The sequence below is a fragment of the uncultured Bradyrhizobium sp. genome, assembly GCF_936928535.1.
Classification (GTDB): domain Bacteria; phylum Pseudomonadota; class Alphaproteobacteria; order Rhizobiales; family Xanthobacteraceae; genus Bradyrhizobium.
In genome coordinates, this window is the sequence record NZ_CAKZHY010000078.1 from 1 (window position 1) to 50,599 (window position 50,599).

The window sequence follows — 50,599 nt, forward strand, 5'->3', positions numbered from 1 at the left end:
TGCGGTCCACATCGCCGCCATTGTCGCCTATTGGATCAATTGAGTCTGAACCCTAACGTCGCTGTGATTGTTGACGGGGACGACGGTTGACCCAGCGCAAGGCGCATGACGGCGATTTCCTGCTGCTGATCGACGATGATCTCCTGGGCGAGGCGGCGCAGGGATTCATTGCGGCCATAGCGCAATTCGGCCTGCGCCATCGCGATCGCGCCGCGGTGGTGCGGAATCATCATGGCGGAGAAATCACGATCGACATCGCCTGACGGCGCGATATCCATGTCGCTCATCATCCGATGCATCGCGGTCTGATTTTCAGCCATGAACGGCGCTTCGTCGCCGCACAGCTCCGACATCATCACATGAGATTCCACAGGCGCGGGTTGGCTCCCGAATCTGGCGCCGCCAGCGAACGCGACCGCGGCGAGGGGCAGGGCGACCGCCAAGGATTTCCACATAGGACGCTCCCAGGCGGCTACGGCAATCGTCACCCAGAGCAGTCGCTTCTTCGTTGCGGTCATTTGAGAGTGGGAATCCATCGCGAATTGTCTCAGGGGAGGAGAAGTCAGCCCGTGCCGCGCATACTGCCTCCGAGGTCGCTCGGAGACACCTGAAAATGTCTGCAAGCAATTGAGTATCCGTGCGAATGTGAAATTGAGACGGGTTGATGGAAGTCGATCTTCCGTGTTGCTATTGTGATTGCGCGGACGTTGGCGGTCGTGCAATCCAGACGGACGGGAAGCGCCACGAATCGTCGTAACAGGGAGTTGACCATGGACGCATCGTCCAAGACGGGACATCAACCCGGCCGCGGCCGGATCTATGACTCGATCGTTGAGGCCTTCGGCGACACGCCGATCGTTCGCCTGCGCCGGCTGCCGGGCATGCGCGGGGTCAACGCGACGATTTTGGCGAAGCTTGAATATTTCAATCCGGCCGCAAGCGTGAAGGACCGTATCGGTGCCGCCATGATCATCGCCATGGAGAAGGCGGGCATCGTCAAGCCCGACACGGTGCTGATCGAGCCGACATCGGGCAATACCGGCATTGCGCTCGCCTTCGTCGCGGCTTCACGTGGTTACCGTCTGAAGCTGGTGATGCCGGAATCGATGTCGATCGAGCGGCGCAAGATGCTGGCGTTCCTCGGCGCCGAGCTGGTGCTGACGCCGGCGGCGCAAGGCATGAAGGGCGCGATCGCGACCGCCGAAGAGCTGTTGAAGACGACGCCGAACTCGGTGATGCCGCAGCAGTTCAAAAACCTCGCCAATCCCGAGGTGCATCGCCGCACGACGGCGGAAGAGATCTGGAACGACACATCAGGCAACATCGATTACTTCGTCGCCGGCGTCGGCACCGGCGGCACCATCACGGGCGTCGGTCAGGTCCTGAAGCCGCGCAAGGCGTCCTTGCGCGTGGTCGCAGTCGAGCCCGAGGAGAGCCCGGTGCTCTCGGGCGGCACGCACACGCCACACAAGATCCAGGGCATTGGCGCGGGTTTCGTGCCTGACATTCTCGACCGCTCCGTGATCGACGAGATCGTGAAGATCAATTCGACCACCGCGATCGAAACGTCGCGGGCGCTGGCGCGGCACGAGGGCATTCCCGGCGGCATCTCCTCCGGTGCCGCGATCGCCGCAGCGCTCGAGATCGGCAAGCGGCCGGAAGCTGCGGGAAAGACCATCCTGGCTATCGTGCCGTCGTTCTCCGAGCGCTATCTTTCGACCGCATTGTTTGAAGGGATCTGAGCGATGGCGGATCAACCGAGGCGGCCGCGGACGTTGGGCGATGCGCGCACCGAAGCCGAGGCGGCATTCAAGAAGGTGACGGCCAAGGTCGCCGCTCCCGTGCCGAAGCAGAACGTGGCGCCTGGGATCAAGGAGCAGGTCACGCTGCGCATCGACCAGGACGTGCTGGAGTTCTTCCAGGAGGGCGGTCCAGGCTGGCAGGACCGCATCAACGATGCGTTGCGCAAGGCGGCGGGCAAGTAGCGAACCTTTCGGCGGCGACACGCAACAGACGTCTGGTCGCAGGCTGCGGCGTCTGTGTGTGGCGAATCTCTATCCCCGTCATTGCGAACGCAGCGAAGCAATCCAGGCTGCTTCCGCGGAAGGATTCTGGATTGCTTCGCGGAGCCGTCATCGGGCAGCGCGTTCGCGCGGACCCGGTGGCCCGCAATGACGGAATGTGTGGGGAGCATTGTTGCCCAAAGAAAAAGCCCGGCGTGAGCCGGGCTTTTTTGTTGCCATCTGATCTTGCCTCAGCGGCGGAACATGCCGCCCATCATGCCGCCGACCACGCCGCCCATGAAGGCCGCGCCGGCGTCGCCGCCACCGCTGTGTCGGGGAGCGGGTGCGCTTTGTGCCGGAGCGGCGCGCCGGGCCGGCTTCGGGCTGTCATCGCTTGCGGTCGTCGTCGCCGCGACGATCTCGGACAGCAGGGCCTTGTGCTGGAGCTTGTTGAGGAAGCCGGTCGACGGATAACCGCGAGCGGCCTGCCAGCGCTTGAGCACCGTGCGGGTGTCGTCGTTGAACACGCCGCTGACCTTGGTGTCGAAACCGAGGCCTGTCAGCCGGCGTTGCACGTCGCGGCGCTGCCCCTTGTCGAGGCCGATCTGGTCCTCGGTGAGCTGGGTGGCGTCGTCGGTGAAGGTTGCGGGATCGACGCCGGCATTGAGGTTGCGTGTCGTGGTCGAGGGTCCGTTCTGGATCGCCGCGAGCCGCGCCATTGCCAGCGGCTTGAACTGGCCGTTGGGATAAGCGGAGAGGTAGGCGTTGAGCTCTTCCGGCTTGTTGGATTCCTTCACCGAGCGCCAGAACTCGACCTCGGCCTCGGAGCCGCTGGTCGCTGTGGCTGGCGCGGCGGTTGCCGTCGGTGCCGCATTGGCGACCTGCGTCGTCGGTCCCTGATTGAGGTAGACGGCGCCGATCAGATTGGTGTGGCCCCAGGGAAGCTGGCCCTTGTGGGTCTCTTCATTGACCTGGGCACGCACCGAAGTCATCGCCTGCTGGATCTCGATGCCAGGCTTGGTGATGTTGTCGATCAGTGCGCGGGTGAACGGGCTGTTGTTGCCCTCCTGGCCGTCGAGTGCCGTCTGGCCCGGGCCGGTGGCGAAGGCGATCAGCGTGCCTTCGCCCGACTTCATCTCGGCGAGACCGCTGCCGACATTGACGCTGCGGGTGGCCGAGTTCGACTTGATCTTGGCGGCGAACGGGTTGTCGCGGCAGGCGTCGAGGAACACCAGCTTGACCTTGGCATCGCCCATGGTCTGGTCGAGCGTCAGGTCGATGTTGATGGCGGCGCCAAGCTTGACGTCCATCTCCGATTTGATGTCGGCATCAACGGGCAGGAGATAGTTGGTGCCACCGACGGCGATGCCGTGGCCGGCATAGTAGAACACCGCGATGTCGGAGCCCTGGGCCTTGCGGCCGAAATCGAGCAGCTTCTCGGTCATCTGGTCGCGCGTCAGATTGGATCCTTCGATCACCTCGAAGCCGACATTGCGTAGCGTCGACGCCATCGCCTTGGCGTCGATCGGCGGGTTCGGCAATTGCGCGACGTTCTTGTAGGCTCCGTTGCCGACGACAAAGGCGACGCGGCGGTCGGCCTTGGCGGCGCTGACCGACAGCGCCATGCACATCAGCGAAACGATGATGGTGAGAGTGCGCATCTGAAATCCCCAACAGAATCGAATGACAGGCAGCAACAGATTGGTGTCGAATCTACACGAAAGCGCCAAGGCTCGCGCTAGCAAAACGACTGATCACCCAACTGACCCAACCCACTGCTCTGTGATCGATTATGCACGATGGAATGCCCCTCCAACGTGATCCAAATCACGCTCGACCACTCGGATTTGTCGCAGCAGTCCGCGCGCAGGTTCACTGTGCGCGGGCAGGAACCGGCGCGAGCGGCTTCAAATTAAGGAGATTGCCGCACAGGATCAGGGCCGCGCCAAGCACGGTCCAGGCATCGAGCCGCTCGGAATAGAGCAGCCAGCCGGCGGTCGCGGTGAGGGGAACCCGCAGGAAGTCCATCGGCACGACGATTGTGGCGTCAGCATAGCGTAGCGCGCTCGCCAGGCAATAGTGCGAGAAAGTGCCGCAGACCCCGATGACGAAGAGCCAGCCCCAGAGCGTGGCTGAGGGCCAGGTCCAGACGTAGAGCGTCGGCACCAAGCCGATCACCATCTGGACCACGATCATCCAGAACAGGATCGACAAGGCGCTCTCGGTCCGGGTCAGCGACTTCGCCAAAGCCATGGATATGCTGAAGCCGATCGCGGCCCCGAGCGCGATCAACTGGCCCGGATTGATCTCGCCGGTGGCGGGCCGCACGATCATGACGACGCCGACTACGCCGAGCACGACAGCGGCGATCTTCCAAATGGTCATCCGCTCCGACAGGAATGTCGCGGCGAGCAGCGCAGTCCAGATCGGCATCGTGAATTCGATCGCGACGACCTGGCCGATTCCGATCAGCATCAGCGCGTAGAACCAGCCGAGCTGCGCAAAATAATGCACGCCGTTGCGCGCCAGATGCTGGGGCAGACGCCTGGTCGCAACCGCCTTGAAGCCACCAGAGCGGTAGATGATCGGCAGCAGCAGCGTGAAGCCGATCAGCGAGCGGACTTCCATGATTTCAAAGACGTTCAGGAAGCGCGTGGTCTCACGTCCGGCAACCGCCATGACCAGCATCAGGGACAGCCAGCCGGCCATCCACAGTGCAGCCATCGTTTTCGACGGTGTTGGGCTCATCGGTGCGGGCGGGAGATCGGAAAAGAGGGGAGGCCGGTATCGGCGACATCGCCGGTGTTTGCAACGGCCAATTCTGCCGATGCAGCGATGCGCGGCGACGTGCTAAGCCCACGCGCAGAGCAACAAGAAACCAGGGAGAGCGCTCATGCGAATCTTGCAGCCAGCCGAGTGGAAGAAACCGCGCGGCTTCTCACATGGCGTCGTGGCGGAAGGGCCGGGCCGCTGGGTCGTGCTGGCCGGGCAGACCGGCGGCGACGAGACCGGCAATTATACGCCAGACATGGCGGCCCAGGTTGCAACCGCGCTGAAGCGGATCATCAAGCTTCTCGCAGAGGGCGGTGCGGGTCCCGAGCACATCGTGCGCCTGACCTGGTATCTGACCAGCCGCAGCGAATATGAGGCCGCGGGGGCCGGCGTCGGTGCCGCCTGGAAGGAGACGCTCGGGCGCAATTTCCCGCCATCGACGCTGCTTTACATCGGTGGCCTCGTGGACGAGCGCGCCAAGGTCGAGATCGAGGTCACGGCGTTCGTGCCGAATTCATAAGGTTCTTGCGCACAAAAAAGACCCGGCGAGGTCGCCGGGTCGATGATCGTGTCGTCTTGCTGTCGTCCTATCTCGAGAGCGAGATATTGGCGCCGCGGAACTGGCTGTCCGCGCGCATCGTGACGCTCTGCTTGTTGCCGCTCGTTTTCAACGCGATGTTGGCGTTGAATCCGGCAGCTGAGGCGACCACCTCGAAGTTCCCGCCGCCGCCGCGGCCCTGAAGCGAGCCGGAAATGTTGCGGCTGGCCTCGGACCAGCTCCCGGTGATGGCGCTCCCCTCGGCCCTCACGCTGGCAGCCAGATTGAACTTGTAAGCGTCGCTGGCACAGGTCAGCGACATCTCCATGGTCGGGCCGATCGGGGCGTATTTGGCCCGGCAACGGATCCGCTCGGTCGAACCGTCATCCAGCGTCACGGTGCCGGCGCCGCTCCAGCTGCCCGCCAGCGGCGCGAAGGGACCGGCCTGGGCCTTGCTCTCCGAGCTGGTGGTAACAGCTGTCACCAACAAAACGGCGGCCGCCATGAGCAGCCGCCGACTAACGAGGTTCGTCCAGAATTGCTTATTGACGCGATGCTTCCCACCGCCCGCTGCACGGTATGCCTGCAGATGCTCCATTCCACTTCCCCGATCCGGCGTTGCCGCTGAGTTGACCGTTAGCATATGCACCATTGATCGAAACTTTCACAAGGCCCCCACTGCCGATGGTGCCGGAAACGTTAGCACCGGGCGCGGTGATCCTGCCGTCGGCAACCGTCAGCATGGAGCTGGCCGTCGGCTCGCAGGAACCGGTCTTGGTCACGATGGTGACCTGCCAATTGCCGTCATAGGGAGTCTGGGCGAATGCGGGAGCGGCGAGAGTGGCAGTAATTACTGAAGCGGCACAGAACGCCGCGATGCGACCAAAACGCATGAATTCCGTCCTTGAATGTGTCTGATATGCTGACGCTTATTCGGGCGAAATGTGACGGAAATTTGGTGCATTGCAAAGTTGAAAATTGTTCCTGTGGAAACAATGGTTTATTTGCGATCCTGGCTCCGATTTTCGAAGCAGAATCAAAGCGCCGTCCCGTTAATCCTTAACGTGACGAACGACTCAGGAAAGACTGGGTGCTGAGGTGGCGAACTGCTCGTCCTGAGCTTTCGACGGCAGCGCCTTGTGGACCTTGGCGTAATCGATCACGTCGGCGAGCAGCTTGAGGCCGAGCGGCGCCAGCGCACGTTCCCAGAGTTCGCGGGCAGTCTCGCCCTTTTTCACGAAACACCAGTCCTGAGCGGCGATGGCGCCGGCGTCCATGCGGTCGGCGAGATGATAGATCGTGCCGCCGGCGATCGGGTCGCCTTCCTTGATGGTCCATTCCACCGCGGCCTTGCCGCGATGGCGCGGCAGCAGCGAGGGGTGATAGCCGATCCCGCCGAGCTTGGCGGCGGCGAGCGCGTCCTTTCCGATCCGGGCATGGCTGTGGGCGGTGATGATCAGATCGGTGTCGGGGGCAATCTCGGACGCCACCACCAGCTTCGGATTGGCCTGCACCACGACCTCGATGCCAACAGCCTTGGCGGTCGCGGCCAGGCGGTCCTCGGCGTCGGCCACGACGACCCGCACGATCGAGACGCCGTGCTCGCGGAGCATGTTCAGGGTGGTCACGCCGAAATGGCGGGAGCCGACGAGGGTGATGCGCATGGGTGTCTGTTCCGTCTCGCAGCTGCGTCATCCCCCGATAACACGTCCGGACGCCCTGTCACCACCCGCGCGACGTTTGCGCCGGTTATCAACAATGCGCGTATGCGCGAGACCGCTGAAACTCGGCGATTGCACCACGCGGCATTCCGGTGCTTCCATAAGCGCACCGCGACCTGCCCGGAGCGAGCCTATGCGCTGTGCATTGTCTGTCATCTTCGCGACACTGATGCTGACGGCTCCGGCCCGTGCCGGTGGACCGTATCCAGCCGTCCCGCCCGAGATCGGGGTGGCGCCGTTCATCGGCCCGACCTGGGACGGCTATCGCTGCGCTGAAGGCACGATCTACAATTTCTACCACGACGCCTATTACAGCGAGGAGCCGCCGGCGCTCCATCGCGGCTATGCCTACAGGCCGTTTTACCGTTACAGCGCCTATCGCAAATGGCCGCGCAAATATTTCTGCGCTACGGACTAAACGTTGCCGCATCGCCACGGTCGGCGGCAAATGACCGATGCGCCGGTTCCTGTGTTTGGTTCTTAACAGAAGAATCGGCTGTGTGCCGTTAGTACGTCCCGAACCGGGGCTGGTCAGATTTCATTCCGGATCCGTTTTCGAACCCGGCTCAGGCCGCTGGCGGAATCGCCAGCGGCCTTTTCGTTGTCCGCCTCACCGGATCATGAAACGGTAACATGTTCTCAACCTCGTTGTCGTATCGACGAATCCGTCGCGGATTTGTATTGCGTACCGCGACACCAAAAATGTCCCACCGGTGCGGGTGCGCCGTGCGGGCATTTTTGCCGGGGCCGATGTCATGTCGAACGCAATTGCGCAGATCGTGGACGCCTATGTGCGGCTGAAGAACCGCCGTGGCCTCGACGAGCTGATGATGCACAGGCAGCGGCTCGCCGTTGATCTGAAGAGCAAGTCAGGTGCTTACGATTTCAGCTTGCCGATCAGCAAGATCGACGAGGAGATCGCGATCATCGAGGAAGGCCTCAGCCGGCTCAAGGCTGAATCCCACCGGTAGCGGCACAACACGGCCGATCTAACGCTCAGTCGCGTCGTCCGCCATCGATCACGATGAATAGCGGCCGCGCGGGGGTCGGCTCGACCAGCAATTCCTCCACCAGCGCGGTTGCCGCATCGACATATTTGCGCGTGGGCTTGTCAAGCTCGCGTTTGGCCTCGTCATCGAGCGCAACTTTTGCGGCCTCGACCAGCTTGCGCATCCGCGCCGCGTGGTCATCGCCCGCCGTCAGCGTCGCGCGTGCCAGCGAGCGCAGCACGAACAGCTCGCCTTCGAGGCGGAGCAGGCGGTCGTTGAGCCGGGTGAGGACAGCGTTGAGGTCGGCCATGCGTGCTGTCTAACGGCGATCGGTGAACGGAGTGCAAATGCCGAAGGCGCAATTGGCCCGATCGTGCCGCCGTTCAGGCCGCATTTCGCGCCAGATATTCGCGCGCGAAGGCGAGATACCAGTCAAGGCAGGCCGGATTGGCCATCGCTTCCTTGTTGATGACCTTCTCGACGGGCTGGCCGAGCAGCAGCTTCTTGATCGGCAGCTCCTGCTTCTTGCCCGACAATGTGCGCGGGATCTCGGCGACGGCGAAAATCTCGTTCGGCAGGAATCTGCGCGAGAGCCCGGCCTCGATCGCCTTGTTGATCTTCGCTCGCATCGCGCCGTCGAACGCGACACCTTCGCGCAGCACCACGAACAGCGGCATGTAGCTATCGCGGCCGAGATATTCGAGGTCGACGACGAGGCTGTCGAGCACCTCCGGCAGCGCCTCGATCGCGGAATAGAGCTCGCTCGTGCCCATGCGCAGCCCGTGCCGGTTGATCGTCGCATCGCTGCGGCCGTAGATCACGCAGGAGCCATCCGGATTGACCTTGAGCCAGTCGCCGTGCCGCCACACCGGCCCGCGGCCGCTGCCGTCGAAATTATCGGGATAGGTCTCGAAATAGCTGGCGAGATAGCGCACGTTGCCCTTGTCGTTCCAGAAATAGAGCGGCATCGACGGCATCGGCTCGGTGCAGACGAGCTCGCCGACCTCGTCCGTGACGGCGCGACCCTGTTCGCTGAAGGCTTCGACCGCTGCACCCAGCAGGCGGCACTGCATTGCGCCGGGCGTTTGCGGCATCTCCCTGTTGCCGCCGATGAAGGCGCCGGCGAAATCGGTGCCGCCGGAGATGTTCGCCCACCAGATGTCGGCTTGCGCCGCGCTGCCATTGGTCTTCGACAGTGCCGCGAAACGCGCGTTGAACCAGGCTTGCGTGTCGGCGCTGAGCGGCGAGCCGGTCGAGCCGAGGCAGCGCAGGCGCGACAGGTCGCCGGCAGCCGCAAGGTCAATCTCCGCCTTGGCGCAATTGGCGAAGAACGCCGCGCCCGCGCCGAAGAAGGTTGCTTTCGACTGCGCCACGAAGCGCCACAACGTCAACCAGTCAGGCTTGTCCTTGGTGCCGCCGGGGCTGCCGTCGAAAATGCAGCAGGTGGTGCCGCTGAGCAGGCCGCCAACTTGTGAATTCCACATGATCCAGCCGGTTGACGAGTACCAGTGATAGCGCTCGCCGAACGAGTTTCCGTGATAGGAGCAGCCGATATCGTTGTGTAGCCCGAGCAGCGCCAGCACCACGATGACGATGCCGCCATGGCCATGCACGATCGGTTTCGGCAGGCCGGTGGTGCCGCTGGAATAGACGATCCAGAGCGGATGATCGAACGGCAGCCACATCGGCTCGAATGCGTCGATCGCGGCGCCCGTCGTCGCGGTGATGTCGGAGAGCAGGGCGTCCGGTGCGGCGGGTGCCCCGGCCTCGCTGTGCAGGATCATGTGCTCGACCGTCGGCAGCGATCGCCTCAGCTCGGCGATGACGTCCTTGCGATCATGCCTGCGCCCGGCATAGGTGACGGCGTCGCAGGCGATCAGCACTTTTGGCTCGATCTGCTTGAAGCGGTCAATCACGGCAGGCGCGGCCATGTCGGGTGCGCAGACACTCCAAACCGCACCGATGCTGGCGCTTGCCAGAAATGCGATGATGGTCTCGGGGATGTTGGGAAGGTAAGCCGCGATGCGATCACCGGGCTTGATCCCCTTGTCCTTCATATGCAGGGCAAGCGCGGCCGCCTTGCGCCGCAGCTCCGGCCAGCTGGTTTCCGTGAGCTTGCCGTCCTCGCCGCCGGAGACAATCGCGGGCAGGCCCGCCGCTTCAGCCGCGTCCACATGCCGGAACACCTGCCGCGCATAATTCACCTGCGCGCCGGGAAACCACACCGCTCCGGGCATCTTGCGTTCGGTGATGACGGCCGAAAACGGCGTTGGCGATCGCAGATCGTAATAGTCCCAGATGCTGCGCCAGAACGCGTCGAGATCGCGCACCGACCATTGCCGCATCTCCTCATAGGTCGTGAATGTCAGGCCGCGCTGCGCGGCGAGCCAGTTGCGATAGAGGGCGATCTGCGGGACGAACGGAGCGGTCATCGTGTCTCGGTTTCAGTTGCGGGGAGGCGAACTTACCCCCTGTCGCGCGTCAGCAAAAGCCGTGCGTCGGCCCGCGAATGGCAGGCATGATTTTGCGAACGTGTGGCCGATCGTGCCCGGCCGTGCTTCGACGCGCCGGCTGCGATGTCGCCGCTCTCGTTGATCTGCATCAACGTGGCCCGCGCCCCGGCACTCACGCTGCCTTCGGCCGCGTCGAGGCGGCGCCCATCATCATTTCAAGCATGAGGAGGATCACGATGCGCCGGAGGATGTGTGTTTCGATGAAGTCAGTGGTTGTCGCAGCGATTGCGGCTGCCGGTCTGTTGGGGACCGTCGGTGTCGCGCTCAGTCCGACACCTGCCAAGGCCGTGGTCTATTGCCAGTACATCGATTATCCGCCGTCCTGTGTCGTACGCGCCGGCGTGGTGCTGCGGCCGCGGCCTGTTGCACGGGCTGCGGTTCGAGCCGGCACGGCGAGCGGGACCAATCTAAATGGCGGCGTCAATCGCGTCGGCGTGCGTCGCTAGGCGAGCGGCTTGCGGGTCACGAAGGCCGGCGACGAAGGGCGCTGGCGTCGTGAGCCGCGGTTGCTACCACTGCACTCCGGCCCAGCGGCGACCGAACACGGCCGGCTTGGTCTTCACGGCCTGCCAGCCGAAGAAATGGTGCTTGCCGGACCAGCTGTGCACCACGCTGCTGCAGATGGCGCATTTGAAGCTGCCGGCATGCGGCTCGGCGTGCTCCTCCCGGGTCGCGGTGTAGTTCATGCTGCAACCCGTGCAGGTGAATTCTTGGATCGTCCAGATGCTGTTGGCCATTGCACCGCAAGTGTTTTTGAGACGTTGGGCGAAGGGTAGGGGCGAGGCTTTGCATCGACGTAAACCGGCGACGGGAAATCCGGTTAATCGCCGTTAGGAAAGCTGCCCGGTCGACGGATTGATCTCGGCCTGCCGCCCAGGCCGCAGGTCGTGGTCGATGCGCATCTGCACGTGCCTGATGGCCAGGAGGGGCAACCGGCCCTGGACCCGCCCGGACCGAACCCTGTCGCCGATTGCATATCGATAGCGCCAATAGCCGGGTGCGGCGTTGGGTTTGAGCGTATAATGAATGCCGCGATGAATGCCTGCGTTTGCCTCGGGCTTTGTTGGGCGTGCCATGGTCCGGGAATGCGTGGCCGGACCAGGCGTTCCTAATCGTCCGACCCGGCGCCGGTCTCTGGCCGTCTTGACGCCCGGCCCGGGGCTCGCAATAACCCGGGGCCGCAAGCGCCGGGACCCGCGTTGATGCCGCAAGGAAAGCTGTGCCTGTGAAAAGTCTGCGTCAGCTCCTGACGGGCGAGGACGTCATCCAGCTCGTGATCCGGCTCGGCCTGTTGGCGCTGCTGATCATCTGGACATTCCTGATCATCCGGCCGTTCGTGCCGATCCTGGCCTGGAGCGGCGTGCTCGCGGTCGCGTTCTATCCGGCCTTCAGCTGGCTCGCCAAGATGCTTGGCGGCCGACCCAGGACCGCAGCCGCCATCCTCACCTTGATCACGCTCGGCATCGTCCTTGGTCCGGCGACCTGGCTCGGCGTGAGTGCGGTCGACGGGGGCAGGGAGCTGGCGCATGAGCTCGGTACCGGTGACCTCGCGTTGCAGTCCGCTCCGGAGTCGATCAAGGCGTGGCCGCTGATCGGTCCAACCGTGTTCGAGCTGTGGGACCAGGCCTACACCAACATCCGCGCAGTGCTGCGTGAGGTCGCGCCCTATCTCCAGCCGCTGGCTGGACCGCTGTTGTCACTCGCTGGCGATGCCAGCCTCGGCACGCTCCAGTTCCTGGTCTCGGTGTTCGTGGCCGGCTTCCTGTTTCCGCACGGGCCACGGCTGGTTGCCGCCGGGCGTGGCTTCCTGTCGCGCATCGTACCCGAGCAGAGCGAACATTTTCTCACGCTCGGCGGCGCCACCATCCGGGCCGTGGCGCAAGGTGTGATCGGCGTCGCCATCGTGCAGGCGCTGCTGGCTGGTGTCGGCTTCAAACTCGCGGCCGTGCCGAGCGCGGGCTTGCTCGCCTTTCTCGTGCTGCTTCTGTCGATCGTGCAGATTGGCGCCTTTCTGGTGCTGCTGCCTGTCATCATCTGGATCTGGACCGCCAAGGACGTCACCACCGCGCTGGTGCTGACGGTGTTCTTCGTCGTCGTCGGCTTCATCGACACCATGCTGAAGCCGCTCGTCATGGGACGTGGTCTCAACACGCCGACCATCGTGATCTTCGTCGGCGTGATCGGCGGCACGCTGGCCCACGGCATTGTCGGCCTTTTCATCGGACCGATCATCCTGTCGGTGGCGTGGGAGATGGCGGCGGCGTGGATCGGGAGCGAGGCGGCTAAGCCGATAGCGCCCCCCGCGACCGACGAGGTCACCTAGCTCGCTCCGCAGCCGAAACACCCGCGAGATTGGCGGCGTCCGCAGGGTGTGGACAATTGCAGGTCGCGGCGACAACCCGGGCGGCCATGGAACTTGTCTAACGAAATAGACAAGTTACGATGGTCGCAGATTCTTTTTTCGGTTTGCGACTGGAATGGCGAAGTCTTCCAAGCTGGTTGCCGCCAAACGCGGCAAGGTTCTGTTGGTCAGGAGACGGTCGGACGGCCTGTGGATGTTCCCGGGCGGCCGCAAGCGCGCGCGCGAAACCGAGAAGGCCTGCCTGCGGCGCGAGATCAAGGAAGAGCTGCCGAAGCTGAAGCTCGGCCGGATCAGCCTCTGGAAGGAAGTGAAGGCCAAGAACAAGCGTTCCGGCCGCAAGATGAGTGACGCGATCTTCATCGCCAAGAGTGCCAAGGGGCGCCTTGCGATCGGCGACAAGAAGGAGATCGACCGCGCCGCCTGGCAGAAGCCGCGTGGGATCCGCCTGACCGCGACCTCTCGCTACATCCGTGACCGCCTGTTTCCGCGGAAGTCGCGACGGAGCTAGCCGCCGGGCGTGATGGCCAAGGGTGTGACAAAGAGTCCGACCAGCTGCGCGTCTGATGTGAAGCAGTTCACAAGCCGCCAGGAAGAGGGCTGCTATAGAGCCGTCATTGCCTTACCAATTCATAGTTTTTGAAACACCCCAGTGTCCCCACGCACTGGGGTTTTTCGCATTATGGCGACGTGGGTGGCCAAGCAGCTGCTAGTCGGATCTTCCCTGCACGCGAGTCCGCCCTGACGATGACGACCTCGACCGCGGCGCCGCACGTGGTTCCGGCGGGGCCGCGATCCTGACCGCCTCGGCCTCGCGCTGCTCTTTCCGCGCTTGCCGTGCGCTTCGCATCGCGCGCTTGATGAACGGGTGCTGAGCGTCGTCAGCGAAGAACAGCACGACTTCGCAGCAAGGACATTGCCTTGAATAGCCGTCCTGCAGCCGTCCCGCGCGATCGCGAAACATCGTCTTGCAACGCGTGCACTGGATCTGGACGAAACTCATGCGACGACAACAATGGTGATTGGAAATCGGCAGCCACGGTGAGCCGAACCTCTGAAGAAATCCTCAACGCCGGCTGGCGCTTTCTCGCGGTTTGCATGCAATCCCGAGGCGCTACTGTTTCGCCACCATCTCATCCAGGCAGTGATTCAGAAAGTCGGTCCGATCTCGCGGCAACACCTTTGCCAGATCGGCCTTCTGCGCGCATTCGCGCTGGCGGATCTGCTCGGCGCGGCGTTTCTCGGCCGCTTCGCGGTATTCTGGCGCCACCTTGCTGGGATCGACCAAGGCTTGTGAGCGAGCAGACGATGTGGAGAGCAGCGCGACGGCTGCGACAGCAATAATGACCTGTTTCAAATGAGCCTCCTGAAAAGGCTCATCCTAGCGCCCGCTGTTGGGCGGCTCAACCGTGCATGCGTGGGGGGATGGTGAGGCGGCTTAAGCGGCCTGCTCCTCGAACGAGGTATAGACCCGGCCATTGGGATCGACGATCTGAACGTCGCGGCACCCGTCCTGGATCAGCTCCCTGGCCTTCTTCAGGGCGGCGGCGAGTGACTCCCGCTTGAGGCTGACAACGCCTGCCGTGTCGAAACCGGTGATTTCAAACATGCCGTTCCTCCAGTTTTGTCGAATCCTACACCTTTCCAGCGGGTTGTCTCCTGGCTTTTTTTGGACCGGGCGGATGGAAAAGGGTTGACCCTTTGCCACCGCAATTCCATCGCCGAGCCCCGTAGTCAGCCGGGGGCGCGGGCCATGCCTGGCGACCACGTTGCTAACGTGGAATTAATCCGAAAAGCTCACAATTTTAGGCAGTTGTGTAAGTGAGTGCTGCGTAAAGGAGGCGTCGAGAGGACGTTCCGGCGACGGCCTCCTTTTGCTCGCTCATGAGGTCAATGCGCATGACCACGACATCCGAAACGCTGGGCTTCGCCGAGCACCTCGACGCCGCAGCCCTTGCAGCCGCAGCCTCCGAATCCCAGCCTGAGCTCGAAGCCGAGGAAGCTCCAGCACCGCTCAGGCGCTCCCGCAAATCCGTCATTGCCCTGGCAGTGTGCGCCCTGGCGATCAATGGCGCGGCGGCCATCTACACATCGCCGTTCGATCTTCCATCGCCCGACCTCAGCAACCTGGCTGCGCTGTTTCCGCGCCAGGAAGAGCCCGCGCCGAAACCGGACCCTGTGGTCGCTGCCCTCAAGGAGATCCAGTCGGCCCAGCAGCAGCAGGCCGCCGCGCTACAGGAGATCAACTCCTCCTTGCAGCAGAATACGGCCCTGCGTCAGCAGGATTCGACCACGCTGATGTCTCTCCGGCAGAGCATCACGGACGAGCGGGGCGATGTGAGGAAGATCTCGCCGCAGCTCTCGACGCTGATCGCGAAGATCGACACGTTGCAGAATACGATGACGTCGGACCTCACGTCCTCGATCCCGAGATTGCGCCCGCGCGATCGGTTGTTGTTGCGCAAGCGGATGGCTCGTCAGCCGAAGTCGATCGTGCCTGTGTCCATTGGCCCTGTGTCGGTCGGCGGCGCTCCGCTGACTGCGCCGGCGACGGTGGCGGTGCCGGAGAGTTGAGGGCTCTATCAGGACAGCTGCTGCGCAGGGTCTGAACGCAATCCAGCAACGGTGTGCTGGGTGCGTTGCGGCTTGAATCCAGGACACCGTGAGTTTCGTATCCCAAGGTCGTCGATGATACCGCGGGCTCCTACATAGTAGGACTACTGAGGGATCCGCAGGGCTGATGGGTCAGTACGTGCTGGCGCCAGTCTTGTTGCACGTGCCCGTTCCAGCACTGATGGTGCTTTTGGGAGTAGGCAAGCAAGACCATGATGCCCACAGCGAACACAACGGATCCGGTTACAAAATTCTGCATCATGCACCCCAGAGCAAACTGTGAGTGGCTACTCCGGGAGCATCTTACAGCATTCTGCGATTAGGAATACAAAATCCACCGCGCGACGGTGTCACGGGTGGCATCAGGTCGGATGTCCTGGCAGAGCAGGGGCATCTGTTTCGGCTTGGTGAGCGCGCTGGGGCTCGAACCCAGGACCCCGTGATTAAAAGTCACGTGCTCTACCGGCTGAGCTACGCGCTCCCATGGCCGCCGATGGCTTCGAAAGATCGCCATCGTCTTCGGACATTCGAGAAGCATGTCTTGCCGCTGCGCTTCAACTTGCGTCGCGGGGAAAACCGGCTGTTTCCGGATCATGCTTTCGGCCCGCGCTGTGTAGGGGGAGGTGGCGCTGAGGTCAATAGCTTGGACGGTTGCCAAAACACGCGGCAGAAGCAGCGATTTTCTTGATGCTTCCGGCTCTTAGGCCGGAGTTTTGAACCTGTTTGGCGGGGCGTCATCCACGCCCAAAGACGCTATCACGCCCAATCGCCGGGCTGCGAGCGCCCATCCGTCCTGTCAGTTCGCTTCCCGCCGCACCTCGCTCGGCACGGCCTGCGTGTTGCCTGGCCCCGGCAGGGCGACGGGGCGGAGGCCAATCAGCTCGGCGGTGCGGATCGCGCTGTCGCGCCAGAATTGGAACGAGTTGATGCGGCTGAGCTCGAGGATCGCGATCGCGACCGCTGCCAAAAACGGCAGGCTCTGAAGCACCAGGACGCCGGCGAAGATGTAGATCTCGGTGATCTGGCGGAAAGAGTTGGAGGCGATCAGCACGCCGGCGCCGACCAGGAGCAGAACGCCGATCACGGCCTCCCAGAACGCCTGGAATTCGATCGACATCCTGCTGAGGCCGCCCTTGGACGTGCGCGCGAACGCGATGTGTTCGGTGATCAGGCCCTGCGCGACCGCGCGCGACACCGTCCACTGGACACTCATCGCGGCGATCATGGCGCCCAGCATCTGGCCGGGCTTGATCGCAACGCGCGCGCGGTACATCGACAGGAAATGCGCCAGCGAGACGATGAAGGCGCCGATGATCGGCAGCGTCAGGATCTTATCGGGGATGGCGATGTCGGCGAAGGCGACGATCGGCACCCAGACGAGGTTGAGCAGCGCCACGACCACGCCGAGGCTTTCGGCCCCGAGCCAGTTGAGCCAGCCAAGGCCGTATTCGCGCTTCTGGTCGGGCGTCAGCCGGCTCCGCCCCGGCAGGAACTGGCGCCAGTGCTTCTTGACGATCTGCAGGCCGCCATAGGCCCAGCGATGGCGCTGCTTCTTGAAGGCCTCATAGGTGTCGGGGAGCAGCCCCTTGCCATAGCGGTAATTCGTGTAGTGGGTGGTCCAGCCGAGCTCCTGGATCGCAAGCCCGAGATCGGAGTCCTCGCAGATCGTGTCGGATGACCAGCCGCCGGCCATGTCCATTGCGGCGCGGCGGATCAGGCACATCGTGCCGTGGACGATGACGGCGTTGAGTTCGTTGCGCTGGACCATGCCGATATCGAAGAAGCCGGCATATTCGCCGTTCATGATGTAGTGCATGATCGACAGATCGCCGTCGCGATGCTCCTGCGGCGCCTGCACGAGGCCAACGCGCGGATCGGCGAAAGCGGGCACGAGGTCCTTGAGCCAGTCGGGCTCGACGACATAATCGGCATCGAGGATGCCGATGATCTCGGCATCCACGGCGGTGCGGTCCATGGCGATGCGCAGCGCGCCGGCCTTGAAGCCCTGCACCTTCTCGGCGTTGATGAACTTGAAGCGCTCACCGAGCGCGCGGCAATGATCCTGGATCGGCTGCCAGAACGCCGGGTCCGGCGTGTTGTTGATGATCACGACGCATTCGTAATTCGGATAGTCGAGCCGCGACAGCGCATCGAGCGTCTGCTTCAGCATCTCGACCGGTTCGTAATACGCGGGGATATGGATCGACACCTTCGGGTAGTAATTGTCAGGCACGTTCTCGATCGGCTTGCCCTTGACGAGCAGCCGCTGCGGCGGCCGTCCGAAGGCAACGGCCGCGATCTCGTCGATGCGGGCCATCGCAATGAGGACGAGAGGAACCAGCAGAATCATGCCGAGGGTCAGCGCGAAGGCCGAGCCGAAAACGAAATAGTGACCGTTCCAGAATGCGAACACGGTCGCGGCCCAGGCGCCGACACCGTTGGCGGTGGCTGACAGCAGGAAAGCCTGTTTCGCGGTCGGCTGCTGCAGCCGCAGGATCGGCAGCGACAGGAGGATGCCGACCAAGAGCGCGACCGCCATCAGTTTCCAATAATCAGGATTTTCGACCGGGCCGGTCCATGCGAATTTCGGCTCGCGGCTGGCGTTGAGGATGCCCCAGTACGGACCGACGCCGCCTTCAAAATACTTCCAGGGCTGATCGATCGCCTCGACGATGTTGTAGTCCATGCCAAGCGCTTCGGCACGGCTGACGAAGTTGCGTAGTGTCACGGCCTGCTGGAACGGACCGGGGTCTGCGTTGCGCAAATTATAGCCCGCGCTCGGCCAGCCGAACTCGGCGATGACGATGCGCTTGCCCGGGAACTGATTGCGCAAAAGGTTGTAGCGGTCCACCGCCTGGTCGACGGCCTGGTCCGAGCGGAAGTTCTCCCAATAGGGCAGGACGTGGGCGGCGATGAAATCGACGTTGGAGCCGAGGTCGGGATTGTCGCGCCAGATGTTCCAGATCTCGCCGGTGGTGACGGGCACGCGCACCGCGCTCTTCACCTTCTTGATCATCTCGATGAGGTCTTCGACCTTCTGCTCACCGCGGTAGATCACCTCGTTGCCGACGACGACGCCATTGACGTTGCTGTTCTTGCGAGCGAGCTCGATGGCGGCCTTGATCTCGCGCTCGTTGCGTTCCTCGTCCTTGTTGATCCACGCACCGACCGTGACCTTGAGACCGAACTCGGCGGCAATCGGTGGCACCAACTCGTTGCCCTCAGTCGCTGCGTAGGACCTGATGGCTCGCGTGAGGGTCGAGAGCTTCTTCATGTCCGCGCGAATCTTGTCGGGATCGACGTTGATGTCGACGACATGTCCCGGTTCGAACGGTGTGTAGGAGAGACTTGGCAGCAGGCCCTTGAAGTCGGGCGCGGGTTCCCTGTCGCGCAGGACTCCCCAGAGGCCAGCGTGGAGCGCGGACACGAGCAACAGAACGGCGGCGACAACGCGCATCGCGGCTAAACCAAAAGGGGCTGAGGGGGCAGGGAAGCGGATCCGACCCCGAGATCCGACCAAGTCCGCGGCAAAGGGAGCATACCTCTGCCGCGCGGTTTCACAACTGTCATGGCCTCATGTCCTTATGAGGGCATGGCATTTTGGGATGGGCGGCAGTGCCGACCGCAGCTATCGCCGATCGTTCCTGAACGGAGGCTGAAGCCGGCCTGCGACTATTTGGACGGGGCCGGCGTCGGGCTGGCTGCGGGCGACGGGCTCGCTGCCGGCTGGGGCTGCGAGGCGCCGGCGGCCGGTGTGGGCGACGGGGCGGCGGCCGCGGTCGTCTGCTGCGGTTGCGCAGCCGGGTTGATCCAGCAAGCCTGGGTCAGATTGTTCAGGCTGTTCGGAACCTTGTCGTCGATCTGTGTGAGGAAGCGGGTCAGGCAGCGGAACGCGGCCTGGATGTGGCCGCCGGGGCAGCCGAAGCGATCGTAAAGATCGATGTGGCGGAAGGCGGTATCGAGGTCATCCCTGTACATCAACTGGACCGCGCGACGGCCGAGCCAGACGCATTCGGGATTACCGGCAGGACCGTTAATGGTGCGGGCAGCTTCGGCGAACTCGTCAGTCCGCTTCTGGTTTTGGTTCTGGGCGGCCTCCTTGGCGGCGTCGGCAGACTGGGCGGCGGCTTTGCCCTGGTCGGGGGCGGGCGTTCCGCTCTGGGCGGTGGCGCCACCGAGGCTGGCCAAAAGGAGAAGGGAGGAAACGGCCAACGAGGCGGCGAACTGCCGCAGGACCGCATTTCGTAACTCGAACACCCGTCGCCGCATGAATTCCCCAATGTCTCAGCCGTCCGCCCGCGCGGGAGGACCTCGCGGACGCCGGTCGTGATGGCGTCCAAATGGGTCTCCAATGCGGCGGAAAAGTCCCGCGGAATCCCATGGCCTGTATTTGGATTTTTGTCCAGCAAAGTCACGATCCTAAGGGATGGTCGATCGGCCGCAGTCCGATTCGTCGGGGAGAGGGTGTCTTCAACCTCGGTCACCCCCTTGGCAGACGGCGTGCGAGCAGGTAATCGACGGCTCCTTCGCGGAGGACGGAACAAATTTCTCTTCGTACGCCACTGGCGCTCCTGCTCGTCTCACTGGGTGCGATTGCTGCCGTGTGGTGGTGGCTTGCCACGCCGATCACGCTCGCGCGCGCCCCGATCGACCCCAATGACAAGGTCCAATGCGTCTCCTACGCGCCGTTCCGGGGCGAGCAGACGCCGCTGAATGCATGGACCCATATCGAGGCCGACCAGATCGAGCGGGATCTGCGCCAGCTCAAGGTGATCACCGACTGCGTCCGCACCTACTCCATTGAAAACGGGCTCGACCAGGTGCCGGCGGTGGCAGCCAAGGTCGGCGGGCTGAAAGTGATCCAGGGCATCTGGCTCGGCAGCAACCGCGCCAAGAACTTTGCGCAGGTGGCGACCGCGGTCCGCCTCACCAAGGAATTCCCCGACACCATCTCCGCGCTCGTCGTCGGCAACGAAGTGCTTCTGCGTGGCGAGATGACGACGCAGGACCTCATCGCGATCATCCGCTCGGTGAAGGCTCAGGTCACCGTGCCCGTGACCTATGCCGACGTCTGGGAATACTGGCTGAAGAATCGCGAGGTCTATGACGCCGTCGACTTCGTCACCATTCACATTTTGCCTTACTGGGAGGACATGCCGGTAAAGGCGAAATTCGCCTCCTCCCATGTCGAGGCGATCCGCGAGCGGATGGCGGTGGCGTTTCCCGACAAGGAGATCCTGATCGGTGAGACCGGCTGGCCGAGCGAGGGCCGCATGCGCGAGGGCGCGCTGCCCTCGCGCACTAACCAGGCGCGCGTCGTCTCGGAAATCCTGGCGCTCGCCAAGTCGCAGAAGTTTCGGGTCAATCTCATCGAGGCCTATGACCAGCCGTGGAAGCGGCGACTGGAAGGCACCGTCGGCGGCTATTGGGGTCTGCTCGATTCCGTGCGGCGTCAGCTGAAATATCCGCCGGGCGAGCCGATCAGCAATTTCCCGCTCTGGAAATGGTACATGGGGTCAGGCATGGGCCTCAGCGTGCTGGTGTTCGCGGTCGCCGGCATCACACTGCGGCGCCGGCCCTGGACGCCGCGCTTCTCGGCCTGGCTTGCCGTCGGCATCTCCGCGACATCGGCGGGCATCCTGCTCGGGATCGCCGCCGACAAGATGTATTACGAGAGCTACGGCTGGGGCGGCTGGCTGCAATGGGGCGCGCTGCTGCTTGCCGGCATTCTCTCGCCGATCTTCTGCGCGCAGGCGCTTGTCATTGGCCGCAACCTGCCGAGCTTCCTCGACCTGCTCGGTCCGCGCGAAGGCCGCAAATGGTCTAAGCTTTCGGCTGTGCTCGGCCTGACCCTGGCGGTGACTGCGGTGATCGCGGCCGAGACCGCGCTCGGCTTCGTTTTCGATCCGCGCTATCGCGACTTCCCTTATGCCTCGCTGACGATGGCGGTGGTGCCGTTCGCGCTGCTGATGCTGAACCGGCCGCAGATCGGCGTGCGGCCGATCGCGGAAGCGGTGTTCGCGGGGTTGCTGGCGGTGTCGGCGGTCTACGTGCTTCTGAACGAAGGCCGCGACAATTGGCAGGCGATGTGGACCTGCGCGATCTATCTCTTGTTCGCGCTCACGCTGTGGCGGGCGCGGGCCGAGCAAAGCCAAGGATAAGCAGGCCGATCGCAAGGCCCGCCAGCACGATGTTGTAGAGCACGATGCCGAGGCCGGCTGCAACCACGCCGAGCGCGAGCAGCACGATCGAGGGTCGCATCAGGTTCAGCGTCGCGATCACCAGCGCGACGATGCCAAACACCGAATTCTTGAACAGCGACGTCGACAGCGAGCGCGCCTTGCAGATCATGGTCTGCAAGCCGGCATCGCATGCGAGGGCGACTTGCGAGAACTCGATCGCGAGATAGCGCACATAGAGCGCCCAGCCGACGGTGACGAACCCGACGACGATGAGAAACTGGACCTGATAGGGCGTGAGGCGAAACGGCTTCTTTGTCATGGGCGCAATATGGTCGGGATGGCGAGAGGGAGCAACAGGCGGCGGGGCATTTTTACACCGGCGGCATGGCCTCGGCCCGCTGGCTTTTTGCTCCATCCCGCCCGCATCGGAACCGTAGCGATACGGATTTGCGAAAATTCTGACTTGGCCTAACGATCGACTTGAACGCGCGGGGCGTGATGGCTGATTCGATCAGGAGCTGATCACCTCGTTCAAGAGCGCGATGGTGAGGACGCGAGCGGGGTTGGCAATGGTCGATGCGTTGCAGATCAATTTTGCGCTTTGGGGCATGATCATCTGTGCGGCGATCAAGATCAGCCAGCTGATGGCCTTTTAGCGCAGCGCATCCGTCGCCAGATCGCAGCGCGCAAGCATGGACCTGAGCGAGCCCGGGCGTCGCTCGCGCAACTCTGGGCTTCGGCGCATCAGGCCGAGACGTCGCGGAATTCCCGCAGATCACCGCCGCCACTAATTGGCGAACGCATCGCCCTCTTGTGCCGAGCAGGAGGCGGGTCCCGCCGTCACGGACTCGAATTCGAGCATTTTCCCGGTTGCGTTGCTGCGTGTCGTTGCCACACCGCCGCCGGACTTGCCCGTCAGCACCTCGGCGCTGCAAGACGAGCCGCCATCGAAGGTGATCCGGATTCTGCGGCCGAGCCCGTGATTGTTGGCGGTCGAGATCAGTGTATTGCCCTGGAAGGTCACGGCGCCGGCATCCTCGGCGGTGCTTCCGGAGTAGCCGACCCGGTCCTTTGACCCCGAGACGCGTCCGTTGGAGGTCGTCGAGGTCAGCCGCTTGAACAATTGCCCCTTGGTGCTGATGTAGACGGTGTAGGAGAGCGGGACGGAGACGGATTTGAAGGCGCCTTCGCCTTGCACGCGCTGGCTCCGGGCTTCGTTCCAGCTCACGCGCAATGTCTTGCCGTAGAAGCTTTGCGGGGCTGCCTGCGCGCCGCAGGCTACGGTCATTCCGGCGATCACCATGAAGGATTTCAATCCACGCATTGAAAGTCATTCCTTCTGAAAAATGCAGGGTAAATTGACAGCCGCAGACGTGCAATGAAGTCTGCAGTCGACTGTCTCCCAGTTTACGAAGTCTCTATCGCCTGAAGAACGACGATATCGTCGAACTCGCGGACGCCGTCTCCGGCTTTGGCTGGGCCGCGGGCTGTGCCGCCGGCGCCGGCGCGGGCTCCTCGCGCTTCGACGAGCGTTTGGAATAGCTGCGACGATGCGGCTTCTCCGGCTTGGCGGCGGGAGCGGGCGGCGTCTCGGCCTGGGTCGCCGACTCCTGGTCCTTGCCCTTGTCTCCGTTCTTGTCCTGAGCCCTGTCTTGAGACTTCTCCTGTCCCTTGTCCTGACCCTTTTCCGAGCCACCACGCATCGACAGGCGCTGGCCGTCGAACACCGTGGTCTCGCAATGCCGGTCGCTTTCGGCAAGGCCCGCGCAGAGCTTTGCGGCGGCGGCGGCATTGATCAGCGGGCCGGCGCCGAGCCGGAGCTGCATGCCGAGGCCGTTCGAGCCTTCCTTGATCATGATGATCGGCCGGAGTGCGGCGACTTCGGGATTGGACTTGCTCAGCCCGCGCCAAAGCGCGCGCAAGCCGTCGACCGAGTTCGCACCGCCGAGCTCGATGGCAAAGCGCGTCTGCTGAACCGTGATGGCGGGGGCCTCGGCTTCTGCTGCCTCAGCCGGCTTGGCCGACGCCGCTGCGACTTCGGTTGGAGCTGGCGTCGGCTCGGGCTTCTTGTCGGCAGCCTTTTCGCTCGTGTCAGGCTGGATCAGTTTCGACGCGGCGGGATCGGGTGGGGCCATCATCGACCTCGATGGCACCAGAGGCAGGATCGCTCCTGCCGATGGCGTCACCGGCGCCTGCGGAACCAGCGAGGCGGCAGCCGCGGTTTGTGGCGGCGGGCCCGACTGATCTTTCGCAACCTCTTTCAAGCTGTCCTTGCTGGAATTGTCCTTGCTCGCGTTGTCCTTGGGCTCCTTGCCGGCAGTGGCGCGCGGCTTGTCGACCAGCGAGGCGGCCGTCGAGGCGACCGGCGCGACCTCCGGTGCCGGGGCGGCGGGCTGTACGGCGGCGAGAGGGGTGTCCTGCGGCTTCGAGGCCGGCGCTGGCTGCGATGTCGCGCTCTGCTTGGCAATGGCGCCGGTGACGGAATCGAGTCCCTGCTCGAGCACCGTGACACGTGAATAGAGCCGGTCCCGATCGCTGTTCAGCGTCTCGATGGCGGAGGCGAGGCGGCGGGCTTCGAGCTGGCTTTGCTTGGTCAGCACCTGAATTTGATCGGACTGGCGGACGAGATCGGCGGAGGCGACCTGGTCGCGCCGCCAGCCGAGCTGGGCCTGGTTGGCCATCACGGCGACCACGACGGCGCCGACGGCGGCGACACCCCATGAGCCCAGCCGCCACAGCATGCGACGATCGAACGCGCCTTCCTCGGCCAAAAGTCCGGAGAACAGCCCGCCGGTCTCCTTATCGCCGAAGGCATCCGCCAGTGGGTCGGAATCCTTTGCCATGAACGTTAAGTGCCCAGCCCTGTCTGGCTTCCCCGAATCAATCAAGGAACATTAACAGGAAAACCCACGCGCACTTGAATTCCGGGCGTTTGCGGGGGTAGCAAGGTGGAACGCCGAGGCGCCATCGACATGTCGCCCGTCGATGTGATGATCGATTCGGCCATATTTGACAGGATTGCGATGACCGTCCGCTCAAGCCTCACGATCGTGCTCGCCGCCGGCGAGGGCACACGCATGCGGTCGAACCTGCCGAAAGTGCTGCATCCCGTCGCTCACCAGACTTTGCTTGCCCATGTGCTCGGCGCTGCCCCGCAGGGAACCGGCACGGCGCTAGCGGTCGTGATCGGCCCCGATCATCAGGTGGTCGCGGACGAGGCCAGGCGTATCCGCCCCGACGCACTCATCTTCGTGCAGGCCGAACGGCTCGGCACGGCGCATGCGGTACTGGCGGCGCGTGAGGCCATCGCGCGCGGCGCGGACGATATCCTGATCGCCTTCGGCGATACGCCGCTGATCTCGGCGGAGACCTTCGCGAGGCTGCGCGCGCCGCTCGCTGGCGGGGCCGCGATCGCCGCGCTCGGCTTCTGCGCCAAGGATCCGACCGGCTATGGACGCTTCATCGTCGAGGGTAACAGGCTGGTCGCGATCCGCGAGCACGCCGATGCCAGTGCGGACGAGCGCAAGATCGATCTATGCAATGCCGGCGTGATGGCGATCGATGGCCGCCGCGCGCTCGCGATCCTCGACAGGATCGGCAATGCAAATTCCAAGGGCGAGTTTTATCTGACCGACGCGGTCGGCGTTGCCAGAGACAATGGATGGGAGTCCGTGGTGATCGAGACAAGCGAGGACGAAGTGCGCGGCATCAACACCAAGGCCCAGCTTGCCGAAGCCGAAGCCGTCATGCAGGCGCGGCTGCGCAAGGCAGCGATGGAGGCTGGCGTCACGCTGATCGCTCCCGAAACTGTCTTTCTCGCCGCCGACACCGTGTTCGGCAAGGATGTCACGATCGAGCCGTTCGTGGTGATCGGTCCTGGCGTGTCGATCGCCGATGGCACGCTGATCCATTCCTTCTCGCATATCGTCGGGACCACGCTCGGTAAGAAGGTATCGGTCGGGCCGTATGCGCGCTTAAGGCCCGGCACGTCGCTTGGCGACGGCGCGCGGATCGGCAATTTCGTGGAGACCAAGGCGGCGACGCTCGAGGCCGGCGTCAAGGTCAACCATCTCTCCTACATTGGAGATGCATCCGTCGGTGCCAATTCCAACATCGGCGCCGGCACCATCACCTGCAACTATGATGGCTTCAAGAAGCACAAGACGGTTATCGGGCAGGGCGCCTTCGTCGGCACCAATTCCTCGCTGGTCGCGCCGGTGAAGATCGGCAACGGCGCCTATATCGGCTCGGGCTCCGTGATCACACGCGATGTGCCCGACGATGCGATGGCGCTCGAGCGGAGCCAGCAGACCATCCGGGAAGGCGGCGCGGCGCGTTACCGCGAGATGAAGATGGGCGGAAAGAAAACGGAGAAGTAGCCGGAGACGTGGGCGCTGATCGCCGTGTCCTCCCGCTTTGTTCGTGACCTCGTCAGTTTCCTGATCGACACGCTCGTGACCGGGATGGGACGACTGCTCCTGTGGGAAATAGGCGAGCAGGATCCGCCGGAGATCGTGGCCCTCGTCATCGGGCCCGCGTTCTGGGCACTGCTCTTTTTCCTCCTCTGGGCCGCGACGATGGGATGGTGAGGCTTCGTTATTCGTCGTCGGCGAATTCGGAGAAGATGGCGCGGGTCAGGCGCCAGCCGCGCGGCTTGGCGCGCTTGATCGGTTCGCCCTCCGGATGCTTCACGAAAACAGGCTTGCTTTCCTTGCCGCGCTGGGGCGGCGGCCAATGCGCAAGGTGCGTGCCGGAGGTCTCACTGGCACGGATAAACATCGATGACCGACCTTTGCGGTCGGGCGTGGGGGCTTTCATGGCCTCGATCTCCAGGGCGGGAATCGTTGGCCAAACTTGTTGACATCAGGTTAATTCGCGCGGTTAAAGGCCGGCCACATCGACGCAGGCGAAAGCTCAGGTTGCGGTCCACGCTGTCTCAATCCGCAATAATTATTGAGTATCTGATTCCATGGGAATTTCGCTAAAAACCGAGCGCGTCGTTTAGGCGATTTTTCGACGATTTGGGGGATATTGATCCGCATGTGCGGGATTGTCGGCATTCTCGGGCGCGAGCCGGTTGCAGAGCAATTGGTGGATTCGCTCAAACGTCTCGAATATCGCGGTTATGACTCCGCGGGCGTCGCCACGCTCGAAGGCAAGCATCTGGCGCGCCGCCGCGCCGAGGGCAAGCTGAAGAACCTGGAGAAGCGGCTGGAAGCCGAGCCGCTGAAGGGCACGACCGGCATCGGTCACACCCGCTGGGCCACGCACGGCAAGCCGACCGTCAACAACGCCCATCCGCATGCGACCGATCGCGTCGCGGTCGTTCATAACGGCATCATCGAGAATTTCCGCGAGCTGCGCGAGGAGCTCGAGAGCAAGGGCACGGTGTTCCACACCGAGACCGACACCGAGATCGTGCTGCACCTGGTCGACGATCTCTTGAGCCGCGGCAACAAGCCGGTGGAAGCGGTCAAGCTGACGCTGGGGCGCCTGCGCGGCGCTTTCGCGCTCGGCTTCATCTTCGCCGGCGATGACGACCTCATGATCGGCGCCCGCAACGGCCCGCCGCTCGCGATCGGCTATGGCGACGGCGAGATGTATCTCGGCTCGGACGCGATCGCGCTCGGCCCGTTCACCGACACGATCAGCTATCTCGAGGACGGCGACTGGGTGGTGCTGACCCGCAAGGGCGCCACGATCTTCGACAAGGACGGCCAGGCCGTCGAACGCGACAAGATCAGGCACGCCGCCTCGACCTCCCTGGTCGACAAGGCGAACTACCGCCACTTCATGGCGAAGGAGATCCACGAGCAGCCGGAAGTGGTCGGCCACACGCTGGCGCGCTATGTCGACATGGCGACCGAGCGGGTCTCGCTGCCCGTGAAGCTGCCGTTCGACTTTAGGGATATCCAGCGCATCAACATCACGGCCTGCGGCACCGCGAGCTACGCCGGCATCGTTGCCAAATACTGGTTCGAGCGCTTTGCGCGTCTGCCGGTCGAGGTCGATGTCGCCTCCGAATTCCGCTATCGGGAAGCGCCGCTGCGTAAGGGCGATCTGGCGATCTTCATCTCGCAGTCCGGCGAGACCGCCGATACGCTGGCGGCGCTGCGCTACGCCAAGGCGGAGGGCGCACACACGATCGGCGTCGTCAACGTGCCGACCTCGACGATCGCGCGTGAGAGCGAGACCGTGCTGCAGACACTGGCAGGTCCCGAGATCGGCGTCGCCTCGACCAAGGCCTTCACTTGCCAGCTCATGGTGCTGGCAAACCTCGCCATCGCGGCCGGCAAGGCCAGAGGCGTCTTGTCCGATGAGGACGAGACCAGGCTCGTTCACGGCCTCGTCGAGATCCCGCGTCTGATGTCGGATGCGCTCACCACCGAGCTTCAGATCGAGAAGCTCGCGCACCGCATCGCCAAGTCTCGCGACGTGCTCTATCTCGGCCGCGGCACGAGCTATCCGCTGGCGCTCGAAGGCGCGCTGAAGCTGAAGGAGATCTCCTACATCCACGCCGAAGGCTATGCCGCCGGCGAGCTCAAGCATGGTCCGATCGCGCTGATCGACGAGACCATGCCTGTTGTCGTCATCGCGCCCTACGACCGTGTGTTCGAGAAGACCGTCTCCAACATGCAGGAGGTCGCCGCCCGCGGCGGCAACATCATCCTGATGACCGATGCCAAGGGCGCAGCGGAGGCGACGGTGAATTCGCTCGTCACCATCGTGATGCCCGATATGGCTGCGGCCTTCACGCCGATGGTCTACGCCGTTCCGGTCCAGCTGCTCGCCTATCATACGGCTGTCGTGATGGGCACGGACGTCGATCAGCCGCGCAACCTCGCGAAATCGGTGACCGTGGAATAGGCAGAAGGGATCAGGTCGCGCTCTTCCAAAACCTGCTAGAAGCCCCTAGCTTGGACGAAGCGACCGACTTGGAACCCGAATGACCACCCGCGACGACGCGCTTGCGCCTCTTGATCCCGCCCCGGAACCGCATACCGGCTTGATGGGCCGGTTTCGCAATTATTTCCTGACCGGGCTGATCGTCACCGGCCCGATTGCGATCACGCTGTATCTGGTCTGGTGGTTCGTGACCTGGGTCGACGGCGTGGTGCGGCCCTTCGTGCCGCTGGCCTACCGGCCGGAAACCTATCTGCCCTATGGCGTTCCCGGCTGGGGACTGATTGTCGCATTCTTCACGCTGACGCTGGTCGGCTTCCTCGCGGCGAACCTGATCGGCCGCACGCTGGTCGATGTCGGTGAGACCTTCCTCGGCCGCATCCCGGCGGTGCGCGCCATCTATCGCGGCCTGAAGCAGGTGTTCGAGACGTTGTTCTCGGGCAAGGGATCGAGCTTCCGCAAAGTGGGCCTCGTCGAGTTTCCGTCGCCCGGCATGTGGTCGATCGTGCTGATCTCTCAATCGCCGAACGAAGAGGTCTCGCGTAGCCTGCCGGGGCAGGAGGAACATGTCTCGGTGTTTCTGCCGTGTTCGCCGAACCCGACCACCGGATTCTTCTTCTACGTGCCCAAGAGCAAGATCATCGAGGTCGACCTCAGCGCCGAGGATGCCGCAACGCTGATCATGTCGGCCGGCGTGGTGCAGCCCGGCTCGGCGCCCGACCCGAAGAAGGCCGCCGCGCTTGCGGGCATGGCCAATGCCGCGCGCATTGCCAATGCCTCCACGCTCCAGCCCGAGGCTGCGAAGGCGGAGTAGGGCTATTCCCCCGCGGGATAGCCTGCGGTCAGGCGGGCGCTGGCGTCCTCTGCTATTGTTCCGGTCGGCCCGAGCGTTGCGCTTGGAAGTCGAACTGGAGTGCCCCTGATGTCGAAGACCATTGCGATCCTCGCGCCCGGTGCCATGGGCAGTGCGGTGGCCCGTCGCCTGAGCGAGAACGGCGCGCGCGTGCTGACGTCGCTGAAGGGACGTAGTAAGGCGACGCAAAAACGCGCGGCGGATGCGGGCATGATCGGCGCCGAGGACGATGCGATCGCGGATGCCGATATCATTCTCTCGATCGTGCCGCCGGGCGAGGCAGAGGCACTCGCGGAGCGGCTCGCCGCATTGCTGGTCAAGCGCAACAAGAAGCCGGTCGTGGTCGACTGCAACGCTGTCAATGTCACCACGGTGAAGCGGATCGAGGAAATCATCGGTTCGGCCCAGGCGCCTTTCGTCGATGGCGGCATCATCGGCTTCCCGCCGCAACCGGGGGCTAAGAGCCCGGCCTTCTACATGTCCGGCGAGCATGCCGGGGACGTTGCCGTGCTCAGGGATTTCGGGCTCGACATACGCATCGTCGAAGGTCCGGTCGGTGCGGCTTCCGCGCTGAAAATGTCCTATGCCGGCATCGTCAAGGGTCTGGCCGGTATCGGCTCGGCCATGGTGATCGCGGCGACCAAGGCGGGGGCCGCGGAAGGGCTGCGCGACGAGCTCGCGCTCAGCCAGCCCGCGATCCTGGCGCGGCTCGAGGTTGCACTGCCCGACATGATCCCGAAGGCCTATCGCTGGGTCGCGGAGATGCACGAGATTGCCGGCTTCCTCGGGCCCGATCATCCGGCGAGCCAGATCTACCAGGGTTTTGCCAAATGGTTCGAGCATCTGACCGCCGATGCGAAGGGCGAGGCGGTCGATGCATCACTGCTGAAGGCGTTCGCGGCGGTTGCCGCGAAGAAAAAAGCCTGATCTTCACTTGTTTCGCGGCCAAAGCGTTGGCTGATCTGGTCGCCAATATGACGCAGGAGTTCGAATGAGAGTGCTGGTGATCGGCGCGGGCGCGCTCGGAGGCTATTACGGGGCCTGCCTGGTCCGAGCGGGCGCCGACGTGACGTTTCTGGTGCGATCCGCCCGCGCCGAGCAATTGCGGCTGGTTGGACTGCAGGTCAAAAGGCCGCACGGCGATTTCACCGTGCAGCCGAAGATATTGATGACGAGTGAGCTCAAGGAGCCCTTCGACGTCGTGCTCGTCGGCGTGAAGGCCTATTCGCTCGACGATGCGATGGCCCAGTTCGCTCCGGCCGTCGGCGCGAACACGATGGTTTTGCCCATCCTGAACGGGTTGAAACATATCGACGCCCTGACGGCGCGGTTCGGTGCTGAGCCGGTTCTCGGTGGGCTCGCCAATGTCAGTGCCGGCCTCGACGCGGACGGCCGTGTCGTTCAGTTCATGGCCAACCAGACCATCGTGTTCGGCGAGACCAAGGGGTCGCTGAGTGAGCGCACACTTGCGCTGGAGAAGCTGTTCCAAGTGCCCGGCATCGACGTGCGCGCCAGCGAAGCGATCATGCAGGACATGTGGGAGAAGTTCGTCCAGCTCTCGACGCTCGCCGGCATCACCTGCCTGATGCGCGCCAGCATCGGGGACATCCTGTCTGTGCCGAACGGCGAGCAATCGATCTTCCGCCTGTTCGCGGAATGTTGCGCTGTGGCGACGTCGTCAGGTTTCGAGCCGCGTGCGCCGTTCATCGAGTTCGACCGAAAACTGTTCACGACCTTGGACTCGCCGCTCAAGGCCTCGATGCTGCGTGACATCGAGCGCGGCTCGATGACTGAGTCTGAACATATCCTGGGCGATATGGCCAATCGGGCGCGCAAGCTGAATATCGACACGCCGCTGCTGGATCTCGCACGGGCGCATGTCGCGGCCTACGAGGTTGGACGCCGCAGAGCTTCAGCCTAGCTCGCTTCCATCAACGTCACATCTTGGTCGACCCGGTCGATCGACCAGAACTGCATCACGCAACGAAGCCCGCCAGGATTGAAATCCAGGCTGACAGACCACCCGGCTTCGCCGGCAAACATGCCGGTGATCATCTTCGTTCCGAAGCCGCGGCGGGTCGGCTTGCGGACCAGCGGGCCCTCCCGTTCAGCCCAGGACATGCGCACCAGGCCGGTCTCGTCGACGGTCCAGGATATTTGCAGCTTGCCCGATGGCACCGAGAACGCGCCGTATTTTGCGGCGTTCGTGCTGAGCTCCTGGAGTGCGGCCGAGATCGCCAGGGTAAGCTTGGGCGGCAACAGAATATCGGGACCGTCGATTTCGAGACGTTCAGGGCCGGCGTAGGGGGCCAAGGTCTGTCTCACAATCGATACCAGGCTGACGCCGACCCAGTTGTTTTCAGTGAGAAGATTGTAGGCCTGCGAGAGAGCCAGAAGGCGCCCTTCGAAGGCGGCTGCGTATTCGTCGAGATCGCTTGAGCTGGCCCGTGACAGGCGCGCGATCGATTGGACGGTGCCAAGCGTGTTCTTCACCCGATGATTGATCTCGTCCAGCAGCGCCTTCTGCTGCTTCAAGGCGTCGGCAAGTTCGCCGCCGACCTGATGCAGCACCTTCTTCATCCTGTTGACTTCGCTGATCGTGCCCAGCTTCGGAGCAAGTACGCCCGAGCGCAAACCGCCAACATATCGTTCCAGATCGGCGAATTCGGCGAGGAAGCGGCGGGACAGCAATCGCGCCAGCGCCAATCCGAGTGCCATCGTGAAGAGAGTGAGCGCAATGATCCATTCGGCCGTCCGATGCAGCGGGCCATCGATGATCTCACGGGGAACGGCAAGATTGATCGACCAACCGCTCTGATTGGATCGCAACAGCGATGTGTAGGTCGGAATGCCTGTCCGCGATACGGCTTTGATCCACCAGGCGAAAGGCTGCCCGACATGGGCCCTCACGTCGGGAATGGTTGGCTGGCCCACCAGATCGTCGCCGTCCATCAAAGGCCGCCGCGCCAGCAGAATTCCGTTCGCGTCAATAATGCTGCCGACCATTCCGGCGGAGACGTATTCGTCCATCAACGAGGAAAGATATTTGGTCGATAGTCCGATGTTGAGTGCGTAACGGATGTCGCCGCCGATGCGAACCGGAACGGCGATCGTGACAATGGGCTGACCGTCGACCACGGCACGCTGAAGTCCGGACACCTGTGGTTGGCCGGTTTCGATCGCCCGGCGTTCGACGTCGAACGCGACGCGCTTCGGCAGGGAGGCATCGAGTTCTAGCCGCGTGTTGACGACCTGCTGGCCATCGGGCTCGTAGAGCGCAATGGCCACCCCGCCGATCAGATTCACCGCCTCGATGGCATGTTCTCTGAACTCCGCGAAATTCTGCCGCGAGAGCGAGGGCGACAGAGCGAGGACCTGCAGGTCCTCGATGATGTTCGCCAACCGTAGCTCTGCCGCATTGCGCATGAGGCGGAGCCTGTCTTCATATTCAGCCCTGGTGAGTTGGGAGGATTCCGCCACGAAATGATAGGCAAGAAAAGCCGCGCAGGCCGCGACGGGAATTGCAGTGCTGAGCGCGAGCAGCAGCAGATAGGTAGAAACTGACCAGGTCCGAAGCGATCGCCTGATCCATCGTCCGGTTCGACGCCGCAAGGCACGCACACTCATCCCCCAAAGCCACGCCTGCATGGACAAGCTGATTCCTTTCAAGGTACCGGCTCGGTAGCGGCTCGCAATACCGGTCTGTGGGAACCGATTGAGGGAACTTTTGTTCCAAGATCGCGGTCAGCCCGCTCCGATCAGCGGGATCGCCTCGTCCCGCTCGTAGAGATACAGCAGGCACCGCAGCGCCTCGCCGCGCTCGCCTTTCAGCTTCGGGTCGTCTTTCATGATGCGCAGCGCCTCGTCTCGAGCCTGCGTGATCAGCTGGCTGTGCACCTCCGAGCGCGCGATGCGGTAGCCGGGCAGGCCGCTCTGGCGCACCCCCAACACATCGCCTTCGCCGCGCAGCTTCAGGTCCTCCTCGGCAATACGAAAGCCGTCGGTGGTCTCGCGGATCACTTTCAGTCGTGCCTTCGACATTTCGCCGAGCGGCTCGCTGTAGAGCAGGATGCAGGTCGAGGCCTCCGAGCCGCGGCCGATGCGGCCGCGGAGCTGGTGGAGCTGGGCGAGGCCAAAGCGCTCGGCATTCTCGATCACCATGATCGTCGCCGCCGGTACGTCGACGCCGACTTCGACGACGGTCGTCGCGACCAGAAGTCCGATCTCGTGGGCCGCGAACTGCCCCATGACGCGGTCTTTCTCGGTGCCTTTCATCTGGCCATGGACCAAACCGACACGATCGCCGAAGCGTTTCTGCAGGCTTTCGAAGCGTTTGGTCGCATTGGTGAGGTGCTCGGTGCCCTCGGCCTCGGATTCCTCGACCAGCGGGCAGATCCAGTAGACCAGCTTGCCCGACTCCAGCGCGCGGCCGACGCCGTCCATGACCTCGCCGAGGCGGCTCATGGCGACGGCGCGGGTGTCGATCGGCTGGCGGCCGGCGGGCTTTTCACGCAGCTCGCTGATGTCCATGTCGCCGAAATAGGTCAGCACCAGCGTGCGCGGGATTGGCGTTGCGCTCAGCACGAGAACATCGACCGCTTCGCCCTTCGAGGTCAGCGCCAGCCGCTCGCGCACGCCAAAACGATGCTGCTCGTCGACGATGGCAAGGGCGAGGTCGTGAAAGATCACGTCGTCCTGGATCAGCGCATGAGTACCGACGAGGAGGTCGATCTCTCCGGCTTCGAGCTGCGCCAGCAGCTCGCGCCGCTCCTTGCCCTTTTCGCGGCCGGTGAGGATCGCAACCCGCATGCCGGCGCGCTCGGCGAGCGGCGCGATGGTCTTGATGTGCTGGCGCGCCAGGATTTCGGTCGGGGCCATCAGCGCGGCCTGCTTGCCGACTTCGGCGACGGCCGCAGCGGCCAGCAGCGCCACCACGGTCTTGCCGGACCCGACATCGCCCTGGAGCAGGCGGAGCATGCGCACGGGCTGCTTCAGATCGTCGGCAATGGCCGCCGCGGCGTTGCGCTGGGAGGGTGTCAGCGCATAGGGCAGGGCGTCGATGATCTTGTTGCGCAATTGCCCATCGCCGGCGTTGCGCACGCCGGCAGGCCGCCGCAGCTGCGCGCGGATCAGCGCGAGCGCGAGCTGGCCCGCCAGCAACTCGTCGAAAGCAAGGCGCGACCAGTAGCGCTGATCGGGCAGGATGTCCGTGAGCTCGATCGGCTGATGCACGCGGTTGAGTGCTTCCGCGATGGGTGGGAAATCGCAGCGGCGCAGCACCTCCGGGCTGATCCATTCGGGGAGCGGCGGAAGCTTCTGCAAGGCCTGCGCGATGGCGCGGCGGAGCGAGCCGAGGGCGAGCCCCTCGGTGAGCGGATAGACCGGATCGATCCCGGAGAGTTTTGCGATCGCCTCCTCGTCCAGCACGCGGTCGGGATGCACGATCTGCGGGATGCCGTCGTACATTTGGAGCGTGCCGGAGACGAAGCGCTTCTCACCCATCGGCAACAGCTTCTCGACATAGCCGGGCTTGGCGCGGAAGAAGGTCAGAACCACATCGCCGGTATCGTCGCTGGCATAGACCAGATACGGCGCGCGCGCATTGCGCGGCGGAGGCGGGCGGTGACGGTCGACGGTGACCTCCAGCGTCACCATGGTTCCAACGCTGGCGTCGCGGATCCTCGGCCGGGCCCGGCGGTCGATCACCTGGCTCGGCAGATGCAAAAGCAGGTCGACCAGCCGCGGCGTCTCGCTCCGGCTGAGCAGATATTGCAGCAGCTTGTCCTGCTTCGGACCGACGCCGGGCAGGCTGGTCACGGGAGCAAACAGCGGATTGAGCAGGCTGGGGCGCATGGGGGCGAATCTAGGATCGTTTCGGCCCGTCATGCCCGGCTTTATGCCGGGCATCCACGTCTTTTTTCGCCGGCCGCCAGCGGGTGCGGCCATGCCAAATCGAGGGCTGACACCGGCAGTTCCAGTGGCTATATCACCCCGGCCCGGCACGTCCGGGCTTTCGGCGTTTGACTGGATTTGAGACATGACGGGAACGACACGATCGAGCGACGGGCTGGACGATCGCCGCAAGCGGCTTCTGTTCCGCTGCTGGCACCGCGGCACGCGCGAGATGGATTTGATCCTCGGCCGCTTCGCGGACGCCGAGATCGGCAAGCTGTCCGACGCGGAGCTGACCGAGCTCGAGACCCTGCTCGAGGTCAACGATCCCGATCTCTATGCCGCCATCACGGGTGACAAGGTGCTGCCAGCAGATGTCACCGGCGCGCTGTTCGCCCGCATCAAGGCCTATCCGATCGCGGACGGCAATTTATGAAGCAGGGGATGAAATCTCCGGCCGAGCTGCTCACGCCCGGCCGCGCGCAGACGCTTGCCAATGTCGCGGAAGGAGCGGAGGGCCTGATCGTCTCCGATCTCGCGCGCGCCATCGCGGCGCGGCCGAAGAAGCCGGCGGTCAGCCTTGCGGTGGTCTGCCGCGACGGCGGGCGCATGCAGCAACTCGAACGCGCGCTGCAGTTCTTCGCGCCCGATCTGCCGGTGCTGACCTTTCCCGCCTGGGACTGCCAGCCCTATGACCGCGTCTCGCCGCACGGCGGCATTCTGGCGCAACGCCTGACCACGCTGGCCCGGCTCGCCGCGCTCACCGGCAGCGACAAGCCGCTGATCGTGCTGACGACCGTGAATGCCGTCGTGCAGCGCGTGCCGGCGCGCGAGCTGGTCGCAGCGCAGGCGCTGTCGGTCGCGCCCGGCAACGTGGTGCCGATGGACACCATCGTCGCCTGGCTGGAGCACAACGGCTACAACCGCTCCTCGACCGTGCGCGAACCCGGCGAATATGCCGTGCGCGGTGGCATCCTCGATCTGTTTCCGGCCGGCCTCGAGCAGCCTGTTCGCTTCGACTTCTTCGGCGACAGCCTGGAATCGATCCGGTCCTTCGATGCCGAAACCCAGCGCACGCTGCTCGACATGCGCTCGCTCGATCTCGTCCCGATCTCCGAATTCCAGCTCGTCACCGACACGATCCGCCGGTTCCGCATGGGCTATGTCGCCGAATTCGGCGCGCCCGAGCGCGACGACGCGCTGTACGAAGCGGTCAGCGAAGGCCGCCGCCATCCCGGCATGGAGCACTGGCTGCCGCTGTTCCAGGACCGCATGGACACGCTGTTCGACTATCTGCAAGGCGCAGCTGTCGCCATCGAGCCGCAGGCCGAGGATGCCGTCCGCGAGCGCTTCAAGCAGATCCAGGACTATTACGAGGCCCGCCGTGACGCGATGGAGCATCCGGGCGGCGGCGCCATCTACAAGCCGCTGCCACCCGACCGGCTCTATCTCACCGAGGAGGAATGGGGCAAGCGCGAACGCGACATACCGTTGGTTCGGCTGACCGCCTTCTCCGTACCGGCCGACGGCACGAGCGTCGTCGACGCCGGCGCGCGCAAGGGCCGCGATTTCGCGCCCGAGCGTAACGACTCGACAGTCAACGTGTTTGAATCCGTCGTCGCGCATGTGATGGGCTTGCAGGCGAGCCGCAAGAAGGTCGTGATCGCGCTGTGGAGCGAAGGCTCGCGCGACCGCATGACCTCGATGCTGCGCGACCACAAGCTGACGCACACCACCAGTGTCAACAGCTGGCGGACGGTGCAGGCGACCCCGCGCAACGAAACCATGCTCGCCGTGCTTGGCCTCGAGAGCGGTTTCGAGACCGACGAGATCGCACTCATCAGCGAGCAGGATATTCTCGGCGATCGCCTGGTGCGGCCGCGCAAGGCGAGCCGGAAGCTCGACAATTTCATCTCTGAGGTCACGAGCCTCACGGCCGGCGACATCGTCGTCCACGTCGATCACGGCATCGGCCGCTTCATCGGCCTGCAGACCCTCGACGTCGCGGGCGCGCCGCATGACTGTCTCGAGCTGCATTATGCCGCCGAGACGAAGCTGTTCCTCCCCGTCGAGAATATCGAGCTGCTGTCGCGCTACGGCTCCGACCAGACCACGGTCGAGCTCGATCGTCTCGGCGGAAGCGGCTGGCAGAGCCGAAAGGCCAAGCTCAAGAACCGCATCCGTGAGATCGCGGGCGAGCTGATCAAGATCGCGGCTGCGCGTCATCTGCACGAGGCGCCGAAACTGCCGGTACAGCAGGGTCTCTATGACGAGTTCTGCGCACGCTTCCCCTATGATGAGACCGAGGACCAGCTGGGCGCCATCGAGTCCACGCTGAAGGATCTCGAGCTCGGCCGCCCCATGGACCGGCTGATCTGCGGCGACGTCGGCTTCGGCAAGACCGAGGTGGCGCTCCGCGCGGCCTTCGCCGTCGCGCTCGAAGGCAAGCAGGTCGCGGTCGTGGTGCCGACCACGCTGCTGGCGCGCCAGCACGCCAAGACCTTCACCGAACGCTTCAAGGGCTTTCCGGTGAACGTGGCGCAAGCCTCGCGCCTGGTCGCGACCAAGGAGCTGAACCAGGTCAAGAAAGGCATTGCCGACGGTTCGGTCGACATCGTCGTCGGTACCCACGCGCTGCTCGGCAAGGCCATCAAGTTCCGCGATCTCGGCCTCGTCATCGTCGACGAGGAGCAGCATTTCGGCGTGACCCACAAGGAGCGGCTCAAGGCGTTGCGTTCCGAGGTGCACGTGCTGACGCTGTCGGCGACGCCGATCCCGCGCACGCTGCAACTGGCCCTGACCGGCGTCCGCGAGCTCTCGATCATTGCCTCGCCCCCGGTCGACCGCCTCGCGGTCCGCACCTTTGTCGCCCCGCACGATCCCCTGATGATCCGCGAGGCGCTGCTGCGCGAGCGCTATCGCGGCGGCCAGGCCTTCTACGTGGTGCCGCGCATCGACGACCTCGCCGAGGTCAAGGATTTCCTCGACAAGAACGTGCCGGAGATGAAGGTCGCGGTCGCGCATGGCCAGATGCCGCCGGCCGTGATCGAGGACATCATGACTGCGTTCTACGACGGCAAGTTCGACATCCTGCTGTCGACCACGATCGTCGAATCCGGCCTCGACATCCCCAATGCCAATACGCTGATCGTACATCGCGCCGACATGTTCGGTCTCGCCCAGCTCTACCAGCTCCGCGGCCGTGTCGGCCGGTCCAAGCTGCGCGCCTATGCGCTGTTCACGCTGCCGGCGCAGCAAAAGATCACGGCGCAGGCGGAACGGCGGCTCACCGTGCTGCAGTCGCTGGAGACGCTAGGCGCCGGCTTCCAGCTCGCCTCCCACGACCTCGATATCCGCGGCGCCGGCAATCTGCTCGGCGAGGAGCAGTCGGGCCACATCAAGGAGGTCGGCTTCGAGCTCTACCAGTCGATGCTGGAGGAGGCGATCGTCAACCTCAAGGCCGGCGTGTCCGAGCCCGCTGCCGACCGCTGGTCGCCGAGCATTACCATCGGCATGCCCGTGCTCATTCCCGAGGATTACGTCGGCGATCTCTCGGTGCGGCTGTCGCTGTACCGCCGCCTTGCCGATCTCGACAGCGAGGAGGAGATCGAAAATTTTGGCGCCGAGATGCGCGACCGCTTTGGCGTGCTGCCGGACGAGGTGCGCTACCTCTTCAAGGTTGCCGCGATCAAGGCGTTCTGCCGTCAGGCCAATGTCGAGAAGATCGACGCGGGCCCGAAGGGCGCCGTCATCACCTTCCGCGACAATTCCTTCGCCTATCCCGATCGCCTGGTGTCCTTCATCAAGAGCCACGGCCAGGCCGCGAAGGTGCGGCCCGACATGAAGGTGGTGTTCCTGCAGGATTGGGAGACGCCGGAAGAGCGTCTCGCCGGCACCACCGAGATCATGCGGCAGCTGGCGCAGCTCGCGCAGAAAAAGAAAGCGGCGTAGACGGTGCCGTAGGGTGGATTAGCGAAGCGTAATCCACCAACGGTGCTGCAGCGGAGACAGAAGCGGTGGATTACGCCTTCGGCTAATCCACCCTACGAGAGCCGTTACGACGCCGCCCTCGACGCGTCCGCGGACAGCCGCCCCAGCAGTGACCTTGCCGTATCCGACGGAGACAGCGAATCCACTGATACCACGGGATCGCTGCGCATCTCGTGCTTGCCATTGGACGTGTGCTTCATCACGGCCGACAGGCGTCGCGCGATCATGTGCGCCGTGCGGAAATCGGTCTCGGCGAACACCACGATGACAGAGCCGTCCTTCTGCGCCGCGCCAAAGTCCATCTGCCGCATCAGGCGGCTGAGGATGCGGGCGGCATCGAGCTGCGCGCGGGGATTGCCGGGATCGAAGGCGAAGCGCGCCACCGATAGGCCGCCACCGCGGGAGAGCGTCTGCTCAACCGCCTTGGCGAAGTCGCGGGCGAAGGCTTCGACCGTGAGCAGGCCGCTGCGCGGATCGAGCCAGCCGCCGGCGTCGATCGAGCGCAGCGTGCGGCTCAGTTGCGCTTCCATCGCGTGCTGGCGGATCAATGGCAGCCCGTTGGCCGCGACCTTGGCGGGCTCGCCCGCGATCAGCTCGAGATTGGGCAGGTCGTAGGTCTGGGTGAGCTGGTGCGCGGTGACGACAACGGGCAGGTTGCGGAAGCGCGTGTCCTCGGCGAGCACCGTGAGGAAAGCGTCGGTGACGCGCGGGGTGAAACCGTCGGACAGAACGACACCGTCGATGTCGCGCGTATTAAGGTGCTTGGCGGCAGCCTCGATCGAGAGCGCGCCGACGACGCCGGTGCGTTCGCCGAGCGCGACTGACAGCGCAGGATAGGCCGCGCCGCGGCCGATCAAGAGCACGACGGCATCGCGCACCGGATCGGCGTCCGGCAGCGCGACCTTCACCTCCGGCAGGCGGCGCAGCACGGTCGCGTGCAACGTGCGGATGCGGATCGCGGCGCGCAAGCGTGCGATCAGGCGTTCGGCAGCGTTGCCGCGTGTGGCAAACGGCAGCGCGTTGTGGGGCAGCGTCGTTTGCGCATCCAGCGCGACCAGCGGGAGATACAGCGGCTGATCGGCGATCTTCTTCGCGAGCAGGGGCATGTATGGCTCATGCCCGCCAGACATCGCCACAAGGACGGCGGCCGGCTGCACCTCTTCCACGGCGCGTACGGCGCTTGCCCAATCGCTATCGACAACCGGAAACAGACGGGCCTCGTCCAGCGCCGCAATGAAAGCCGGGCGCTCGGAATTGGACACAAAGAGGATCGGGCCCGCTTGGGACATCAGGAAACTCTGATCACGCAATCGATGCTGCGCAATCTAGTCCGGTCGCCTTAATGCAGCGTCAATGTTCCCCGCGAAACTATTCTTAGACTGGGCCTGAGCGATCGCGAAAAGCCTCAACCATCAGGGGGTTAAGCCCAAGTTCGCTCAATGCTTCGCGGGCGCGGGCATTGTCCTGGGCCCGGCCTGCCAGCCGGTGGCCCGAGAGCCGGTCGGGCAGGGCCGTCAGCAGCGCGCCCTGGCCGAGCCGGCGCGCCCATTCCTGCAGATCGTTGGAGAGGAAGCGGTAGCCGCCGACAGCCATGATGCCTGACGGAGGCGCCGTGATGTTGATCGCGCCGCTAGCCCGGTCGATTCGTGCGGCATAGCCGGTGTCGACATAGTCGCGCGGCGGCTGCGCGATCAACGTCTCGCCGACCGGCTGCGGCGGCGCGTAGGCCGCGATCGGCACCATCGGGCCGCGCAGGCCGAGCGTACCCTTCGGGGTGAGTAGAATCTCGCCCGCGATCGAGGAGCCCGACTGCTCGCGTGGCGCGCCGTGCGGCCCGGGCATGACAGCGACAGGCACGCCGTCCTCGCCGCGCCTTGCGCCGAACAGGCCGGCCTCGCCGAACAGATAGACGTCCGTGAGCGGCGCATGCGGCGCAATCCAGGCTTCGCTCGCCGCCACCTGCTCCGGTGCGCGCCAGAGCCCGACGACATTGCGCAGGGTCGGCATCCGCGCCGCCAGGCCGGAATCGCCGAGGCGCAGCGCGAGTTGGGCCGGCGCGATCAGCACGTCGCATTCGTGCTCGTTGATCTGCTGCTCCAGCACCTCGCTCTCGAACGGATGATGCAGCGCCAGCGTGCCGCCGCACAGCAGCCACACCGCGAGCGAGGAGGCGAGGCCCGCGAACGACATCGGCGTGAACGCCGACATCACGGTCGCGCCCTGCTGGATGTCGGCCTCCAGCGACATCGCGAGGCCCCCCGCGATCAGGCTGAAATGCGGTCGCGGCACCGGTCGGAAACCTTCCGCCGTGACATCGAAGGAGATCATCGCCGCCTTGCGGCCGTCCTGGATCACCGCGCGCGTGGTGCCGGGCGGGCGTGCCAGCACGTCGTCGAGCGACGCCATGCCTTCGGGCAAATCGGTGCCGAAGCCGAGGACGTGGCGGATCGAGAAGGCCTCCGCGGCAGCGTGCATCGCGAGGTCGGCATAACTGACGCCGTCGACCTTGCTCATGGTGACGATGGCGCGCGCCGCCGTTCGGTTGAGCGCGGCCGCCAGTTCCGCCTGCCGCCATAGCAGCGGCAACACCGCCACGACGAGGCCGGCGCGATGGGCCGCCAGCACGGTCAGCACGAACTCGACGGTCGTGGGCAACTGGATCGCAATCACCGAATTGGCCGGCAGGCCCGATTCGACGAAATGCGCCGACAGCGCCTCGATGGCGGTATCGGCCTCGGCGTAGGTCATCCGTCGCGGCTGGTGGCCAGTGATGCGGGACTTGTTGAGAGGGTCGAGCAGGGCAGGCGCATGTGGCTGCCGCATCAGCGTGCGCTGGAACAGCGTGTCGAGCGTCGGCGATACGGCTGGCTGGTTCACGGCGTCACTTCGCTGGACTGGCTTGAGGCTCACCCTTCGACCACCAGGTCTCCGGCAGATAGCCGGAGAGTGCGGTGGCCTGTGGTCGTTCTATCCGATTCCAGCGCGCGATCCATTGCTCGGATACGTTAAACAGGGGGATTGTGTAGAAGCCCGCCATCAAGGCGCGGTCGAGCGCCCGCACCGCATCGACGAAACCCGTATGATCACGGGCCTCAAGCAGGGCCTTGATCATGGCATCGACCGCGGGATCCCTGGCGCCCATGTAGTTGCGGGTCCCCGGATTGTCGGCGGCGGCGCTGCCCCAATAGAAATACTGCTCGTTACCGGGCGACAGCGACTGGTCCCAGCGGTTCTGGATCATGTCGAACTCGTAGGACAACCGGCGCTGGTCGAACTGCACCGGATCGACCGCGCGCACGCTCACGTCGATGCCGGCGCGCTTGAGGTCGCGCTGGAACGCGAGCGCGATGCGCTCCTGGTCGCGGGTCGTCACCAGCATCTCGAAGGTGAAGGGCACCTTGGTGCTGCGGTTGCGCAGCACGGTGCCCTCGAGATCATAGCCGGCGTCCGACAGCAGCTTCAGCGCCGCACGCAGCGTTGTCCGATCGCGCCCCGAGCCGTCGGTGACAGGCAGGCGATAGCTGCCATCCATGATCTCTTCGGGGATCTGCACGGCGAAGGGCTTGAGCAACTCGCGCTCGCGTGCATCTGCGGGGCGGGCATAGGCCGACAGCTCCGAGCCCGCAAAATAGCCGGCGACGCGCGAATACAGGGAGAAGAAATAATTGCGATTGACCAGCTCGAAATCGAACAACAGCGTCAGCGCCTGGCGCACGCGGATGTCGGCGAATACAGGACGCCGTGTGTTGAACACCAGGAATTCGGAAGGCTGCGGCACGCCTGGCTTGATGGTGTCGCGGATCACCTCGCCGCTTTTGGCAGCGGGAAAATCATAGCCGTCGTGCCAGCGCAGCGGCTCGTTCTCGACGCGGAAATCATAGAGGCCGCGCTTGAACGCTTCGAACTGGCCGTTGGCCTCGCGATAATAGTCGAGCCGGATCTCGTCGAAATTGAACAGCCCACGATTGACCGGGAGATCGCGGCCCCAATAATCGGGATTGCGGGTGAGGGTCACGCTGGCGCCGGGCTTGACCGCCGTGACGCGGTAGGGGCCGGAGGCGATCGGCCCTGACAGCGTCGTCTCCTCGAAGGCCGCGACGTCGACGGCGTGCTTCGGCAGGATCGGCATCAGGCCGAGGATCAGCGGTATCTCACGGTCGTTGGCTCCGGTGAGATCGAAGCGGACGGTAAGAGGATCAGGCGCCTGCGCCTTGGCGACCTTGGAATAGTACTGCCGGAGGTTGGGACGGCCGTGGTCGCGCAGGAGCTGCCAGGAGAACAGCACGTCCTCGGCGGTAACAGGCTTGCCATCGGAGAAGCGGGCACGGGAATCGATGTGAAACGTGACGTAGCTTCGCTCGTCATCCGTCTCGACTGACTTGGCGAGCAGGCCGTAGAGCGTGAACGGCTCGTCCTGGCCGCGCGCCAGCAGGCTTTCGACCACGTAAGCGCGGATCGGCTGCACGGCCAATCCCTTCACGATGAACGGATTGAGGCTGTCGAACGTGCCGAGGATGCCCCAGGTCAGCCGCCCCCCCTTGGGGGCGTCGGGATTGGCATAGGGCATGTGGGTGAAGTCGGCCGGCAGCGCCGGCTTGCCGTGCATGGCGATCGCATGCATCTCCTCGGCCTGCCCAGCGCTTGCCATCAGGCCGACACCGAGGATCAAGGCCAGGCTGCAAACACGGAGACCGGGCCCCTCGAGCAGGCGATGGAACATGAACATTCGGACACGTTGATTCGAGGGGCGGCTCGGCAGAATCCTATCACAGGGATTTCACTGGGCGCCCGCCCGGATGTGGCCAAAGACGCTTGTCGGCATTGATCTTTCCGTCGACCACGCTAAGAAGGCACCCAATCGCGCAAGAGCGCCGAGCCCGTCACTTATCTGCCTCAATTGACGGGGAGAGAGCCGCGCCCAAGGCGGCTTGGTTCGGTGCTTCGGAGCGGTTCGGGCACTTCCCGTTCAGAAAGGGTTTTCTGCAATGAATTTCCGTTATTTGGCCGCGTCCGTCCGGCCGCGCGGGCGAGTTCTCGCTCTGTTGACGGCGACGGCACTGGCCATCCCGTTTGCCGCTGAAGCCCAGACCCCGCCGGCCCCGGGCGCCAAGGCTTCCCCGAAAGCTGCTCCGAAGGCCGCCCCCAAGGCTGCCCCGGCGCCAGCGCCGGCTCCCCAGGCCCAGCAGGCTCCGGCGCAGCAGGGCGCACCGGCGGCGCAGGCTGCCCAGCCCGCCGATCAGCAGATCCAGCTGATCTACGCCCCCTGGACCAAGTTCTGCCTCAAGGGCCAGGACGCCAACGCCAAGCAGGTCTGCTTCACCGGCAAGGACGGTCGCATCGAATCAGGCCAGCCGGTCATCGCCGCTGTGATCATCGAGCCGGAAGGCGAGCCGAAGAAGATCCTGCGCGTGACGCTGCCGCTCGGCATGCAGCTCGTGCACGGCACCCGCATCATCGTCGACAACAACCCGCCGCTGCAGAGCCCGTATGTGATCTGCTTCCAGAACGGCTGTATGTCCGACTACGAAGCAACACCCGAGCTGATTGCCAATCTGAAGAAGGGCCAGAACCTCGTGGTGCAGGCGATCAACGCCAACGGTGCGCCGCTGACCCTGCCGCTGCCGCTCACCGGTGAATTCCAGAAGGCCTATGACGGTCCGCCGACCGATCCGAAGGTGTTCGAGGAAACCCAGAAGAAGCTGCAGGAAGAGCTGCAGAAGAAGGCTGAAGAGCAGCGCAAGAAGCTCGAGCAGCAGGGTGGCGCCCCCGGCGCACCTCCGGCCGCTCAGAAGTAATCGCCTTCAGATTCCCGGACATGAAAAAGGCGCCCGATCGGGCGCCTTTTTTGCTGTCCGTTCGTTGACGGCGAAATCTGGAGCTGAGCCGGATCGCTCAGTTCAGCGAAGGATTGCGCGGGCGGTAGCCGCCGTCCTTGTTCTTGATGAAGATCTCGGCCACCTGTGAATGCCGGATCGGCTCGCCGGACTCGTCGGGCAGCAGGTTCTGCTCGGAGACATAGGCGACGTACTCGGACTCCGCATTCTCCGCGAGCAGATGGTAGAACGGCTGATCCTTGTGGGGCCGCACTTCTTCGGGGATCGACAGCCACCACTCCTCGGTGTTGTTGAATTCCGGATCGATGTCGAAGATCACCCCCCGGAACGAGAAGATCCGGTGGCGCACGACCTGTCCGATCTGGAATTTGGCTGTCCGCGCTTTAATCATCCTCCGTCGATAGACCAGGATTGTGGCCGATGCTAGTGGCCTGATCTGGAATTAACCTGCCGTTAAGGGGCAGATAGCCCCCAAGCCTTCAGAAAACACTTCATCAATGGTCGATATCCTCAATCTGGCGCTACCTTATTTTGGCTTGATCTTCGTTGGTTTCGCCTGCGGTAAGGTGAAGTCCCTGCCGGAGTCGGGGCTCGCATGGATGAACTTCTTCCTGCTCTACGTGTCGTTGCCGGCGCTGCTGTTTGCGATCATGTCGAAGACGCCGTTCTCGGAGCTCAACAACCCGCCATTCCTGGTGGCGACCACGTTGTCGACGGTCGCGGCGTTCACCATCGCGCTGGTGGTCGGCAAGGTGCTCGGGAAGCTGACGCTGCGTGAGGCGACGCTCGCCGGTCTCTCCGGCGGTTACGGCAATATCGGCTACATGGGACCAGGGCTGGCGCTCGCCGTGCTCGGGTCAAAGGCGGCGGCGCCGACAGCACTGATCTTCTGCTGCGACAGCATCTTTCTGTTCACGATCGTGCCGCTTCTGATCGAGCTGTCGGACCGCGACCATCCTTCGATCGTGCACGCCTTCGGCGTCGTGCTGAAGCAGATCGTGCTCAACCCGCTGATCATGTCGGCCTGCTTTGGCGCGGCCGTTGCCGCGCTCCATATCGAGCTGCCGGTCGCGCTCGACCGCACCATTACCTTCCTTCAGAACGCGGCCGCGCCGACCGCGCTGTTCGTGCTCGGTGTCACCGTGGCGTTGCGGCCGTTCGACCGCGTGCCTTGGGAGGTGCCCGGTGTGATCGCGGTCAAGCTGCTGATCCATCCGCTCGCAGCGTTCGGCCTGATGCTGGCGTTCGGGCCGTTCGCGCAGCCCTGGGCCGCCACGGCGGTCCTGATGGCCTCGCTACCGCCGGCGCTGAATGTGTTCGTGATCGCCCGGCAGAACGATGCCTGGATCGAATCCGCTTCTGTTGCTGTGCTGCTCGGAACGTTCGCGTCGGTGGTCACGCTGACGACAGTGATGTGGATGCTGCAGACCGGCCGGCTCGTGTTTCCGTAAGCAGCTATCGCCGCCAGGTCGGCGTCAGCCCCTCGCGCATGGCAAAGCGCCTGAGCGGGCCGATGGCCCCTAACAGGTGCATGCCGACGGCGCGGACCGGCTGCAGCGGCAGGAAGTCGTTGAGCAGCGAACGATTGGCGATGTCGATCGCAAAGGTCCGGCTCAGAATGTCCGGCCGCCGCGCCCGGTCGTAACGCCTGAGCACCTCGTCTGCGCCGGGGTCCTGCCCTGATGCAATGGCTTCGCCGGCGAGCCGGGCGATGTCGGCCGCATCTCGCAGGCCGAGATTGAGACCCTGGGCGCCGATCGGGGGAACCACATGGGCGGCTTCGCCGACCAGCGCGATACGGTCGCGCGCGAAGGAATTTGGCCGTTCGATCGCCAACGGAAACACATTGCGGCCGGGCTCGACCGTCATGCGGCCGAGGATGGAATGCGACCGCTTCTCGATCGCGGCGGAAAGGTCTTCGTCGCTCAGGGACCGAAGCCGTTCGGCCTCGGCGGGCGCGGAGACCCAGACGACGCTTGAGCGATTGCCGGGCAGGGGCACGAACACGCAAGGGCCCTGCGGCGTGTGGAACTCGGTCGAGATGTTCCTGTGCGGCCTGGTATGGCTGACGTTGAAGGTCAGCGCCGTCTGCGTCAGCTCGCGCCGCCTCACCGCAATGCCGGCGGCCTCCCGGCACAGCGAATGCCGGCCGTCGGCGCCGACCACGAGCCGGGCTGTCAGGAATTGTCCGCCAGCCGTGCGCATGGCGACATCGCCGGCTTCGGTGACGACGCTCTCGGCCTCGTCGTCGAAGCGAACGAGGTTCTCCAGCTCGGCCGCGCGCGCTTCGAGCGCCAGCATCAGCGAGCGGTTGTCGATATTGTAGCCGAACGCATCGAGCGCGATCTCGTGGCAGGAAAACCGGACCTCGGGCGCGCGGAACAGCCTGCCCGTGTCGTCGACGAGGCGCATCACTTCGAGCGGCGCCGCCTTGTCCTTGCAGCGGGACCAAACGTCGAGGCTCTCCAGGAGCTCGACGGAGGCACCCAAGAGCGCGGTGGTCCTGTTATCGGCATAGGGCAGGCGGCGCGCCACCAGCGCGGTGCGCGCCCCCCGCTGCGCCAGGGCAATGGCCGCCGCAAGGCCTGCCGGACCACCACCGATGATGGCTGCGTCAAAAAGCGTCGATGCGTCTGTCATGGAACGACATTTGACACGGCCCGCGGCAAATTCAAGCCCACCTATTTTGCCTGATTTTATGACTGATAGCGCGGCACAACGCCGCGACGGCGGATGTGCAAACCGGTCCTGTTCTGGTAGCAGAGGCCATGGATAGCCATGAGGATTCCCTCAAGCCGACGACCGTGGTCCGTGCCGCGGCGTTTTCGGTCCACATCTTCACCGCCTTCGGTGCGGCGATCGCGCTGCTGGCGATGCTGGAGGCCGTGCGCGAGCACTGGGCGGCGATGTTCGGCTGGCTGGGTGTTGCCCTGATCATCGACGCCGTCGACGGGCCGATCGCGCGGCTGCTCGACGTCAAGACCGTTCAGCCGAACTGGTCCGGCGACGTGCTCGACCTCGTGGTCGACTTCGTCACCTATGTCTTCGTGCCCGCCTATGCGATCGTGGCGAGCGGCATGCTGCTGCCGGTCGCGGCGCCCTTGCTCGGCATCGCCATCATCGTCACCAGTGCGCTTTATTTCGCCGATCTGCGCATGAAGGCGGACGACAATCATTTTCGCGGCTTTCCGGCGCTTTGGAATGCAGCGGCGTTCTACTTGTTCCTCCTGCGCTTGCCACCGCTGTCGTCGACGCTGCTGGTGGCGGCGCTGGTGGTGCTGACCTTCGTGCCGTTTCACGTGCTGCACCCGGTCCGCGTCGTGCGGCTGCGCTGGCTGACGATGTCGCTGATCGTGCTGTGGGGCGTGCTCGGCTTCTACGCGCTGGAGATGGATTTCCGTGCCGGCACCGGCGTGACGATCGTGCTCTGCGCGATCGCGCTCTGGATCGCATTCAGCGATACGTTGATCCGCCTGGCGAGATCGTTCGGATGATGCATTTGTTGACCAGCCCCGAGGCCTGGGCGGCGCTGCTCACCCTCACGTCGCTCGAGATCGTGCTCGGCATCGACAACGTCATCTTCCTGTCCGTGATCGTCTCGCGCATCCCCGAACCGCAGGCCCATCGGGCCCGCCAGATCGGCCTGGCGCTGGCGCTGGTGTTCCGCATCGTCCTGCTCAGTGTGCTGGTCTGGCTGATCGGCCTGACCGCACCGGTGTTTTCGTTTTCCGGCTACGACTTCTCCTGGCGCGACCTCATCCTGATCGGCGGCGGCCTGTTCCTGATCGCCAAGGCGACGCACGAGATCCATGCCGAAGTTGACGTCGACGACGAGGAGGACGAGGGCAAGTCCGCGCGCAGCGCCTTCTTCTGGGTGATCGTCCAGATCGTCATCATCGACATCGTGTTTTCACTGGACTCGATCATCACCGCGATCGGCATGGCGCAGGACCTCGAGATCATGATTGCGGCGGTCGTGATCGCCTGCCTGATCATGTACATTTCGTCGGGACCGGTAGCGCGATTCGTTGCGGAACATCCGACCACCAAAATGCTGGCACTGGCATTTCTGGTGCTGATCGGCGTCGCCCTGGTTGCGGACGGATTCAAATTCCACATTCCGCGCGGCTACATCTATTTCGCAATTGCGTTCTCGGCGGCGGTGGAATTCTTCAACGTCCTGGCCAAGCGTAATCGCAGGAAGGCCGGCAAGCCGTAACCGTTCCAATCCGGGGCGAGTTGACAAGGCGGTCGTGATGTCTTTCGCTGGCAGATGCGAAGAGGAGGTCAGGTGATGACCAAAGCGGTCCGTGTGCACAAGGTCGGAGGCCCTGAAGCGCTGGTCTATGAGAGCGTCGACCTTCCGGCGCCCGGACCCGGCGAGGTGCGCATCCGCCAGCACGCGGTCGGCCTGAACTTCATCGACGTCTATTATCGCACCGGGCTCTACAAGGCGCCGGGGCTGCCCTTCATCGCGGGCAATGAGGCCTCGGGCGAGGTGGTCTCCGTTGGGCCGGGCGTGACGCATTTTCATCCCGGCGACCGCGTCGCCTACTACCACAATCTCGGCGCGTATGCGAGCGAGCGCAATATTCCCTGGGAGAAGCTGGTCAAGCTGCCCGATCACATCACGCACGAGCAGGGCGCCGTGCTGATGCTCAAGGGCCTGACCGTCTGGTATCTCCTGCACAAGACCTTCAAGGTCGAGCCGCATCATCGGGTGCTGATCCATGCCGCCGCCGGCGGCATCGGCTTGCTCGCCTGCCAATGGGCGAGCGCGTTGGGGGCCCACGTCATCGGCACGGTCGGCTCGCGCGAGAAGGCCGAGCTCGCGGAGGCCAATGGCTGCGACCACGTCATCCTCTACAACGAGGAAGATTTCGTCGCGCGCGTCAAACAGATTAGCCGCAACGAGGGCTGCGACGTCGTCTATGACGGCGTCGGCAAATCGACCTTCCCGGGCTCGTTGTCGTGCCTCAAGCCGCGCGGCATGTTCGTGTCGTTCGGCAACGCCTCAGGCCCGGTGCCGCCGTTCTCCATCGCCGAGCTGAACAATCACGGCTCGCTGTTTGCGACCCGGCCGAAGCTCAACGACTATATCGGCACCCGCAAGGAACTGCTGGAAGGCGCCGACACGCTGTTCTCCGCGGTCCTCAACGGCAAGCTACACGTGCCGATCAACCACGCCTACGCGCTCAAGGACGCCGCGAAGGCGCATATCGATCTTGAAAGCCGCAAGACGACGGGTGCGTCTATTCTGAAGCCGTAGGGCGTCGACGCCGTCGTCATGCCCGGGGAGAAGCGCGAAGCGCGTCTTCGCGCTAGATGTCCCGGCCATCCACGTTCTTCGCGCTGCGCTTAGGCGTGGATGGCCGGGACAAGCCCACGGCTGTCCGGTTTAGATTTTCTGGACAAGGCGCATGGCGTTGATTCTAGT

General features: G+C 64.2%; 47 protein-coding genes and 1 tRNA gene. 23 read left to right on the plus strand and 25 right to left on the minus strand.

All coding sequences use genetic code 11. The annotated features are described in order from the left end of the window. Positions 1-35: 35 nt before the first annotated feature. The gene (locus Q0687_RS12015; protein ID WP_298876540.1) at positions 36-518 is read right to left on the minus strand and encodes a DUF305 domain-containing protein; all 483 of its coding nucleotides are present in this window, start codon (positions 516-518) and stop codon (positions 36-38) included. 252 nt (positions 519-770) lie between these two features. On the opposite strand from Q0687_RS12015, the gene cysK reads away from it, so the two are divergent. Beyond that, entirely contained in the window at positions 771-1,742 is a 972-nt protein-coding gene (gene cysK, locus Q0687_RS12020; protein ID WP_298876543.1) for a cysteine synthase A, read from the plus strand. 3 nt (positions 1,743-1,745) lie between these two features. After that, a complete protein-coding gene (locus Q0687_RS12025; RefSeq protein WP_128961581.1) occupies positions 1,746-1,985 on the plus strand; it encodes a BrnA antitoxin family protein in 240 nt (79 codons plus the stop codon). Between the two features lie 269 nt (positions 1,986-2,254). Here the strand turns inward: Q0687_RS12025 and Q0687_RS12030 are convergent, their stop codons facing one another. Together Q0687_RS12030 and Q0687_RS12035 are read right to left on the minus strand one after the other, a co-directional pair. Continuing rightward, positions 2,255-3,664, minus strand: coding sequence for a caspase family protein (locus Q0687_RS12030; RefSeq protein WP_298876548.1), 1,410 nt, complete (start codon positions 3,662-3,664; stop codon positions 2,255-2,257). Positions 3,665-3,875: 211 nt separating this feature from the next. Continuing rightward, entirely contained in the window at positions 3,876-4,751 is an 876-nt protein-coding gene (locus Q0687_RS12035; RefSeq protein ID WP_298876551.1) for a DMT family transporter, read from the minus strand. A 145-nt stretch (positions 4,752-4,896) separates the two neighbouring features. Between Q0687_RS12035 and Q0687_RS12040 the strand changes: the two genes are divergently transcribed. Continuing rightward, entirely contained in the window at positions 4,897-5,295 is a 399-nt protein-coding gene (locus tag Q0687_RS12040) for a RidA family protein (protein WP_298876554.1), read from the plus strand. 67 nt (positions 5,296-5,362) lie between these two features. Here Q0687_RS12040 and Q0687_RS12045 read toward each other — a convergent pair whose 3' ends face one another. The 3 genes from Q0687_RS12045 to Q0687_RS12055 all read right to left on the minus strand — a co-directional run bounded on the left by Q0687_RS12045 (position 5,363) and on the right by Q0687_RS12055 (position 6,977). Further along, on the minus strand, positions 5,363-5,911 hold the full coding sequence (locus tag Q0687_RS12045; RefSeq protein ID WP_298876557.1) for a hypothetical protein: 549 nt from the start codon (positions 5,909-5,911) through the stop codon (positions 5,363-5,365). Beyond that, positions 5,856-6,206 (minus strand): hypothetical protein, encoded by a 351-nt coding sequence (locus Q0687_RS12050; RefSeq protein ID WP_298876560.1) that lies wholly within the window; start codon positions 6,204-6,206, stop codon positions 5,856-5,858. The genes Q0687_RS12045 and Q0687_RS12050 overlap by 56 nt, the downstream gene beginning before the upstream one ends. Before the next feature lie 183 nt (positions 6,207-6,389). Continuing rightward, positions 6,390-6,977, minus strand: coding sequence for a formyltransferase family protein (locus tag Q0687_RS12055; protein WP_298876563.1), 588 nt, complete (start codon positions 6,975-6,977; stop codon positions 6,390-6,392). 202 nt (positions 6,978-7,179) lie between these two features. On the opposite strand from Q0687_RS12055, the gene Q0687_RS12060 reads away from it, so the two are divergent. Together Q0687_RS12060 and Q0687_RS12065 are read left to right on the plus strand one after the other, a co-directional pair. Beyond that, the gene (locus Q0687_RS12060; protein ID WP_298876566.1) at positions 7,180-7,452 is read left to right on the plus strand and encodes a hypothetical protein; all 273 of its coding nucleotides are present in this window, start codon (positions 7,180-7,182) and stop codon (positions 7,450-7,452) included. Between the two features lie 337 nt (positions 7,453-7,789). Beyond that, positions 7,790-8,005: a hypothetical protein gene (locus Q0687_RS12065; RefSeq protein WP_298876569.1), complete on the plus strand. Its 216-nt coding sequence runs from the start codon at positions 7,790-7,792 to the stop codon at positions 8,003-8,005. 25 nt (positions 8,006-8,030) lie between these two features. On the opposite strand, the gene Q0687_RS12070 is transcribed toward Q0687_RS12065, so the two are convergent. Further along, positions 8,031-8,333 carry a hypothetical protein gene (locus tag Q0687_RS12070; RefSeq protein ID WP_298876574.1) on the minus strand — a complete coding sequence of 101 codons (303 nt, stop codon included), beginning with the start codon at positions 8,331-8,333 and terminating at the stop codon, positions 8,031-8,033. A 73-nt stretch (positions 8,334-8,406) separates the two neighbouring features. Next, positions 8,407-10,455, minus strand: coding sequence for an acetoacetate--CoA ligase (locus Q0687_RS12075; RefSeq protein ID WP_298876579.1), 2,049 nt, complete (start codon positions 10,453-10,455; stop codon positions 8,407-8,409). 281 nt (positions 10,456-10,736) lie between these two features. Here Q0687_RS12075 and Q0687_RS12080 point away from each other — a divergent pair, with 281 nt between their 5' ends. Continuing rightward, positions 10,737-10,982, plus strand: coding sequence for a hypothetical protein (locus Q0687_RS12080; protein ID WP_298876582.1), 246 nt, complete (start codon positions 10,737-10,739; stop codon positions 10,980-10,982). 63 nt (positions 10,983-11,045) lie between these two features. On the opposite strand, the gene Q0687_RS12085 is transcribed toward Q0687_RS12080, so the two are convergent. After that, on the minus strand, positions 11,046-11,273 hold the full coding sequence (locus Q0687_RS12085) for a hypothetical protein (protein ID WP_298876584.1): 228 nt from the start codon (positions 11,271-11,273) through the stop codon (positions 11,046-11,048). Positions 11,274-11,755: 482 nt separating this feature from the next. Between Q0687_RS12085 and Q0687_RS12090 the strand changes: the two genes are divergently transcribed. Further along, positions 11,756-12,859 carry an AI-2E family transporter gene (locus Q0687_RS12090; protein WP_298876586.1) on the plus strand — a complete coding sequence of 368 codons (1,104 nt, stop codon included), beginning with the start codon at positions 11,756-11,758 and terminating at the stop codon, positions 12,857-12,859. Positions 12,860-13,013: 154 nt separating this feature from the next. Further along, positions 13,014-13,406: an NUDIX hydrolase gene (locus Q0687_RS12095; protein WP_057755621.1), complete on the plus strand. Its 393-nt coding sequence runs from the start codon at positions 13,014-13,016 to the stop codon at positions 13,404-13,406. Between the two features lie 603 nt (positions 13,407-14,009). Here Q0687_RS12095 and Q0687_RS12100 read toward each other — a convergent pair. Together Q0687_RS12100 and Q0687_RS12105 are read right to left on the minus strand one after the other, a co-directional pair. Continuing rightward, a complete protein-coding gene (locus Q0687_RS12100) occupies positions 14,010-14,252 on the minus strand; it encodes a hypothetical protein (protein ID WP_298876597.1) in 243 nt (80 codons plus the stop codon). An 81-nt stretch (positions 14,253-14,333) separates the two neighbouring features. Further along, positions 14,334-14,504, minus strand: a complete 171-nt coding sequence (locus Q0687_RS12105; RefSeq protein WP_298876600.1) for a hypothetical protein — start codon at positions 14,502-14,504, stop codon at positions 14,334-14,336. 290 nt (positions 14,505-14,794) lie between these two features. On the opposite strand from Q0687_RS12105, the gene Q0687_RS12110 reads away from it, so the two are divergent. Further along, positions 14,795-15,469, plus strand: a complete 675-nt coding sequence (locus Q0687_RS12110; protein ID WP_363323946.1) for a hypothetical protein — start codon at positions 14,795-14,797, stop codon at positions 15,467-15,469. 444 nt (positions 15,470-15,913) lie between these two features. Here Q0687_RS12110 and Q0687_RS12115 read toward each other — a convergent pair. From Q0687_RS12115 to Q0687_RS12125, 3 genes are all read right to left on the minus strand, one after another. Continuing rightward, positions 15,914-15,989, minus strand: a tRNA-Lys gene (locus Q0687_RS12115). A gap of 315 nt (positions 15,990-16,304) precedes the next feature. After that, positions 16,305-18,965 carry a glycosyltransferase gene (locus Q0687_RS12120; protein WP_298876606.1) on the minus strand — a complete coding sequence of 887 codons (2,661 nt, stop codon included), beginning with the start codon at positions 18,963-18,965 and terminating at the stop codon, positions 16,305-16,307. A gap of 215 nt (positions 18,966-19,180) precedes the next feature. Next, on the minus strand, positions 19,181-19,777 hold the full coding sequence (locus Q0687_RS12125; RefSeq protein ID WP_298876609.1) for a beta-1-3, beta-1-6-glucan biosynthesis protein: 597 nt from the start codon (positions 19,775-19,777) through the stop codon (positions 19,181-19,183). 332 nt (positions 19,778-20,109) lie between these two features. Between Q0687_RS12125 and Q0687_RS12130 the strand changes: the two genes are divergently transcribed. Further along, positions 20,110-21,669, plus strand: a complete 1,560-nt coding sequence (locus tag Q0687_RS12130) for a beta-(1-6) glucans synthase (protein ID WP_298876612.1) — start codon at positions 20,110-20,112, stop codon at positions 21,667-21,669. Here the strand turns inward: Q0687_RS12130 and Q0687_RS12135 are convergent. From Q0687_RS12135 to Q0687_RS12145, 3 genes are all read right to left on the minus strand, one after another. After that, positions 21,629-22,009 (minus strand): hypothetical protein, encoded by a 381-nt coding sequence (locus Q0687_RS12135; protein ID WP_298876615.1) that lies wholly within the window; start codon positions 22,007-22,009, stop codon positions 21,629-21,631. The two genes, Q0687_RS12130 and Q0687_RS12135, sit on opposite strands and share 41 nt — an antisense overlap. Before the next feature lie 468 nt (positions 22,010-22,477). After that, positions 22,478-23,014: a hypothetical protein gene (locus Q0687_RS12140; RefSeq protein ID WP_298876618.1), complete on the minus strand. Its 537-nt coding sequence runs from the start codon at positions 23,012-23,014 to the stop codon at positions 22,478-22,480. Positions 23,015-23,108: 94 nt separating this feature from the next. Further along, the gene (locus tag Q0687_RS12145) at positions 23,109-24,533 is read right to left on the minus strand and encodes a hypothetical protein (RefSeq protein WP_298876621.1); all 1,425 of its coding nucleotides are present in this window, start codon (positions 24,531-24,533) and stop codon (positions 23,109-23,111) included. A gap of 180 nt (positions 24,534-24,713) precedes the next feature. Here Q0687_RS12145 and glmU point away from each other — a divergent pair, with 180 nt between their 5' ends. Further along, entirely contained in the window at positions 24,714-26,069 is a 1,356-nt protein-coding gene (glmU, locus tag Q0687_RS12150) for a bifunctional UDP-N-acetylglucosamine diphosphorylase/glucosamine-1-phosphate N-acetyltransferase GlmU (protein ID WP_298876675.1), read from the plus strand. A gap of 24 nt (positions 26,070-26,093) precedes the next feature. Further along, positions 26,094-26,279, plus strand: a complete 186-nt coding sequence (locus Q0687_RS12155) for a hypothetical protein (protein WP_298876624.1) — start codon at positions 26,094-26,096, stop codon at positions 26,277-26,279. A gap of 7 nt (positions 26,280-26,286) precedes the next feature. Here Q0687_RS12155 and Q0687_RS12160 read toward each other — a convergent pair whose 3' ends face one another. Then, positions 26,287-26,508 (minus strand): hypothetical protein, encoded by a 222-nt coding sequence (locus Q0687_RS12160; protein WP_298876627.1) that lies wholly within the window; start codon positions 26,506-26,508, stop codon positions 26,287-26,289. A gap of 222 nt (positions 26,509-26,730) precedes the next feature. Here Q0687_RS12160 and glmS point away from each other — a divergent pair, with 222 nt between their 5' ends. The 4 genes from glmS to panE all read left to right on the plus strand — a co-directional run bounded on the left by glmS (position 26,731) and on the right by panE (position 31,367). Then, the gene (gene glmS / locus Q0687_RS12165) at positions 26,731-28,557 is read left to right on the plus strand and encodes a glutamine--fructose-6-phosphate transaminase (isomerizing) (RefSeq protein ID WP_298876630.1); all 1,827 of its coding nucleotides are present in this window, start codon (positions 26,731-26,733) and stop codon (positions 28,555-28,557) included. A gap of 79 nt (positions 28,558-28,636) precedes the next feature. Further along, positions 28,637-29,407, plus strand: a complete 771-nt coding sequence (locus Q0687_RS12170; protein ID WP_298876632.1) for a DUF502 domain-containing protein — start codon at positions 28,637-28,639, stop codon at positions 29,405-29,407. A 108-nt stretch (positions 29,408-29,515) separates the two neighbouring features. Next, positions 29,516-30,373, plus strand: coding sequence for an NAD(P)-dependent oxidoreductase (locus Q0687_RS12175; RefSeq protein ID WP_298876636.1), 858 nt, complete (start codon positions 29,516-29,518; stop codon positions 30,371-30,373). A gap of 64 nt (positions 30,374-30,437) precedes the next feature. Beyond that, entirely contained in the window at positions 30,438-31,367 is a 930-nt protein-coding gene (gene panE, locus Q0687_RS12180) for a 2-dehydropantoate 2-reductase (protein ID WP_298876638.1), read from the plus strand. Here the strand turns inward: panE and Q0687_RS12185 are convergent. Further along, positions 31,364-33,073, minus strand: a complete 1,710-nt coding sequence (locus Q0687_RS12185) for a sensor histidine kinase (protein ID WP_298876640.1) — start codon at positions 33,071-33,073, stop codon at positions 31,364-31,366. The genes panE and Q0687_RS12185 overlap by 4 nt on opposite strands. Before the next feature lie 117 nt (positions 33,074-33,190). Next, positions 33,191-35,299 carry an ATP-dependent DNA helicase RecG gene (recG, locus tag Q0687_RS12190; RefSeq protein WP_298876643.1) on the minus strand — a complete coding sequence of 703 codons (2,109 nt, stop codon included), beginning with the start codon at positions 35,297-35,299 and terminating at the stop codon, positions 33,191-33,193. A gap of 184 nt (positions 35,300-35,483) precedes the next feature. On the opposite strand from recG, the gene Q0687_RS12195 reads away from it, so the two are divergent. Together Q0687_RS12195 and mfd are read left to right on the plus strand one after the other, a co-directional pair. Continuing rightward, positions 35,484-35,774: a succinate dehydrogenase assembly factor 2 gene (locus Q0687_RS12195; RefSeq protein ID WP_298876645.1), complete on the plus strand. Its 291-nt coding sequence runs from the start codon at positions 35,484-35,486 to the stop codon at positions 35,772-35,774. Then, positions 35,771-39,289 (plus strand): transcription-repair coupling factor, encoded by a 3,519-nt coding sequence (gene mfd, locus Q0687_RS12200; protein ID WP_298876648.1) that lies wholly within the window; start codon positions 35,771-35,773, stop codon positions 39,287-39,289. The genes Q0687_RS12195 and mfd overlap by 4 nt, the downstream gene beginning before the upstream one ends. A 104-nt stretch (positions 39,290-39,393) precedes the next feature. Here the strand turns inward: mfd and Q0687_RS12205 are convergent, their stop codons facing one another. The 3 genes from Q0687_RS12205 to Q0687_RS12215 form a co-directional block, all read right to left on the minus strand. Further along, complete coding sequence (locus Q0687_RS12205) at positions 39,394-40,617, minus strand: GGDEF domain-containing protein (protein ID WP_298876650.1); 1,224 nt, start codon at positions 40,615-40,617, stop codon at positions 39,394-39,396. An 85-nt stretch (positions 40,618-40,702) separates the two neighbouring features. Then, positions 40,703-42,205 carry a class I adenylate-forming enzyme family protein gene (locus tag Q0687_RS12210; protein ID WP_298876652.1) on the minus strand — a complete coding sequence of 501 codons (1,503 nt, stop codon included), beginning with the start codon at positions 42,203-42,205 and terminating at the stop codon, positions 40,703-40,705. A 4-nt stretch (positions 42,206-42,209) separates the two neighbouring features. Beyond that, positions 42,210-44,054, minus strand: coding sequence for an extracellular solute-binding protein (locus Q0687_RS12215; RefSeq protein ID WP_298876655.1), 1,845 nt, complete (start codon positions 44,052-44,054; stop codon positions 42,210-42,212). A gap of 259 nt (positions 44,055-44,313) precedes the next feature. Here Q0687_RS12215 and Q0687_RS12220 point away from each other — a divergent pair, with 259 nt between their 5' ends. Then, a complete protein-coding gene (locus Q0687_RS12220; protein ID WP_298876658.1) occupies positions 44,314-45,123 on the plus strand; it encodes an invasion associated locus B family protein in 810 nt (269 codons plus the stop codon). 97 nt (positions 45,124-45,220) lie between these two features. On the opposite strand, the gene hspQ is transcribed toward Q0687_RS12220, so the two are convergent. Continuing rightward, the gene (gene hspQ / locus Q0687_RS12225) at positions 45,221-45,553 is read right to left on the minus strand and encodes a heat shock protein HspQ (protein ID WP_018317973.1); all 333 of its coding nucleotides are present in this window, start codon (positions 45,551-45,553) and stop codon (positions 45,221-45,223) included. A gap of 106 nt (positions 45,554-45,659) precedes the next feature. Here hspQ and Q0687_RS12230 point away from each other — a divergent pair, with 106 nt between their 5' ends. After that, positions 45,660-46,613, plus strand: coding sequence for an AEC family transporter (locus Q0687_RS12230; protein WP_298876661.1), 954 nt, complete (start codon positions 45,660-45,662; stop codon positions 46,611-46,613). Between the two features lie 4 nt (positions 46,614-46,617). On the opposite strand, the gene Q0687_RS12235 is transcribed toward Q0687_RS12230, so the two are convergent. Continuing rightward, positions 46,618-47,802, minus strand: a complete 1,185-nt coding sequence (locus tag Q0687_RS12235) for a UbiH/UbiF family hydroxylase (RefSeq protein WP_298876663.1) — start codon at positions 47,800-47,802, stop codon at positions 46,618-46,620. 128 nt (positions 47,803-47,930) lie between these two features. On the opposite strand from Q0687_RS12235, the gene pcsA reads away from it, so the two are divergent. The 3 genes from pcsA (at position 47,931) to Q0687_RS12250 (ending at position 50,431) form a co-directional block, all read left to right on the plus strand. Next, positions 47,931-48,656, plus strand: coding sequence for a phosphatidylcholine synthase (gene pcsA / locus Q0687_RS12240; protein WP_298876666.1), 726 nt, complete (start codon positions 47,931-47,933; stop codon positions 48,654-48,656). After that, complete coding sequence (locus Q0687_RS12245; protein WP_298876669.1) at positions 48,653-49,381, plus strand: TerC family protein; 729 nt, start codon at positions 48,653-48,655, stop codon at positions 49,379-49,381. The genes pcsA and Q0687_RS12245 overlap by 4 nt, the downstream gene beginning before the upstream one ends. Positions 49,382-49,456: 75 nt before the next feature. Next, entirely contained in the window at positions 49,457-50,431 is a 975-nt protein-coding gene (locus tag Q0687_RS12250) for a quinone oxidoreductase (RefSeq protein WP_298876672.1), read from the plus strand. Positions 50,432-50,599: the final 168 nt, after the last annotated feature.

Bases quoted from the DNA above. Each gene is read 5' to 3' on its own strand.
- Q0687_RS12175 (WP_298876636.1), top strand. From the start codon at position 29,516: ATGTCGAAGACCATTGCGATCCTCGCGCCCGGTGCCATGGGCAGTGCG.
- Q0687_RS12025 (WP_128961581.1), top strand. From the start codon at position 1,746: ATGGCGGATCAACCGAGGCGGCCGCGGACGTTGGGCGATGCGCGCACC.
- Q0687_RS12145 (WP_298876621.1), bottom strand. From the start codon at position 24,533: ATGGCAAAGGATTCCGACCCACTGGCGGATGCCTTCGGCGATAAGGAG.
- Q0687_RS12105 (WP_298876600.1), bottom strand. From the start codon at position 14,504: ATGTTTGAAATCACCGGTTTCGACACGGCAGGCGTTGTCAGCCTCAAG.
- Q0687_RS12170 (WP_298876632.1), top strand. From the start codon at position 28,637: ATGACCACCCGCGACGACGCGCTTGCGCCTCTTGATCCCGCCCCGGAA.
- panE (WP_298876638.1), top strand. From the start codon at position 30,438: ATGAGAGTGCTGGTGATCGGCGCGGGCGCGCTCGGAGGCTATTACGGG.
- hspQ (WP_018317973.1), bottom strand. From the start codon at position 45,553: ATGATTAAAGCGCGGACAGCCAAATTCCAGATCGGACAGGTCGTGCGC.
- Q0687_RS12085 (WP_298876584.1), bottom strand. From the start codon at position 11,273: ATGGCCAACAGCATCTGGACGATCCAAGAATTCACCTGCACGGGTTGC.
- Q0687_RS12055 (WP_298876563.1), bottom strand. From the start codon at position 6,977: ATGCGCATCACCCTCGTCGGCTCCCGCCATTTCGGCGTGACCACCCTG.
- glmU (WP_298876675.1), top strand. From the start codon at position 24,714: ATGACCGTCCGCTCAAGCCTCACGATCGTGCTCGCCGCCGGCGAGGGC.
- Q0687_RS12015 (WP_298876540.1), bottom strand. From the start codon at position 518: ATGACCGCAACGAAGAAGCGACTGCTCTGGGTGACGATTGCCGTAGCC.
- cysK (WP_298876543.1), top strand. From the start codon at position 771: ATGGACGCATCGTCCAAGACGGGACATCAACCCGGCCGCGGCCGGATC.
- Q0687_RS12035 (WP_298876551.1), bottom strand. From the start codon at position 4,751: ATGAGCCCAACACCGTCGAAAACGATGGCTGCACTGTGGATGGCCGGC.
- Q0687_RS12095 (WP_057755621.1), top strand. From the start codon at position 13,014: ATGGCGAAGTCTTCCAAGCTGGTTGCCGCCAAACGCGGCAAGGTTCTG.
- Q0687_RS12075 (WP_298876579.1), bottom strand. From the start codon at position 10,455: ATGACCGCTCCGTTCGTCCCGCAGATCGCCCTCTATCGCAACTGGCTC.
- Q0687_RS12185 (WP_298876640.1), bottom strand. From the start codon at position 33,073: ATGAGTGTGCGTGCCTTGCGGCGTCGAACCGGACGATGGATCAGGCGA.
- glmS (WP_298876630.1), top strand. From the start codon at position 26,731: ATGTGCGGGATTGTCGGCATTCTCGGGCGCGAGCCGGTTGCAGAGCAA.
- Q0687_RS12135 (WP_298876615.1), bottom strand. From the start codon at position 22,009: ATGACAAAGAAGCCGTTTCGCCTCACGCCCTATCAGGTCCAGTTTCTC.
- Q0687_RS12140 (WP_298876618.1), bottom strand. From the start codon at position 23,014: ATGCGTGGATTGAAATCCTTCATGGTGATCGCCGGAATGACCGTAGCC.
- Q0687_RS12110 (WP_363323946.1), top strand. From the start codon at position 14,795: ATGACCACGACATCCGAAACGCTGGGCTTCGCCGAGCACCTCGACGCC.
- mfd (WP_298876648.1), top strand. From the start codon at position 35,771: ATGAAGCAGGGGATGAAATCTCCGGCCGAGCTGCTCACGCCCGGCCGC.
- Q0687_RS12045 (WP_298876557.1), bottom strand. From the start codon at position 5,911: ATGGAGCATCTGCAGGCATACCGTGCAGCGGGCGGTGGGAAGCATCGC.
- Q0687_RS12065 (WP_298876569.1), top strand. From the start codon at position 7,790: ATGTCGAACGCAATTGCGCAGATCGTGGACGCCTATGTGCGGCTGAAG.
- Q0687_RS12070 (WP_298876574.1), bottom strand. From the start codon at position 8,333: ATGGCCGACCTCAACGCTGTCCTCACCCGGCTCAACGACCGCCTGCTC.
- Q0687_RS12230 (WP_298876661.1), top strand. From the start codon at position 45,660: ATGGTCGATATCCTCAATCTGGCGCTACCTTATTTTGGCTTGATCTTC.
- Q0687_RS12050 (WP_298876560.1), bottom strand. From the start codon at position 6,206: ATGCGTTTTGGTCGCATCGCGGCGTTCTGTGCCGCTTCAGTAATTACT.
- Q0687_RS12195 (WP_298876645.1), top strand. From the start codon at position 35,484: ATGACGGGAACGACACGATCGAGCGACGGGCTGGACGATCGCCGCAAG.
- pcsA (WP_298876666.1), top strand. From the start codon at position 47,931: ATGGATAGCCATGAGGATTCCCTCAAGCCGACGACCGTGGTCCGTGCC.
- Q0687_RS12235 (WP_298876663.1), bottom strand. From the start codon at position 47,802: ATGACAGACGCATCGACGCTTTTTGACGCAGCCATCATCGGTGGTGGT.
- Q0687_RS12215 (WP_298876655.1), bottom strand. From the start codon at position 44,054: ATGTTCATGTTCCATCGCCTGCTCGAGGGGCCCGGTCTCCGTGTTTGC.
- Q0687_RS12205 (WP_298876650.1), bottom strand. From the start codon at position 40,617: ATGTCCCAAGCGGGCCCGATCCTCTTTGTGTCCAATTCCGAGCGCCCG.
- Q0687_RS12080 (WP_298876582.1), top strand. From the start codon at position 10,737: ATGAAGTCAGTGGTTGTCGCAGCGATTGCGGCTGCCGGTCTGTTGGGG.
- Q0687_RS12250 (WP_298876672.1), top strand. From the start codon at position 49,457: ATGACCAAAGCGGTCCGTGTGCACAAGGTCGGAGGCCCTGAAGCGCTG.
- Q0687_RS12220 (WP_298876658.1), top strand. From the start codon at position 44,314: ATGAATTTCCGTTATTTGGCCGCGTCCGTCCGGCCGCGCGGGCGAGTT.
- Q0687_RS12125 (WP_298876609.1), bottom strand. From the start codon at position 19,777: ATGCGGCGACGGGTGTTCGAGTTACGAAATGCGGTCCTGCGGCAGTTC.
- Q0687_RS12120 (WP_298876606.1), bottom strand. From the start codon at position 18,965: ATGCGCGTTGTCGCCGCCGTTCTGTTGCTCGTGTCCGCGCTCCACGCT.
- Q0687_RS12245 (WP_298876669.1), top strand. From the start codon at position 48,653: ATGATGCATTTGTTGACCAGCCCCGAGGCCTGGGCGGCGCTGCTCACC.
- Q0687_RS12040 (WP_298876554.1), top strand. From the start codon at position 4,897: ATGCGAATCTTGCAGCCAGCCGAGTGGAAGAAACCGCGCGGCTTCTCA.
- Q0687_RS12030 (WP_298876548.1), bottom strand. From the start codon at position 3,664: ATGCGCACTCTCACCATCATCGTTTCGCTGATGTGCATGGCGCTGTCG.
- recG (WP_298876643.1), bottom strand. From the start codon at position 35,299: ATGCGCCCCAGCCTGCTCAATCCGCTGTTTGCTCCCGTGACCAGCCTG.
- Q0687_RS12160 (WP_298876627.1), bottom strand. From the start codon at position 26,508: ATGAAAGCCCCCACGCCCGACCGCAAAGGTCGGTCATCGATGTTTATC.